Here is a 56,471-nt window from a genome sequence, read left to right on the forward strand (position 1 = left end):
ATTCGGCCGTGGCGCACTCGGCGAACAACAACTCCAGGAAGCGCTCACGCGAGTCGGCATCCAGTGCCGAGGTCGGCTCGTCCGCAATCACCAGCGCGGGCTGACCGATCAGGGCGCGAGCGGCGGCCACGCGTTGTTGTTGACCGATCGACAGGGTGTCGGCGCGGCGTTCCAGCAAGTCGCGATCCGCCAGGCCCAAATGGCCGAGCAGCTCAGTCGCGGCCTTGGCAACGCTGCCATGACGAAAACGTGCGCGGCTGCTGCGTAGTTTCGAGAAGTGGCAGGGCAATTCGACGTTTTCGCGCACCGACAAAAAAGGCAGCAGGTTGAACTGCTGGAAGATGTAGCCGGTGTGATCCACCCGAAAACGATCCCGTGCGCTGGCGCTCATGGCGCCGAGATCCTGGTTGAGCAGCATGACGGTGCCACGGCTGGCTTTCTGTACGCCGCCAAGCAAACCCAGCAAGGTGGTTTTGCCGCTGCCGCTGGGGCCACTGAGAAACAGCCGCTCACCGCGTTGTAGAGTCAGGCTCGGAATGTCCAACAGCTCATTCTGACCGGGCCAGGCAAAGCCCAGGTCGGTCAAACTAATCAACGTCGAGGTCATGTTCATGTCGGTCGAGTTGCCCCGACCGATCTTCGCTTGGTGTGCTTAAAAGTTGGCAGTCGCGTTAGCCGGGTCCAATTGTGCACCTTTCTGGCCTGCCGGGCCGATCATCTGCAGTTGAATCTTGTGCATGCCCGGGAAACGCTTGAACAGCCCGCCAAGATCCAGCTGACCAAGGGCCTCGGGTTGTTTGCAGTCGAAGCTGTACTGCGCGTGAATATCGCTGTGTTCATGTTCATGTTCATGTTCATGCTTATGGTCGCTGTCGTCGGCGCTGTGTGCATGCTCCGCATGGCCGCCAAACATAGGCCCGTCAATGTCTTGCTCGATGACGCCGCAGTTACCGTTTTGCAAACCAAACAAGGTTACCGGATCGGCCAGGGCGCGTGCCACTTCGGCAACAACGGCTTTATCTTCGGCAGAGTTTGCCGCGTGCTCGAAGCCCAATAGGTTCATCGCTGGGCTGTTGAGTTCAAGTTCCAGAGTGTGTTCGTCGAGCGCCGCGTTTAGCTGCGCCGAGCCATGCTCATGCGCGGGGAGGCTGTCGTGGTCAGTGTGATCATGCTCTTGAGCGGTAGCCAACAATGGCAGCAGAACGAAGGGAGCGGCAAGGAGTAAACGGCGCATATCGAGTCCATGTGTCGTGTGATAATTGTTACGTTATAACGAAATATAACGACAATTGCTATCAGCAGTTGTCGCTCACCCTCTCTGCGTGGGAGCATTCGAGCATTACGGTGGAGGTAGCGATGGTGCGCATACGCGGCAAGATCGGCGAATGGCCGGTGGATTTGACGGTCGAAATGGAGCCGCATGAGTGGGCTCAACTGGCGGGGCGGGCAGAGAGCGAAGCGCAGGATGTTGCGCCCACAACTCCGGTTGCGGCATCAGCGCCGGCTACCGATGACTTGTGGAGTACAAGCCTGACGCTGCTGCGCAATGCCGGGCAAATCGATGGCCCGCAATTGCTGGGGCAATTGTCGGCACTGGCCGGCAGCGAGCAAGCCGGTAAGCGCCTGCTGGTGCGCATGCGCCACAGTCCGCTGGTGCGGGTTGAGAATGGCGAGGATGCGCCGGTTTATCATTGGCTGGGAGAGGCGTGAGGCCGCATTGCGCCGCCTCACGCGTACAATATCCCAGGCTATTGCTGCTTGATGGCGTCCCACGACTCGCCGGCAACCCACAGGCAAACGCCCAGCAGCACGGCATCCTTGATCAGGAACGAGCCCAGCAGCGAAGGGAAAAGCCCCTCGGTATGTAAAACACCGGGCGTGCTGAACAGGAAAGTCAGGGTTGTCAGGAATAAACCGATAGCCAGCAGGGCGCCCAGCAGCGAAGCTTTTTTACTGAGCGGATACAGGGCCAGCAACGCGGCAATGATCAGTTCGCCGGTACCAATCATGGATGACACGCCTTGCACGCTGCCCACCGCGTAAAGCCACGACAGCAAAGGTGAGTTTTGAATCAGGCCGCTGATAGCCTGAGCTTCGTCGGGGTGGTACTTGAACGCACCAATCCAGGCGATGATGAAAACCGTGCCGTACAGCGCAAGGTAAAAACCGATTTTTGAAAGTTTGTTCGACATACGTCCCTGCAACCTTTAGAGAGCTATAAAAACGCCGCAGATCCGAGAGGGATTCTGCGGCGGTGTTGTCTCTACAGAGCCGGTGGGGCGATAAAAATTACATCAGTAAATCGCTTGATACAGTTTGCGCCGGTACAACGTCACCAACGGGTGATCATTGCCGAGCAGCTCGAACACCTGCAGCAAGGTCTTGTGGGCGATGCCGTCCGCGTAGCCACGGTTGCGCACAAACAGGCGCAACACCGCATCAAGTGCCGGCTCGTATTGTTGACGGGCGAGTTGTTGGACGGCCAGTTGATACACCGCCTCGTCATCTTCGCTGTTTTGCGCAATACGGGTTTTCAGGGCAGCGATATCCGGCATTTCAGCCGCCTGACGGAGGAACGTCAGTTGCGCCCGCGCACCCGCCAGCGCTTGCTTGTGTTCATCGCCCTGCACGGCATTCAGGACGGTTTCGGCTTCCGCCAGCTCGCCACGCTCAGCCATGCAGCGGGCATACAGAATCAGGCCCAGTGCGTTGCTGTTGTCCTCGGCGAGCAGTTGCTTTAACTGCGCTTCGGCTTCGCTGATATGGCCGTCGGCAAACAGCGCTTGCGCGCTTTTCAGCAGGTCGACTTGCGGCGCAGCGGGCTCGTTGACGTGAGGTTGGAGCATGGCGCGAATTTCAGACTCCGGCTTGGCGCCGCTAAAGCCATCTATCGGTTGGCCGTCCTTGAACAGCACCACGGTTGGCAGGCTGCGGATACCAAAGCGGGCGACGATATCCTGCTCGGCATCGCAGTCGACCTTGGCCAGCAGCAGTTCGCCCTGATAACCCTCGGTAATTTGCGCCAGCGTAGGCATCAGTGCTTTGCAGGGCGCGCACCAATCCGCCCAGAAGTCGACCAGAACCGGCTTGTGGAACGAGTTCTCGATGACCAGTTGATCAAACTGGGCAGCGCCGGAGATATCAAAAATATAAGGGGTGTCGCTCATGGTCGGCTCTCGCGGGTCAAAATAGAGGCGTTTACAGGTTTATAAATGCGGGCGGATGGCGCTTAAATCAAGGGTGAACTCAGCGCTCTGCATGATACAGGCTGACGTGGCGAAACTCGGCAGGTTCTGCCAGATCGGGCCAGGTACAGGCTTCCATCACGCCGAGGCGGGTGTACAGCGGATGTTCGAAGTTGCGCACCCGCGAGTCGGCAACCAGCGCCTGTTTGCCGCGGCTGAGGAATTCGTCGAGCAGTGGCAGGTTGGCCCGGTCGTAGAGCACATCGGCGACGATGATCAGGTCGAAACGATCCGCTTCGCTGAAAAAGTCATCCGAGTAACCCAGCGTCACATTGTTGAGTTCGGCATTGGCTTTGCAGGCTGCGATCGCCAGCGGATCAAGGTCGCAGGCCACCGCTTCGAGTGCGCCAGCCTTGGCGGCGGCAATCGCCGCTACGCCCGAGCCCGCGCCGAAATCAAGCACGCGCTTGCCCGCCACCCAGTGCGGATTCTCGGCCAGCCAGCGGGCCAGCACCAGGCCGCTTGCCCAGCAGAAACACCAGTAGGTTGGCTCATTGAGGATGCGCATGGTTTCCTCAGGGCTGAACGCTCGCTGCATATTCTCGGGGTTGATCAGCCATAACTTCAGCTCAGTGCCCGGCAGTTGCGCGGCGACTAACTGTGCATCACCCAGCAGCTCGCTCAATGCCGCCTGCAAGTGGCCGGGTGGGCTCATGGCGCGGGGACCATGCGCAGATCGCCAACCGATTGGCTCTGGGGCGAGTCGATAACGCGCTTGGGCATGTGCAGGATCAGCTTCCCGGATTGATTGGCGCGGCCGCGTAACTCAACGCGAATACCCTTGGCGAAGGCTTGCGGATTGAACAGCACGCGAAACGGCAGCGGCTCTCCTGTGCCGCGCAGTTGGATGTTGCCCAGTGTGGTGAAGGGCAGGCCGTTCGAACCGATGGTCAGCAGGGCAACTTCGGCAACGGCGCCCTCTGGAACGCCGAGCAGATTACCGCTGATTTCATTCTGGCCAGCAGGCGTCGGCTCGGCCAGCACCGCTTCGGGCTGAGCGGGCGGAGCAGTTGGCGCGCTGCTGCACGCGCTGAGGAGTCCGGTGATGGTGAGCAATAAGAACAGTCGAATATTCATGAAATTCCCTATCTGTGAACCCAGCAGGTGTTTGAATCCAATCGCGCCTGTATACCGCAAAGCAGTCGGCTTGTCTTGCCCGGCGGATGCGCTAACATGGCGTTTTACGTTTTAGGCTGATGCTCGCTATGCACTGTCCATTCTGCGGCGCCAACGACACAAAGGTCATTGATTCACGTTTGGTTGCCGAAGGCGAGCAAGTTCGTCGTCGGCGTGAGTGCCTGGCCTGTGGTGAGCGTTTTACCACCTTCGAGACGGCCGAATTGGTCATGCCACGGCTGATCAAGCAGGACGGCAGCCGCCAGCCATTCGATGAAGAAAAGCTGCGCGCCGGCATGCTGCGTGCACTGGAAAAACGTCCCGTCAGTATAGAACGTGTCGAGGCGGCAATTGCCCATATCAAGCATAAGCTGCGGGCCACCGGCGAGCGCGAGATCAAGTCGCTGGTGCTGGGCGAGTTGGTGATGACCGAGCTGCAAAAGCTTGATGAAGTCGCCTATATCCGTTTCGCCTCGGTCTATCGCCGCTTCCAGGATTTGAACGAATTTCGTGAAGAGATTGAACGGTTGTCTCGCGAACCCTCAAAGGATTGAACATGCACACTGACCAGGCCTTTATGGCTCGCGCATTGGAGCTGGCCCGTAAAGGCCTGTACTCGACTCATCCCAACCCGCGTGTTGGCTGCGTGATTGTGCGCGACAACAAGATTGTCGGCGAAGGCTGGCATGCGCGCGCCGGCGAACCCCATGCCGAGGTTTATGCGTTGCGCCAGGCTGGCGAGTTGGCGCGCGGGGCTACAGCTTACGTCACGCTCGAACCGTGCAGTCATCATGGCCGCACGCCGCCGTGTGCCGATGCGCTGATTGAGGCGGGTGTCAGCCGTGTGGTCGCAGCGATGCAAGACCCTAACCCGGCAGTCTCCGGTAGCGGGCTGCTGCGTTTGATGAATGCGGGCATCAGCGTGCAGAGCGGCATGCTCGAAGCCGAAGCCCGGGCGCTGAATGAAGGATTTATCAAGCGCATGGAGCATGGCTTGCCGTTGGTGCGGGTCAAAATGGCGATGAGTCTGGATGGCCGGACGGCAATGGCCAGCGGCGAGAGCAAATGGATTACCGGCCCGCATGCGCGCTCTGCGGTGCAACGCTTGCGGGCCCAGGCCAGCGTGGTTCTGACAGGCGCCGATACGGTGCTGGCCGATGATGCGCGGCTTACCGTTCGCCCTGATGAACTGGGCCTCAATGGCGAGTTGTCTGCACTGGCTGAGCGGCGTCCGCCCTTGCGCGTGCTGGTTGATGGGCGTTTGCGTGTGCCGCTGACTGCAGCGTTTTTTCAAGCCGGGCCTGCGCTGGTGGCAACCTGTGCGGCGGCCTCGGCGCGCGACAATTATTTATCCGAAGGCCACGAGTTGTTGGCCGTTCCGGGCAGCAGCGGGCATGTCGATTTACGCAAGCTGTTGCTGGAGTTGGCGTCTCGCGGCGCCAATGAAGTGTTGGTAGAAGCCGGTCCAAAACTCGCCGGCGCGTTTGCCCGACAGGGTTTGGTCGATGAGTACCAGATATTCATGGCGCCCAAGTTCCTGGGCTCCGGCGCCCGGCCTTTACTCGACCTGCCGCTGGCGCGCATGGCCGAGGCGCAGGCGCTGGAAATTATCGACATGCGAGCTGTTGGTGACGACTGGCGCATCATCGCGCGCCCTCAAATCGCCCTTGCCGCCGAGTAAGTGCAGGCACTGCAACCGTTGAGTGGCCCACACTCGGCGGTGCGTGCGCGGCCCAAATATGGTAAAAAGCCTGCCACGGTCGCAGAAGTGACCGTACGTTCTCAGGGCGGGGTGTAATTCCCCACCGGCGGTAATGGCGCGCAAAGCGTCTAGCCCGCGAGCGCTTGCCGGTGAGATTCCGGAGCCGACGGTTAAAGTCCGGATAAAGAGAGAGCGGGATAATCTGCCAAGGTGCGTTGCGGCGTGCCTGAAAGATCCCTATCGATCAAACGTGCCCTGTTTTTTATAAACAGGAGTCTGTAAATGTCATATGTTTATTGCTCACGCCAGCTGCGCAGTTCCCGCTGTCAGCCTAGTGCTGTGTGTGATCAAAGCGCTGCGCTTAAACGACGGGAGGCCGCATGTTCACCGGCATAATTGAGTCAGTTGGGCGCATTCGCGCGCTCACCCCAAAAGGCGGCGATGTGCGGGTTTATGTCGAAACCGGCAAGCTTGATCTGGGCGACGTCAAACTCGGCGACAGCATCGCGGTAAACGGTGTTTGCCTGACGGCAGTCGAATTGCCGGGTGATGGTTTCTGGGCCGACGTGAGCCGTGAAACCCTGGCGCGCACCGGTTTTGTCGATCTTAAGAGCGGCGGTGCGGTCAATCTCGAAAAAGCCCTGACCCCGACCAGCCGTCTTGGCGGTCATCTGGTCAGCGGCCACGTTGATGGTGTTGGCGAGGTTGTCTCGCGTGAAGACAATGCCCGCGCCGTGCAATTTCGTATTCGCGCGCCGAAAGAGTTGGCCAAATATATTGCCCACAAGGGTTCGATTACGGTCGATGGCACCAGCCTCACGGTGAATGCCGTGGATGGCGCCGAGTTCGAGCTGACCATTGTTCCGCACACGCTGGCGGAAACCATCATGGTCGACTATCGCCCGGGCCGTAAGGTCAATCTTGAAGTCGACTTGCTTGCCCGTTACCTCGAGCGTTTGCTGCTCGGTGACCGTGCAGCAGAGCCAACTGCTTCCGGAATTACTCAGGGTTTCCTGGCCGAGAACGGCTACCTGTAACCTGCCGCCCACTTTTTATAAGGAGGGCCCATGGCTCTCAATAGCATCGAAGAACTTGTTGAAGACATCCGCCAGGGCAAGATGGTCATCCTCATGGATGACGAAGACCGCGAGAACGAAGGCGATCTGATTATCGCCTCCGAGTGCGTGACCGCCGAGCACATCAACTTCATGGCGCGCTTTGCCCGTGGCCTGATCTGCATGCCGATGAGCCGCGAGCGTTGCGAACTGCTCAAGCTGCCATTGATGGCGCCGCGTAACGGTTCCGGTTTTGGCACCAAATTCACCGTTTCCATCGAGGCGGCAGAAGGCGTGACCACCGGTATCTCCGCCGCTGACCGCGCGCGCACCGTGCAAGCCGCAGCCGCGAGAAACGCCAAAGCTGAAGACATTGTCAGCCCTGGCCACATCTTCCCGTTGATGGCGCAGCCCGGTGGTGTTCTGGCGCGTGCCGGCCACACCGAAGCCGCCTGTGATCTGGCGCGTATGGGTGGTTTTGAGCCGAGCGGGGTGATCTGCGAAATCATGAACGATGACGGCACCATGTCGCGTCGTCCTGAGCTTGAAGAGTTCGCTGCGCAGCACGGCATCAAGATCGGCACCATCGCCGACCTGATTCACTACCGCATGATCCACGAGCGCACCGTCGAGCGTATCAGCGAACAGCAGATTGACAGTGAGTTGGGCCAGTTCAATCTGGTGACCTACCGTGATTCGGTCGAAGGCGATGTGCACATGGCGCTCACGCTCGGCAAAATCTGCGCCGACGAACCGACGCTGGTGCGCGTGCACAACATGGACCCGTTGCGTGATCTGTTCATGGTCAAGCAGGAAGGTCGCTGGAGTTTGCGTGCGGCCATGGCTGAAGTGGCCAAGGCAGGCAGCGGCGTGGTGCTGTTGCTGGGCAATCCGCTGACCGGTCCGGACCTGTTGGCCCATCTTGAGCGCCAACTGGGCAACGAGCACAAAGCTCCGACAGCCGGTACTTACAGCACTGTAGGTGCCGGTTCGCAGATTCTGCGTGACCTCGGCGTGCGCAAAATGCGCCTGATGAGCTCACCGATGAAGTTCAATGCGATATCCGGGTTCGACCTGGAAGTTGTAGAATACCTGCCCTCTGAATAAATGCCGGCTGAAAACCATCTAGTATTAATCAGATATTTGACTATCCAAAGGCCGCCAATGGCGGCCTGGCTCTTTAATTGACGAGACTCGCTATGACACTGAAGACCATCGAAGGGACTTTCATCGCACCCAAGGGTAAATTTGCTCTGGTTGTTGGCCGCTTTAACAGCTTTGTGGTTGAAAGCCTGGTAAGTGGCGCCATTGATGCTCTGGTTCGCCACGGTGTGAGCGAAAGCGACATCACCATCATTCGCGCACCAGGCGCCTTCGAAATTCCACTGGTTGCCCAGAAAGTTGCTCAGCGTGGCGATTTCGACGCAATCATCGCCCTCGGCGCGGTGATTCGTGGCGGTACTCCGCACTTTGAATACGTTGCAGGCGAGTGCACCAAAGGCCTGGCTCAGGTTTCCATGGAGTTCGGCGTACCGGTTGCCTTCGGCGTGCTGACTGTAGACTCTATCGAACAAGCGATCGAGCGTTCCGGCACCAAGGCCGGTAACAAAGGTGCAGAAGCTGCGCTTTCTGCTCTTGAGATGGTAAGCCTGCTGGCGCAGTTGGAGGCCAAGTGAGCCAGAACGATAACAGCCAGAAGCCAAAGCCGAAGGGCCCTAGCCCAAAAACTTTGGCGCGTCGTGAAGCGCGTACCTTGGCCATGCAGGCTCTGTACTCCTGGCATATTGCCGGGCAGCCGCTGCATGAGATCGAAGCACAGTTTCGCGTAGACAACGATTTCGCGACCGTCGACGGTTCGTACTTCCATGAGATTCTGCATGGCGTACCCCGTGAGAAAGCTGAAATCGATGCGCTGTTCGAGCCGCTGCTGGATCGCCCGCTGGATGAGATCGATCCGGTTGAGCTGTCGATTCTGCGTCTGTCGACGTATGAGTTGCGCAACCGTGTGGATATTCCATACCGCGTCGTGATCAACGAAGGCATCGAGTTGGCCAAGGTGTTTGGCGCCACCGACGGACACAAGTTCGTCAACGGTGTGCTCGACAAGTTGGCCCCACGTGTTCGCGCAGATGAAGTGCGCGCGCACAAGCGTTGAATTCCTGGCCGGCATTTCGGTGCTGGCCCGGTTCACTGAAGTCAGGCGTGAAATGCAGATGATTACACAGCCCTCAAGCCTGATTACAGTGTTGCCCGCCCTCGTTCGCCGCGCAGTTTGCTGCTTGTGTGAGGGACGTCGTGGGTGAGTTTGAACTGATTCATCACTACTTTGCTGCCGCCGCTTGTGCGCGTGGCGGTGAAGGTGTGGCACTGGGTATCGGCGATGATTGCGCTTTATTGCAGCTCCTCGCGGGCGAGCAATTGGCGGTGTCCACCGATACGCTGGTGGTCGGTGTGCACTTTCCGCACGCTGCCGATCCTTATCTTCTGGGCCAGCGCGCATTGGCTGTCTCGGCCAGCGATCTTGCTGCAATGGGCGCGACGCCTATTGGTTTCACCCTTGCACTGACCCTCCCTGACGCCCAACCCGAATGGCTGCAAGCCTTTGCCCGTGGCCTCGACAAAATGGCTGCGCAGTGTGCGCTCAGCTTGATTGGCGGTGACACCACGCGCGGCCCGTTAAGCCTGACGCTTACCGTGTTTGGGCGTGTCCCGAGTGGTCAGGCATTGCTGCGCAGTGGCGCGCAGGCGGGGGATTTACTCTGCGTGGGTGGCAATCTCGGCAATGCCGCTGGCGCTCTGGCGCTGGTGCTTGAGCAACAACAGGCCGAACCTGCGGTAAGCCAGCCATTGCTGGAGCATTATTGGTCGCCGCAGCCACAACTGGCGTTAGGCCAGGCGCTGCGCGGCAAGGCGAGTGCCGCACTGGATATCTCCGATGGCTTGCTGGCCGATTGCGGACACATCGCCAAAGCGTCCGGTGTGTCGCTGCTTATCGAGCAACAACGGCTGCCGTTGTCCACTGCCTTGTTGCAACTGTCGGGTGAGGTTGGCGCGTTGCGCTGCGCCCTGAGCGGTGGCGATGACTATGTTCTGGCGTTCACTATGGCCGAGCAGCATCTTCCGGCGTTGCGTGAGGCTGGCCATTCGGTGCATGTGATCGGCCGTGTTGCCAGTGGCCAAGGCGTACAATTACTCGATAAACATGGCGCACAAGTGGCGCTGCCCGCTCAGGGTTATCAACATTTTGGGAGTACTGGTGACTGAACCGCTAGCAGTGCCGCCTTCGGTATGGCGTAATCCATGGCATTTTCTTGCCTTCGGTTTTGGCTCGGGCACGCTGCCTAAAGCGCCTGGAACTTGGGGTTCGCTGGTCGCGCTGCCTTTCATTCCGCTGTGGCAAATGCTGCCCGACTGGGGCTACTGGCTGATGCTGGGTGTGACCATGCTGTTCGGCTTCTGGCTGTGCGGCAAAGTGGCAACCGACCTGCGGGTGCATGACCACGAAGGCATCGTCTGGGATGAAATGGTCGGCATGTGGATCACCCTCTGGCTGGTGCCGGAAGGCTGGGGCTGGCTGCTGGTGGGCTTTTTGATGTTCCGCTTCTTCGACATTCTCAAACCCTGGCCGATTCGCTGGATCGACCGCCATGTGCATGGCGGCGTCGGCATCATGCTCGACGACGTTCTGGCTGGTGTATTTGCCTGGCTGGCAATGCAGTTGGTGGTGTGGGGTTGGACAAACGGATTGGCTGCGGCACTGGGGTTCTAGAATGATGTTTGTCAGGTTGCTGGTGTGCGTGCTGGCATTATCGGTCGCTTGCGTGGCGCAGGCCCAAGAGCCGATCAAGGGTGATGTGCGGCTGGTGAGCGAGGAGTGGCTCGACTACACCAATGCCGATGGCAGCGGGCTGGCCTGGGACATCATGCGTGAAGTGTTCAAGCCGCTCGCAGGCGAAGTCAAATTCAGCATTGTGCCTTATACCCGCTCGGTCGGGCTGGTTCAGCGCGGTGAAGCCGACGCCTGGATGGGCGCTTACCGCAATGAGGTCGTACAAGGTGTGATCTACCCGAAAAACCACTACGACCAAGACCAGATTTGCGCCTTGACGCTGGCGGGCAGAGTCGCGCCAACCCTGGAGATTTTGGGCAATTTCCGCCTGGTCTGGATGCGGGACTACAAATACGACCGATATCTGCCAAATGTGCAGCACTACCGGGAAATTCTGAAGCGTGGCGGTATTCTGGGGATGCTCGACTATAACCACGCCGATGCATTTCTTGATGCTCAGCCTGAAATTGAGCAAGTGTTGTCAGACACCGATCATCCAGAAAAGTACACGATGACTTGTCTGCAAAAACTGCCCAACTATCCGGGCTTCACCGACAGCCCGCGGGGCAGGGCGTTGGCTGAGTTTTACGACCAGCGTATTGATGAATTGCGAAAAAATGGCACCTTGCAATCCATATTCAAACGCTGGGACTGGCCTTATCCATTTGATTAATCCCACAGCGAGGCGGGTATGCAGCGTGTGAAACTGATTGGCGCAGCATTCCTTCTGATCAGCTCTTGCTGGGCCAATTCGGCCACGCAGGTGCAAGTGGTCGGATTGTTTCCTGGTGCGGCAGTCATCAACGTCAATGGCCAGCGCAAAATGGTCAAGGTCGGCCAGACTGGTCCCGGCGGCGTTGTGGTTCTCAAGGCCGACAGCAAAGGCGCAGTGTTGCGCGTGGACGGCGTCGAGCGTGACTACGGCCTCAGCCGCGAATACAGCAATGGTTTTGTCGCGCCTGAGAAGCAGCAGTTAAGCGTGGCCAAAGGCCTCGGTGGGCATTACTGGATCTCCGGTTCGGTTAACGGCCAGTCGATGCCTTTTCTGGTTGATACCGGCGCCACTTCGATCGCCCTCAATGATGCGCAGGCCCGGCGTCTGGGAATCGACTATCGCGTTGAAGGGCGGCCACTGCAGATCAGCACCGCAAGTGGCAACGTGCGCGGTTGGAAGGTGACGCTCAACAGCGTTAAAGTCGGCACCATCGAAGTGCTGGGTGTCGAGGCGGTGGTGCTGGAAGGTTCTTCGCCTGCCGAAGCGCTGCTGGGCATGAGCTTTCTCAGTCGCGTGGGGTGGCGGGTCGAGCAGGATGTGCTGGTGCTTGAGGCCAAACATTAAGGCCTGTGCACCCCAATACGCCGGTCAGATACGGCTGGCTTGATGGTTATGATCAAAAATTCAGACTGACCCGCCAGCATGGCCTGCTGTTACAATGGCAGACTGAGTTAACCCTTTTCTTCCTCCTTTATATGATCAGGAGTATCCGGTGCCCGTCGTCTTCGTCGCCGCCTCCAAGTTACCCACGCCGTTTGGCGAGTTCACCATGCATGGCTTCCTTGAAAAAGCCACCGGCAAGGAACACGTCGCGCTGACCTTTGGTGATGTTGCCGATGGTGAGCCAGTGCTGGGTCGCCTGCATTCCGAATGCCTGACTGGGGACGCACTGTTCAGCCTGCGCTGCGATTGTGGTTTTCAGTTAGAAGCTGCGCTAAGCGCCATTGCCAAAGAAGGCCGTGGCGTTTTGCTGTACTTGCGTCAGGAAGGCCGTGGTATTGGCCTGCTCAATAAAATTCGTGCTTATGAGCTGCAAGATGGCGGTGCCGACACCGTCGAAGCCAATGAGCGTTTGGGTTTTGGCGCCGATCAGCGTGACTACGAAATCTGCCGGCCAATGCTCAAGCATCTGGGCATCGAGTCGCTCAAGCTGATGACCAACAACCCGCGCAAGGTCAAAGCCATGACCGACATGGGCGTGGTAGTGGCGCAGCGCGTACCGCTGCAAATCACCCATAACCCGCACAACAAAAAATACCTGGCGACCAAAGCCGGCAAGCTTGGGCACATGCTCGGCAGCCTGCATCAGGCTGAGATTGAGGAAAAACTGTGACCCGCGAGCAAATCAAGCGCGGTCTCGGTTTCATCTGGTGGTGGCAGCTCGGCTTGACGCTGGCACCGCTGATTATCATCGACTGGCTGCTGGCCGGCTCACGTGAGGCAAGCGCTCTGGCAATGCCATTGTTCATTGCCGGGCTGCTGTCGATGTTTGTCAGCTTGCCGTTGTTTCGGCGCTTCAAGCATCAACTGATTGCCACCCAGAAAGCCCTCGATACCGACGCCGAACCGCAAGCCTGGCTGGCTCTGGCCAAGTCCCGGCGCTTGGCGTTTCTCGCTGCCGGGTTGCCGGCCTGGATTGCTGCGGTTGCGGTATTCGCCGGGCTTGAAGCCATCCCGCAGATTCTTCTGGCGCTCGCCAGCGTGGTGCTGCTGTACCTCTATCGCATTCCGCGTCAGCTCGGCTAATGCAGCGCTGCGTCTGGCTATTGCTGACGCTGTTGTTGAGCGCGCCGGCCTTTGCCGCCGAGCGCATCGTGAGCCTGGCGCCTTCGCTCAGTGAAATTGTTATCGAGCTCGGCGCAGCCAAACAGCTGGTCGGTGTGCTCGATGGCGGTGAGCGCCCGGCGGCGCTGGCAGGGCTGCCATCGGTTGGCCGTTACGGCCAGCTTGAGCTGGAAACCCTGCTCCAGCTCAAGCCTGATTTGATTCTGCTATGGCCCGACAGCATCAGTGCCGGGCAGCGCAAACAACTGGAAAACTTCGGCATCGAGCTGCTGGTGGCTGAGCCGCATAAGCTGGCCACGCTGGCCGACCAGTTTGCCGAGATAGGCACGCGTATCGGTCGCCCCGAGCACGGGCAGCAACTGCGCCAGCGGTTTAACGATGGCATGCAGGCTTTACAGCAGCAATATCGGCGCGAGCAACCGTTGCGGGTGTTTTATCAGGTCTGGGACAAACCGCTGTATACGCTCGGCGGCCAGCAGATTATCAGCGATGCCTTACGTGTTTGCGGCGCGGTGAATGTGTTTGCAGATCTGCCGCAACCGGCGCCGCAGGTCAGCATCGAGTCGGTTATTGCGCGCAATCCTGAGGTGATTCTGGCTGGCAGCGGCGCAGAACTGGAGGGATGGAAAGACTGGCCGAGCCTGACTGCGGTGGCGCAGCAACAACTTTGGCAGGTGCCGGATAAAGGCCTGGAACGTCCGAGTTTTCAGATGCTCGGCGCGACCGGAAAACTCTGCAAGGTGCTGGCGCAAGCCCGCTGAAACACAACCTGCGTGAGGGCGTAATGCGCCCTACGCAGGTTTACAACCCTTAGATTTCCGGCGTCCAGGTCACAGCAAACAAGGCCGTGCGCCCTTCGGTGTTGTAGCCGTAACGACCGTTGGGCGTGCTGTAAGTGGCGTCGCTGTAGTCCTTGTCGAACAGGTTGTTGAGCTTGAGATCGAAACTCACCTCCCGACTGGCTTGCCAGCTGCCGCGCAAATCCACCAGCCCGTAGCCGCCCAACTCGATGGTGTTGGCTGCATCATCGAAACGCCCGCTCACGGCGCGCAGGTTTGTTCCGACGCTGAAATCACCAAACTGGCGATCAAGGTCCAGGCTCAGGGTGCGTTTAGCGCGTCGCGGCAAGGTGTGCCCGGTTTCACGGTCACGCGGGTCAATCAATGACAATGCCAGATTGCTCTGCCAGCCAAACCACTCTTGCTTGAGTGACGTCTCGAATCCGTTGATGCGCGCGCGTTGGGTGTTCTGCGGAATAAAGTTCTGATCCAGCACAATCGCGTCTTTCAGGTCGGTACGGTACAGCGACATTTGCAGTTCGCTGCTGGTGCCGAAACGGCTGCGCCATTGCACTTCGTAGCTCTTCGAGGTTTCCGGCTTGAGATCCGGGTTGGCGCTGGCGAAACAGAAACCGCCGGAGCAGAAGTCCGGGTAATACAGGTCGTTGAAGGTGGGCGCGCGGAAGCCTTCGCTGTAGCTCAGAATTACCTCGTTGCGCTCATTCATCGGCACTGTCAGCGCGGCGTTCCAGGTGTTCTCGCTGCCGAACTGTTGGTTGTCGTCGTGGCGCAGGCCAAGCTCGGTTGAGAACTTTTCGGCGGTGTAGCGATGCTGGATAAAGGCGGCGCGGTTCCAGCGTGAGTCTTCAACAAAATCGACACTGTCGTCGGTATGCAGGCGGTCTTCGTACCAGTCCAGGCCTACTAGAACTTGCTGATTGCTGGTCAGTTGCAGGGTGTTGACCCAGTTTGCCGAGTCTCGGTAGGTGAAGAACTGGCTGTCACCGAAGTTGGTCAGGTCGTTGCTGGTGTCGCGCTTGTCTTCGCTGTGGCCGACTTCGAGGCGGTTACTCCAGACGTCATTAACCGTGGCATCGAGGTAGCCCGAAATGCTGCTGACCTGAAAATCCACGGTCGGCAACGAGGTGCCGAAGACATCATCGAACTCGGACTGGCCGCGCTGATCAAGCACGCTGAAACCGGCTTTGATCTGATCGTTGAACTTGTGCGACACGTTCAGGCTCAGTGAGCGATTGCGGTAAGCGTCTTCATCACCGTTGGCCCCGTAAGCATCGCGGGTTGCATCAATGCCCTGGGTTTCGTCCAGTGCCGCGCCAAGGTTGAATTGAGTCTGGCCATCGCCACCGGATAGCCCGAGGCTGCGCTCGTAAGTACTGTCGCTGCCGATGCCAAAGCGCATGGTTGGCTTAAGGCCCTGCCCGTCGCCTTTGCGGGTGAAGATCTGAATGACGCCGCCGATTGCATCGCTGCCATACAGCGCCGAGCGGGCGCCACGTACCACTTCAATACGCTCGATCTGGTCCGGGCTTAAAAACTCCAGGCTGCTGGTGCCGCTGGAGGCTGATGCGATGCGCTGGCCATCCACCAGAATCAGGGTTTGCGCGGTCGAGGTGCCGCGCAGGAACAGTCCGGTCTGGCTGCCGGCTCCGCCCGTGTGGCTGAAGTTGACCCCGGGCACGCGCTCCAGCAACTCGGCGACGCTGCGCACTTGCAGGCGCTCGATGTCTTTGCGCTCGAATACGCTGGTTGCCGCCGTGGCTTTGGCCACAGGTTCAGCCTGGCGGCCCGAAGTGACAACCAGCGGCGAGGCTTGATAGACATCAGTTGAGTCGGCGGCGTTGGCCAGGCAAGGCGCCAGTGCGATAGCCAGAGTAAGACGGGAAAGTTTCATGTAAATCCTCAAAAGTAGAATGCTTTTGAGGAGGGCAGGGGCAAGTGCACACGCAAGCACGCACTTGACGGTGATGCCCTCCGCAACACCAGTCAGAAATTGTCCCGAGGCAGGTCTCCGGGCTGCCGACATGAGTTTTTCACCTTCCCGGGCAATGCCCAGTGGTCTCTCGAAAAACGCTGTGCAACGCGGCGCTATGAAGCGTTCGCATCGCACTGTCGGTTACCGTTGCGGGGGCAGCACAGGCATTGTCAAAGACGCACCTGATTCCCTTTTCACGCTGAGCCTTGCGGCTTGCAGCGACCTCGGCCAATCAATAAAAACCACTGCCTGGTTTATTCAGCAGTGGTGAAATTCAAGCAGTAATCTTCAGTCTTGCGGATTGAGCAGGTTCAGACGCTGAGTGATCGACGCCTCGATTCCTGCGCTGTCCAGCCCGCACTCGGCGAGCATTTGTGCAGGCTTGGCGTGCTCGACGTAATAGTCGGGCAAGCCCAGATGCAGTATGGGTGTGCGCAGATTGGCGTCGGCCAGGAACTCGCTGACCGCGCTGCCGGCGCCGCCCATAATGGTATTTTCTTCGATGCTTACCAGTAGCTCATGCTGGCTGGCCATTTCGCGCACCAAGGCTTCGTCCAGTGGCTTCACGAAGCGCATGTCGACGACTGTTGCATCGAGTTTTTCAGCCGCTTGCAGGGCGTCGGCCAGTTGCACGCCGAACACCAGCATCGCCACTTTCTGGCCTTTGCGGCGGACGATGCCCTTGCCGATTTCGAGCGGCTCAAGGCCGGCTTCAATCGTTGCATTCGGGCCGGTGCCACGTGGGTAGCGCACCGTTGCCGGACCGTTGAAACGGTAGCCGGTGGTGAGCATGCGGCGCATCTCGTTCTCATCGCTCGGGGTCATGATCAACATGCCGGGAATGCAACGCAGGAACGAGATATCAAAGCTGCCAGCGTGAGTCGGGCCGTCTTCACCAACCAGTCCGGCGCGGTCGATGGCGAACAGCACGTCGAGGTGCTGCACCGCGACATCGTGAATCAGTTGGTCGTAGGCGCGCTGCAGGAAGGTCGAGTAAATCGCCACAACCGGCTTGGCACCTTCGCAGGCAAGGCCGGCAGCCAGCGTTACCGCGTGCTGTTCGGCAATCGCCACGTCCATGTAACGCTCGGGGAAGCGCTCGCTAAACGCGATCAGGTCGGAGCCTTCTTTCATTGCCGGGGTAATTCCCACCAGCAACGGATCGGCCTCGGCCATGTCACACAACCACTGGCCAAATACACTGGAGTATTTGGGGCCGGATGGCTTCTTTGGCACCACGGGCGCGTTGATCGGGTCGAGCTTGGTAATCGCGTGGTAGCCAATCGGGTCGGCTTCGGCAGGCGAGAAACCTTTGCCTTTTTTAGTGATGACGTGGAGAAACTGCGGGCCTTCCAGATCGCGCATGTTGCGCAGGGTTGCCAGCAGTGTCGGCAAATCGTGGCCATCAATCGGGCCGATATAGTTCCAGCCCAACTCTTCAAACAACGTACCGGGAACCAGCATGCCTTTGGCGTGCTCTTCGGTTTTGCGGGCAATTTCCCAAGCGCCGGGCAGACGTGACAGCACTTTCTTGCTGCCTTCACGCATGCTCGCGTAAGTGCGGCTGGAAAGCAGCTTGGCCAGATAGTTGGACAGGCCGCCGACATTGCGCGAGATTGACATGTCGTTATCGTTGAGGATAACCAGCATGTCGGTCTTCAGATCGGACGCGTGGTTGAGTGCTTCGAACGCCATGCCCGCGGTCAATGCGCCGTCGCCGATGACCGCAACACTCTTGCGCTTGCTGCCTTGCAGTTTGGCACCGAGTGCCATGCCCATTGCCGCGCTGATCGAGGTGCTGGAATGGCCGACGCCGAAGGTGTCGTAAGGGCTCTCACTGCGACGTGGAAAGGCGGCAACTCCGTCTTTCTGGCGCAAGGTCGACATCTGCTCACGACGCCCGGTGAGAATCTTGTGCGGATAAGCCTGATGGCCCACGTCCCAGACCAGCCGGTCATCGGGGGTGTCGAAAACGTAATGCAGAGCGACAGTCAGTTCGATCACGCCGAGGCCGGCACCAAAGTGCCCGCCAGTCTGGCCGACGGTGTACAGCAGGTACTGGCGCAGTTCGTCCGCCAGCGTTTCCAGCTCAGCTTCACCTAAGCGGCGCAGTTGATCTGGCGTGCTCGCACGGTCTAGTAACGGCGTCAGCGGACGCTCGCGGGGAATCTCATGAAAAGTCGTCGGCATCAGGCGAATCAGTTCAAATGCATAAAGATGCACCAGTTTACCCGAAACACGGGCAAAGCTTTAAGCAGTAACGTTGCCCGCGTCGGTTAAAGCTGTAAATCAGCGACCAAATGCCGCGCACAGCGGCTACCACGTGTCGATAAATCCGCGTTTTTTGCCTGCCCGTATCGGCGCTGGTGCTGTTGAGTTGAGGCCGCGGATCAACCAATGCCGGGTTTCTTGCGGGTCGATCACGGCATCAATTTCAAGAAAACTGGCCATGTTGATGCCTTTGCCATTCTCGTAGGCCTTGGCCACCAGTTTATCGAACAGTTGCTGGCGCTCTGCCGGATCTTGCAGTGCTGCAAGCTCCTTGCTGAATCCTAGCCTTACCGCGCCTTCCAGACCCATGGCGCCGAATTCGCCGCTGGGCCAGGCGATGGTGAACAGCGGTGAATGGAAGCTGCCGGCTGCCATTGCTTGCGCGCCGAGGCCGTAGCCCTTGCGCAGAACCACCGTGAAGAACGGCACGCTGAGGCTTGCGGCGGCGACAAACATGCGCGAAACATGGCGCACCGTGGCTTGCTTCTCGGCCTGCGGGCCAACCATGAAGCCAGGGGTGTCGCAGAGCGAAACCAGCGGGATGTCGAAGGCGTCGCAGAGCTGCATGAAGCGTGCGGCTTTATCGCCTGCCGCCGCGTCAATCGCACCGCCCAGATGCGCCGGGTTATTGGCCAGCAAACCGAAGGGCTTGCCTTCAATGCGCACAAAAGCGGTGATTATGCCCGGCGCAAACTGGCTGCGCAGTTCGAGTACCGAGCCGGTATCAGCCAGGGTGCTGATAACCCGGTGAATGTCATAGACGCGCAGGCGATTTTCCGGAATCAAGCTGCGCAGCTGGCGTTGATCCGCACATTGCCAGTCTGCCACCGGGCCCTGGAAGTAACTCAGGTATTGTTTGGCGGCGGCCACTGCCGCGGCCTCATCGGCGACCAGTACATCAATCACCCCGTTAGGCGCTTGCACTGAGCTGGGGCCGACTTGTTCGGGGGTAAAACTGCCCAGACCGCCACCTTCGATCATCGCCGGGCCGGCCATGCCGATACTGGCATCGCGGGTGGCGATAATCACATCGCAGCAGCCGAGCAGGGCAGCGTTACCGGCAAAGCAGCGCCCGGCCACCACGCCCACCAGCGGCACCAAACCGGAGAGTTTGGCCATACCGACAAAGGTGTGACAGTCGAGGCCGGCAACGCCCACAAAATCGGTGTCGCCCGGCCGCCCACCGCCGCCTTCGGCAAATAACACCAGCGGCACGCGCCATTGCTCGGCCAGTTGCAGCATGCGGTCGGTCTTCTTGTGATTCATCACCCCCTGCGTACCGGCAAATACCGTGTAGTCGTAAGCAATGGCCATGCAGCGCGCCGCCTGCTCGTCGAACAGCTGCGCATTGACCGTGCCCAAGCCGGCTATCAGGCCATCGGCCGGGCTTTGTTCGATCAATTCATCAAGCGAGCGACGACGGCGCTGAGCGGCAATTGCCAGCGCACCGTACTCAATGAAACTGTTGGCGTCGAGCAGATCATCGAGGTTCTCGCGGGCGGTGCGTTGTCCGGTCTTGCGCCGTTTGGCGACCGCGTTGGGGCGTCTAGCGTCGCTGGTGATTGCGTGACGTTCGAGTACTTCGGCGAGGTCGGCGCGAATATGCTCGAGGTCGACGCTTTCTTCGTTGTGGTTTGCTGCGCCGGCAATCTCGGCCGGCTCGATAAACAGCAACGGCTGGCCACTGTCGATAAAGTCGCCCTGATCGGCTAGCTGCTTGACCACGACTCCGCTGTGTTCGGCCTTGATCACGAACTGCATTTTCATCGCCTCAAGCACGCCAATCTCCTGGCCTTGAGCGATGGCATCGCCTTCGTGCACATCGAAGCTGACCAGCACGCCCGCGCTGCTGGCGTTAATGGAGACGCAGCCAGCGGGTATCTCGGCTGTTGCTTTCACGTGGCTCTCGCTGGAGTCGGCCAGGTTGAAACTCATGTTGCGGTGTGCATGGCAGGCCTCGAGCAGACGCGCCATGTGCCGCTCGACGAATCGGGTGTCGAGCTGATTGGCTGCGACTTCCGGTAAGCGGATCAGGCTTTGCAGCAGCGCGATGTTGTGGCTCACACCTTCCAGGCGGAATTCGCAAAGCGCGCGATAGGCGCGATTCAAGGTAGTGGCGTAGTCGCCCGCATGAACAATCAGTTTTGCCAGTAACGAGTCATAACTGGCATTGACCCGATAACCGCTGTAGCCATAACCGTCCACCCGCAAACCCGGACCGCTTGCGGGTTCGTAAGCTGTGATAGTGCCGCTGGCCGGTTGGGTGCTGCCATCGGCCTGTTGGCGCTCAAGGTTGATCCGCAGTTGCACGGCGCAACCGTTGATTGGCGGTGGCGTGCTCAGGCCCAGTTGCGCAAGGCTGGCGCCGGCTGCCAATTGCAGTTGGGTTTGCAGCAAGTCGATGCCGGTTATTTGCTCAGTGACGGTGTGTTCGACCTGAATGCGCGGGTTGGCTTCCATGAAGTAGAAGCGCTGAGGATTATCCGCATCCAGCAAGAATTCGAAGGTGCCAACACCCTGATAATCCACTGCGCGGGCGAGGGTGAGAGCAGCCTCGATAATGGCGGTACGCGCGCGCTCTGGCAGGTTTGGGCTGGGCGCAATTTCGATGAGTTTTTGCTGGCGGCGTTGCAGGCTGCAGTCGCGCTCCCACAAGTGGCTGACGTTGCCCTGCTGGTCACCGATGATCTGCACTTCGATATGCCGGGCATTGCCAATCAACTGTTCGGCATACAGCTCGCCGTTGCCGAATGCATTGCGCGCCTCGCCCTGACATTGCTCGAAACTGGCGGGCAACTGTGCGGCGTCGAGCACCACGCGCATGCCACGACCACCGCCGCCGGCGACGGCTTTGAGCATGATTGCCGCGCCAGCCCCGAGGCTGTGCATGAACTCACGCGCTTGCTCAAGGCTAATCCCTGCGGCGCTGCCTCGTACCAATGGCACCGCGCAACGTTCGGCGAGTTGGCGGGCCTGAGCCTTGTCGCCAAAACACTCGAGAATCTCAGCGCCGGGGCCGATCATCAGCACGCCTGCCTCGCTGCAGGCGCGGGCAAACTGCGCGTTCTCGGCTAAAAAACCGTAGCCGGGATGAACCGCATCGCAGCCTTCTGCGCGGGCGATTTGCAAAAGCTGGGGGATGTCGAGATACGCGCTTACGCCACGGCCTTTAAGTGCCACGGCGTGATCGGCGCGGCGGACATGCAATGAGTCGGCGTCATCCTCGGCATACACCGCGACTGTGCGGATGCCCAGCTCGGCGGCAGCTCTGGCGATACGAATGGCGATTTCGCCACGGTTGGCAATCAGCAGTGAGGTGAAAGGCATGGAAGCTCCGCAGTTTTTATTCTGCAGATATCTTAGGCGCTCACCCTTTGAGGTAAACCAAGGTTTACCTCGACGTACTTATTGCTATCAGTTTGAGTGATGATCAGCTGCGGCGGGCGACGATGAATTCGGCCAGCTCACGCAGCGGTTGCGCCGTTGCGCCAAAATCCTGCAGCGCTGCCAGCGCCTGATCGCGCAACTCTAACGCGTAGGCTTTAGCCGCTTGCATGCCCAGCAGCGCCGGATATGTTGGCTTGTCGTGAGCCTGATCCTTGCCCTGGGTTTTACCCAGGGTGGCGGTATCGCTCTCGACATCGAGAATGTCGTCCTGCACCTGAAACGCCAGGCCGATGGCTTGGGCGTATTGCTGCAATGCGCTTAAATTCTGGCTGCTGGCAACGCCGCTGGCGAGTGCGCCAAGGGCCACGCTGGCCTCGATCAGGGCGCCGGTCTTGTGCCGGTGCATATTCTCAAGCGCTGCCTGATCGAGCTTGCGCCCGACCGAGCCGAGATCAATCGCCTGCCCGCCAACCATGCCCGCCGGCCCGGCCGCTTTGGCCAGACGGTTGAGCATCTGCAGGCGCAACTCAGCGCTGTGCGGGTTAAGTTCCGGGTCGCTGATAACATCGAAGGCCAGGCTTTGCAGGCCATCGCCGGCGAGAATTGCGCAGGCTTCGTCAAAGGCGATGTGGGTGGTGGGCTGGCCGCGACGCAGGTCGTCATCGTCCATTGCCGGCAAGTCGTCATGCACCAGTGAATAGGCGTGAATCAATTCGACCGCACACGCTGCGCCATTGGCTTTAGCCGGGTCGCCACCGAGCGCTTCACACGCGGCGTAAACCAGCAGCGGGCGCACGCGTTTGCCGCCATTGGTTACGCTGTAGCGCATGGCCTGATACAAACGCTGCAGATCGGCCTGCGGGGCCTGGAATAATTGCTCAAGTGCTTGGTCGACACGCTGTTGGCACGTGGCCTGATAGGCCGCAATCATGCTTGTTGGTCCGCGTCGAAAGGGGCTTCCTCCAACTCGCCGTCGCGCTCAAGCAGGATTTTTACTTTCTGCTCGGCTGAAGCCAGCGCGGCCTGGCAATCGCGAGTCAGGCGAATGCCCTGCTCGAATGCGGTAAGCGAATCTTCGAGGCTCAGCTCGCCATTTTCTAGGCGTTCTACCAGCGTTTGCAGGTCGGTTAGCGACTGCTCGAAGTCGAGTGATGCTTTTTTGCGGGCCATTTAGGGCATTCTCGGCGGGAAATCAACGGGCGAATATCGCTCGCGACACTAGCAGAGCCGAGGCTTTCGGGCAAATCGGCGCGCCAGCCGCGACCTCAGTGCATGAAGTAAGTCGCCCAGAAATAATAAAGCGTCATGCCCGCGCCGACCGCCAACACCAGCAGGCGTAAAAATTTGGGTGGCAGGCGTTGGCCCAATGCGCCGCCAGCATAGCCACCGAGCGTGGCGCCGGTGAGGAGTATCAGCAGTTCAGTCCAGCTCACGCGGCCCGCCAGAATGAACGTGGCAGTGGCAACGCTGTAAATGACCGCCGAGATCAGGTTTTTCAGGGCATTGCTGCGCGCCAGCGGATGGCCCTCAATCGAGAATGCCGCCAGCTGCAAAATGCCCATGCCCGCACCGAAGTAACCGCCGTAAACCGACACCAGTCCATGCGCGGCCAGAGACAGCGGCGAATGCGGCGGTTGTGCTGCTTCTTTTCGCCTGGCCGCGAGTGCGCGACTCAGGCTTGGGCTGGCGGCAAACAGCGCCGTAGCGACGAGCAACAGCCACGGAATGAGCCCACGGAAAATCTCATCACCACCGAGTAACAGCAACAGGCCGCCGAGCAAGCCGCCGGCGAATCCTGCCAGCAGTAATGGCAACAGATACTTACCCAGTGGCCGCAATGTGCTTCGAGCTGCCCACGCAGCGGCAACGCTTGCCGGCCACAGCGCCACTGCATTCGTTGCGTTGGCCGTCACAGGTGGTAAACCCGTGGCGAGCAGGGCCGGGAAAGAGAAAAATGTGCCGCCGCCCGCCAGCGCATTCATACCGCCAGCAGCAAAACCAGCTGCAATCAACAAGGCGATCTCGGTGAACTCCATTTTTTCGGCTCTGGGCAGTTAAAAGTGCGCAGCTTAAGCCCTGTAAAGGGCGTCGCCAATGGCTATTTGAGGCAGCTCAGGGGCGTTAATTGTGATGCAGTTGTTTCGTTTAAAAACCACAACAGGAAAAAAAGTAACAGTTTTTTTCAGTGTCTCAGAGCTGCTGGAGGCCGCGATATTCCTGACTTTGCCGTGCTGGATCAGGTTTTTTGCAGGCGCTGTTGGGGCGATATTGCGGGCAGCGGGGCGGTTGCTATTTCACAGTATTGCTGCCCGATCAGTGTGAGTAGCTGTCCATCTTCAGCGGTTTTTATGCGTGGCAGTGAAAACGGATTAATGGCACATGGACAGTTGTTCTAACAGCATCGCCAGCAGGCAATTCGAGTTGTATGAGCAGCATTGCCTGAACCGCTTAAACACGCCATTTTCAGTGCCTGTATTCAGGTGTTCACCTTAAAAACTAATCCCTCGATTCGCGCGTGGCCATGGCATGTATTTATGGCTAATGATGGATCATTCATTTGCGTGTTAATGCGCTATGAAGGTCGTGCTAGAAGGGTATTCATACTTTCGAGCTAAAGCTGCAAATTCCTCCTTTTGTGGGCCGAAACGACTAGTTCTGCGTGCTAATGTCGTTGCCAGCTACACCCACATCCAAGGAGAGCCGTATGACAAAAACAACATGGCCCGGGGTATTAAGTCCGCACGCCCTCGCAGTCGCTATCGCAATGAGTGTTGCCGCTCCAGCCCACGCACTCAACTTCAATATCGGTGAGCTTGAGGGGCAGTTTGACTCCTCGCTGTCGGTAGGGGCCAGTTGGTCGACAGAAGATCCGGACAATGAGCTGATCGGTATGGCCAATGGCGGTACTGCATTTACTCAGACAAACGATGACGGTCGTCTGAACTTCAAAAAGAACAAAACCTTCTCGAAAATTTTCAAGGGTATTCACGACCTGGAGCTGAGATACGGCGACACCGGGGTGTTTGTTCGCGGCAAGTACTGGTACGACTTCGAACTGAAGGATGAAGGGCGCGAGTTCAAGGACATCGACGATCACAACCGTAAAGTCAGCGCGCAGTCGTCCGGCGCAGAGATCCTCGATGCCTTTGTTTATCACAACTACTCAATTGGCGATGTGCCGGGCAGTGTGCGTCTGGGTAAGCAGGTTGTCAGCTGGGGTGAAAGTACCTTCATCGGTAACAGCATCAACTCGATCAACCCGATCGACGTCTCCGCATTTCGTCGTCCGGGGGCCGAAATCAAGGAAGGTCTGATCCCGGTCAACATGTTCTACCTGTCACAGAGCATCACGGAAAATCTCTCGGCTGAAGCGTTTTATCAGTTGGAGTGGGATCAGACGATTCTCGATAACTGCGGAACCTTCTTCGCGACTACCGACGTAGCAGCCGATGGCTGTAACACCAACTACAACATTCTTGACCCGGCCTCCATTGCTGCGCTGCAGCGTGCTTCCGGCGCAGGTTTATTGCCTGGCGTAACGGTTGAAAATGAAGGCTTACTGCTGCCGCGCGGTGGGGACCGTGACGCACGCGATGATGGCCAGTGGGGCATGGCATTGCGCTGGTTGGGGGATGACACCGAGTACGGTGCCTACTTCATGAACTACCACAGCCGCACGCCAATCGTCAGCATGCAGAATACTGACCGCGCCGGTATTGGCGCCGCCTTGCAATCGCTGCAGGGGCCTGCGGGCGCTCTGGGTGCGCAGGCACTGCTGATTGGTCGGGGCACCTACTTCCTTGAGTATCCGGAAGACATTCGTCTTTACGGTTTGAGCTTCGCCACAACCCTGCCGACAGGGACCTCATGGTCGGGTGAGGTGAGCTACCGGCCGAACATGCCGCTGCAAACCAACACCACTGACCTGACGCCAAATCTTGCGACTACGGTCGTTGGCGGGCTTACCACCGGTGGCGTAGCTGGCGCTTTGGCAACTGCCGGGCTGGAAACCCACGGTTATCAGCGTAAAGAAGTGACTCAGGCGCAAACCACCTTCGTGCACTTCTTCGACCAGATTCTCGGCGCCAGTCGCTTAACTCTGGTGGGTGAAGTTGGCTATACCCGCGTAGGCGGCATGACCAATGAGGTGGGCAACCGCTTCGGCCGTGATGCGACCTTCGGCGTGCCGGAAAATGCGCTGGCTGATGAGCGTTATGGTTCGCACGGCTTCTTCACCAGTTCGTCATGGGGCTATCGCGCCCGCGGTGTGCTTGACTACAACGACGTATTCGCCGGGATCAACCTGAAGCCGAACATGGCCTTCTCGCATGACGTTCAGGGCTATGGCCCGACCTTCAACGAAGGGTCCAAGGCTGTCAGTTTCGGATTGGATGCTGAGTACCAGAACACCTACACGGCGAGCCTGAACGTAACCGAATTCTTCGGCGGCTCTTACAACGTTGCAACTGACCGTGACTTCGTCGCGCTCAGCTTTGGCGTGAACTTCTAATAATGTCAGTACGGAGAATCAGTCATATGAAAACAACAAGTAAACTGATTACTGCGCTCACCTTCTCGTTGCTAGCCAGCAGCGTCATGGCCGCAGTACCTGCGTCGGAAGTCGCAAAGCTGGGCACCAGCCTGACCCCGTTGGGTGGCGAAATGGCCGGTAACTCCGATGGCACCATTCCTGCCTGGACTGGCGGCCTGCCGGTGGATGCGGCGCCGGTGACCAGTAACGGCTTTTTGGGTGATCCGTTCCCGAACGAAAAGCCCAAGTTCATTATCACTGCGCAAAACATGGACCAGTATAAGGACAAGCTTTCTCCGGGCATGATTGCGATGCTCAAGCGTTATCCTGATACGTTCAAGATGCCGGTTTTCGAGACCCATCGTACTGCCACGGTGCCCAAGGACATTCAGGAAAAAGCCAAGATCAGTGCTGCCAAAACTACGCTGGTCGAGGGTGGCAACGGCCTGAAGAACTTTACCGAAAGCCGTTATTATCCGTTCCCGATTCCGCAAAGCGGGGTTGAAGCTGTCTGGAACCACACCACCCGTTATCGCGGGGGCAACCTCAAGCGTCTGTACATCCAGGCTGCGCCACAAACTAACGGCTCGTTCACAGCGGTAAATTTCGAGGATGAAGTGGCTTTCCCGGACTTCATGCCGGACCTAGCGCCAGAACGCGCATCCAACGCCTTGCTGTTCTTCAAGCAGCGCATCACTGCACCGTCGCGTCTGGCCGGTAACGTGTTGCTGGTGCATGACTCGCTTGATCAGGTTAAGGACCCGCGTTCTGCGTGGATCTATAACGCCGGTCAGCGCCGCGTTCGCCGTGCGCCACAGGTAGCGTATGACGGCCCGGGTACTGCGGCTGACGGCTTGCGCACTTCGGATAACTTCGACATGTACAACGGTGCGCCAGATCGTTACGACTGGAAACTGGTGGGCAAGCGCGAAATGTACATCCCGTACAACAACTACCGCATTGCCAGCCCGTCGCTGAAGTACAAGGATCTGCTCTTGGCTGGCCACTCCAACCAGGATCTGGCGCGCTATGAGTTGCACCGTGTATGGGAAGTGCAGGCGACGTTGAAGTCCGGTGAGCGGAATATTTACGCCAAGCGCACCTTCTTCATGGATGAGGACTCCTGGACCATCGTACTCTCTGACTTGTACGACGGTCGCGGCCAGCTGTGGCGCGTCGGTCAGGCGATGATGATGCAGTATTATCAGCGCGAGGTTCCGGCTTTTGCATTTGAGGGCTTGTACGATCTCATCGCTGGCCGCTACATTGTCACTGGCATGAGCAACGAAGAGAAAGAGTTCGTGCAGTTTGGTGTTAAAGCCAGCGCTGCTGACTTCACCCCAGCCGCATTGCGTAACGCCGGGGTACGTTGATCGTAGTGAGTTACCAGTAGCACAACGAAAGGCGGCCTCAGAGCCGCCTTTCCACGAATATCAGCCTGTACCTGAGGGGATGGGTGCAGGCCTTATACTAATAAGAGAGAGGCCAGACCATGCACGACAATGTTCGTGCGTTACCCGGATCGCGTGTGCGAGCGCTGGATGTCAGCTTGCCGCGACTACCCGCCAATCATGTTGCGCGTCCTCGTCTGGTTGAAAGCCTTGTAGGCGAAGACAGCCGCGTCACTCTTATCTGCGCGCCGGCCGGTTATGGCAAGAGCGTGCTGCTCAATGAATGCGTACGCCAAGCCAGTATGGCCACGCGTATTGTCTGGCTTGATTTGCTCGGCCACACCCTTACACCTGATGATTTGCTTGCCCGTCTGGCGGCCTCATTGCAACTGCCGGTCGGCGAGGGCGATGCGCCGACAGAGCTGAGCTTGCTGATTGGCCGGTTGGTGCAGCAGCCGGTGTGGATCATTCTCGATGATTACCCGCGTCAGCCTTGTGCTGAGCTGGACGCCTGCCTCGATCATTTGCTTGAGCGCTCACCGCACACACTGCGCTGGTGGATCGCCGGGCGCAGACGGCCTGAATGGCATCTGCCGCGGCTGCTGTTGCAGGGCGCAATCCAAGAGCGTAATGCGCAGGCACTGGCGCTGAGTATTGATGAATTGTCGGGTTACTTGCAGCAGCTCAAAGCCCCATTGCCGGGCCCGTTGGCTTCCCAGTTGCATCAGTCCACAGAGGGTTGGCTCGCGGGCATTTGCCTGCACCTGATCGAGGGCAATATGGCCGAGTTGGGCCAGCGCCTTGAGGCGGGCTCAGCACTGTTACTCGAATACATCCAGCGCGAAGTGCTCGATGAGTTGTCCGACGAATTGCGCGAAGTGGTGCTGATCCTTGCGCATATACCGCGATTCTCGGCCGCACTTTGCCAGCACATGCTTGAAGTCCACGACGGTGCTCAGGTTATCGAGCAATTGCGTCAGCACCAGCTGTTCTTGTCCCAACTGGATGCGCAAGGTGAGTGGTATTGCCTGTCGCCGGCCTTTGCCAAACAGCTCAAGCTACTCCCGCAATGTCTGCCGCCGTTGCATCAGCACATTCTGGCGTGCCAGTGGTTTGCCCAGCGCGGTGAAGTGCGTGATGCCGTGGAGCATGCCTTGTGTGCGGATCAGCCGGAAACGGCTGCCAGCTATTTGCAGCGCTACGGTGAAGATCAGCTGTTGATTGGTCAGAGTGTTTCTCAGCTGTTGCACTGGCGTGAAGAACTGCCGGCGAGCTTGTTTGCCAGCACTCCGCACCTGATTATTCTGCAAGCCTGGGCGCTGATCATTTGTACCCGCCTCGATGAAGTCGAAGACTGCATTGATGAGCTGGCGCGCTACATGCCGCAGCCATCGGCCAAGCGGCAACAACTGCTGCTGGCCAATTATCAGGTCATCATGGGCGTGTTACACCGTCAGCGCGGCCTTGCCAGTGCACGCCAGCATTGCCTTGAAGCGCTGAGCAAACTGGATGAGCGTGGCTGGTCGCAGCAGGTTCTGTGTCATCAGGCGCTCACCCAGCAGGCGGGCGCAGAGCAAAATCTGGCGCTGGCTGAAGAGCATTGCAATCAGGGGCTGAAACTGGCGCGTGAGCACCGCAACATCCTGTTTGATGCGCTGCTTACCATTGATCAGGTGCACTTGCTGATAATGCGTGGCCAGCGCCAGGTTGCCAAAGAACGCACTGAATATGCCGTGAGCCTCTTGAAGGACGGCGGTATGCGCGGCCCGGTCTATGCGAGGTTGTTGCTCTTGCGCGGCTTGCTGCATGCCGGGCGGGGCGAGCGGATGCAGGCGTGCGAGGCCTTTGAAGCAGGCATACAAGAGGCTGAAACCTGTGAAGATGCCTACTCGTTGCATGGCCATATCGGCCTGGCCGAGTTGTGTTTGCAGGAAGGTCACTTTGAGGCCGCACAGCAGCATCTGCGTAACGCCGAGCAGAAGATGCAGGCGTATCGGGTGCCGCGCATGCGTTATCACGAAGCGTTGAGCCTGGCCAAGGGCCAACTCTGGCTGCATCTGGGTGACGCCGAGAAAGCCCTGAGTGTGTTTACCGAAGTGCGTGAGCATCTGCAGGAGCACAAGTTTTTGGCGCCTTCCGGGTTCTGCAACTTATTGCCGACGTCGCGATTACTGGAGGCGCGAGGCAGGATCGCCACCGGCCAGACGGCGCAAGCATTAGCCGACTTGCAGCAGATGATGCACGAGTTCACCGAATCCGGGCACTTGAGCCTGGCCACTCAGGCGCAAATGCACTGTGCTCAGGCGCTGGAACAGCTCGGTGAGCCGCAGCGCGCGGATCAGGAGTTGTCCGCAGCACTGCTTGAGGCGCAGCGTCAGGAACACTTCAGGCCCGTGCTTGAACTCATGCAATCGCAGCCTCAATGGCTGGAAGATGTGCTGCTACTCAATAGTCAGTTACAACCCTTGCGCCAGCACCTGATCAGCGCCAGTGAGGCAGTGGATACAACCCTGCCATCGAGTGTGCCGGTTCTGAGTAAGCGCGAAATAGCCGTGCTCGACCTGATCGCCAAGGGCTGCTCCAACCAGCAGATAGCCGAGGCCTTGTTCATCTCGCTGCACACAGTTAAATCGCATGCCCGGCGTATCAATACCAAGCTCGGTGTGCAGCGCCGCACGCAAGCGGTGGCGCTGGCCAAAGCTGAAGGATTGATAGGTTAGATAATCCTCAGTGCCCGGTATGAATCTGCTTACCGGGCGAAAGAGGGGTCAAAGATGTGCTGCTGGGGCGCTTGAGGAGTTGATCGGCGCTCGATTAGGTATTCAGCTAGCCATTGCGGATAGCCCCGCAGGGCTATCCGCGGTCCTGTTTAGCACCAAGCTCAAATTAACTTTCACTTGTCAGGGCGCCTTCGATCAATCCATTGGCCAGGTCACCGTACGGGGCGAACATGGCGCGGATGTTGTCATTCTCGCCGCGCTCGAAAATAGCCCGTTGATTCGAGAATTCGTTGAAACCCTCAACGCCATGAAGGCGACCGCTGCCACTTTTGCCGATGCCGCCGAAGGGCAGAGAAGGCATCGCGGCATGCAGTGCGGCAGAATTTACACAGGCACCGCCGGACACGGTCCGCGCCAGCACCCGCTGGGCAATCGCCGGGGTGTCGGTGAACACATAAACGCCCAGCGGGCGCTCACCGGCGTTGATTGTGGCAATGGCCTGATCAATGTCGCGGTAGGTTGTAACCGGCAAGATCGGCCCGAAAATTTCGTTTTGCATCAGCGCCATGTCGTCCGTGACGTTGAGCACCAAGGTCAGCGGCATCTTGCGCGTCGCTTTGTCCGTGGCATCGCCAATGGGAATCAGGGTTGCACCTTTGGCCTGCGCATCGTCCAGATATCCTTGCAGGCGAGCCAGGTGGCGGGCATTGATAATGCCTGTAGTGTCGGCCTCGCTGGCTCCGTGGGCAAATGTTGCATCCATGTGTTGTTGCACCAGCCGAACGAAATTGTCCTGCTCATTTTCCGGCACCAGTGCGTAATCCACTGTCACGCACATCTGTCCGCTTTTGATGGTTTTACAGCCCACAATTTGTTCAATATTTCGGCTGTTCAAGCCGTCGGCGGCCACCAAGGCAGGGCATTTGCCGCCAAGCTCCAGGGTGACTGGCACGAGGTTTTGTGCAGCGCTGATTGCCACTGAACGGCCGACTTCCGTGCTGCCGGTGTACATCAAATGGTCCCAGTTGAGAGTCGGGAAAAACTTGGCCAATTGCAGGCCGCCGGAGATGGCCGCGACCTGATCAATATCAAACGTTGACTTGATCATCTCAAGCGTCAATTCGCTGCAGGCCGGCGTCAGGTCCGACGGTTTGATAATGGCCCGGTTGCCTGCTGCGAGCATTTCAACCACAGGACCAATGCCGATATCGAAGGGGAAGTTCCACGGTGCCATGTTGCCGACCACGCCCTTGGGTTGCGCCAACACATACGCCTTAGCCGTGCCGTAAAGTGCCGGCTCAATGGGCCGTTGTTGCGGTTTCATCCATTCGCCAAGGTTGCTCGCCACATATTGCACGCGACCGGCAACGCCCAGGCATTCAACCAAATCGGCAAATTGGCTCGGGTGCGAGCCAAAGTCTGCAACCAGCGCCTGCTGAATTTTCAGACGGTTGCTGATCATCATATGCGCCAGTGCACCGAGCAATTCCAGCCGCTGATCAAGATCAGGCTGCGGCTGTTCGACAAAGGCTTTCTTCTGTAGCGCAAACACGCGCTGCAACTCAGTGATCGCAACCTCATCCGAGGGCAATGATTGTTCACGTTCGATAAAAGTCATCTGCATTCTCCGCTGTTTAGCGGGCGCGGCGCTGCGCCCATGCGTTATGGCAAAAGGGCTCAGGCGCTCTGCTTGAGTGACGTGGAAGCTGCGTGGGCGCGGGAAAACTTCAGGGCTTTGTCGTCGAGCGTGGTGAACTTCATGCTGAGCAGGTCTTGCAGGTAGTTCTGGTTCTGTTGCCACGGCTGCTGCTTGCCCTGTTTTGGAAACTGCTCCACGGCGCGCAGAATGTAGCCGGACGTCATGTCCAGTAACGGCCGCTGATCCATTTCGCCCGGGGCAATTTGGGGCCGGCATTGGTCGTAATTTTTGCGGCTCATGTAATTGATCAGGCGGCATACAAATTCAGACGACAAGTCCGCACGCAGCGTCCACGAGGCGTTGGTGTAACCCACACACACGGCGGCGTTGGGAATACCGGAGAGCATCAAACCTTTGTAAGAGTAAGTCTGGCCAATGGTTACCGGTGCACCGTCCACCGTCAGTTGCACACCGCCGCAGGCGACCAGCTTCAAACCGGTGGCGCTGACGACAATATCGGCATCCAGACTCTGCCCCGACTCAAGCGTGATACCGGTTGCGGTAAAGCTGCTGATACGGTCGGTGACGATAGAGGCACTTTGTTCACGCAGCGCCGTGAACAAGTCGCCATTAGGCACCAGACACAAGCGCTGATCCCACGGGTTGTAGCTGGGCTTGAAGTGGGTGTCGATGGGAAAGTCTTGCGGCAGGTGTGCGGCGATGCCTTTGCGTAACAGGCGCTTGGCAAATTCAGGCTTGAAGCGAAACAAGCGGTAGATCGCGGTGCTGAGCATTACGTTCTTGAAACGGACGGTTTTATGCACCCAACTGCTGGGTAAAACCTTGCGCATCGCTTTGGCTATCACGTCGTCATCCGGCAGGGACATCACGTAGCTGGGCGAGCGCTGCAACATGGTCACATGCGCGGCCTTTTTCGCCAGTGCAGGCACCAACGTTACGGCGGTAGCACCACTGCCAATCACCACAATGCGCTTGCCGCTGTAGTCGAGGCCCTCGGGCCATTGCTGCGGATGGATCAGTTGCCCGGTGTAGTTTTCCAGCCCGGGGAAATCCGGTTGGTAACCGCCCTCGTAGCTGTAATAACCGCTGCAGACATAGAAGAAGTTACAGCTGTATTGGACAGGTGTGCGCTGCTCGCCGACCTCGATATCCAGTGTCCAGCGGGCCTCATCCGATGACCACGCGGCTGCGATTACGCGGTGGCCGTAGCGAATATTGCTGTCGATGCCAAATTCACGGCTGGTGTCGCGCAGGTATTGGAGGATTTCGCTGCCATCGACGATGCTTTTGTTAGAGGTCCACGGACGAAATGAATAGCCCAGCGTGAACATGTCCGAGTCAGAGCGGATGCCCGGGTAGCGAAACAAATCCCAGGTGCCACCGAGGTCTTCACGTGCTTCGAGAATCGCGTAGGTTTTGCTCGGGCAGTTTTTTTGCAGGTGATAACCCGCGCCAATTCCCGATAGCCCCGCGCCCAAAACTAGAACATCAAAGTGTTTGACTGTCATACGCTCTCTTCCATTCTTGTTATGCGTAAGCGCCTTGCCGGCACTTACATTTCTGGATTGCTACGATGAATTTAAGCATCGTTGCGCTGCATTGTTCTGACTGTTTAAGCTAAGGTGCATACCTTATGTCTGGTAGTCGATTCAAGGCCGATCCATGAAGCGTCAAAGCACCCGTGAGCAAATACTGGCGACCTGCCGAAAACTGTTTAATGGCAAGAGCGTTGCAGCTGTTACCACCGCAGGTATTGCTGAAGCGGTGGGTATCAATGAAGGCAACCTGTATTACTACTTCAAGAAAAAAACCGACATTCTTAACGCCTTGTTCGAACAGTTTGCCGCCGAACAACTCAAGCTGGCTTCTCAGGACCAACACCTGCGCCACTGGTTTGAACTGATGTGGGAGTGGCGCTTTTTTTACCGCGACAGCATGATCATTTTCAGCATGGAGCCGGCGATGCGCCTGCAATTGCAGGACATGTCCGATCAAGTTCAAGCCCGCAGCCGCCGCAAGTTGCAGGAGATGATCAGCCTCGGCCAGTTACGGGCCACCGAGGCGGAGCTTGATGTGTTGCTGGAAAATAGCTGGATCATTTCGACCTACTGGATTGAGTACCTGCACTCCCGCCACGGCATTACCCGCGTGACTAAAAAGCACCTGAGCTGGGGTTATAAACAGATGGCTGCATTGTTTGAGCCTTACCTGATTCGTGCAGATGCAGCCCCGCAAGATACCTTTCTGTCCGCTGAGTAAAGCACCTTACGCAGCGCTCAGTTCTGGGTGGCATTAACGCCTTCTACCTGATCCATCCGGGCGCGCATGATGCGTTGCATCAAGCCCGGTGACAGGCGTTGCAGAATCCAGCCGAGGCCGACTTCTTTCATTGGCGTCAGGCAGAACAGTTTGCCTTTGACCACATCGCGCAATACGTCTTGCGCCACTTGTGTGGGCGACGCGCCTTTCTCTGCGTAATGATTCACCGCCTGCGCCTGGCGTTGTTGTGCGCTGCTGCCACGCATTTTGGTGTTCTTGATAATGGCAGTGTTGATCGTGCCCGGGCACAGAATGGTGATGCCCACGTTGCTGCCATGCAGCTCACCTGCGAGTGATTGCGAGAGACCAACGATTGCATGCTTGGTGGCGCAGTAGGGCGCGGTGCGCGGCATGGGAATAATGCCGGCGCCGGATGCGGTATTGATGATGTGCGCGGGCGAGGTTTGGCTGAGCATGCGCGGCAAAAAGGCATGCAAACCGTGCACGACGCCCATCACGTTAACCTCCATTACCCACTTCCAGTCGGCCAGCTCAGTGTCGATAACCGCACCGGCATGGCCAACACCGGCGTTATTGAACAGCAGATCGACCCGGCCTTCGCGCTGGAATACTTCATTGGCAAATGCGCCCACTGCATCCGCATCGGTTACATCCAGTGCGTACGCCACGGCGTCTGTCAGTGATGCGGCGGTTTGCTCGGCGGCGCTGAGGTTGATGTCGATGCAATACACCCGGCTGCCGTTGGCGCTGAGCTGCTCTGCGATGGCCCGGCCAATACCTGAACCTGCGCCGGTGACCACCGCGATCTTATTGTTGTAATAGTGCGTCAGCTTCGACATTGGCTATCTCCTGAGCGGTTATAAGCGCGCAAATACGCAGCTATCCGGGTTTTTATTATTTAAGGTGTTTACCTTATTTATAATGAGATTAGCCTATACGGATTTCCTCTGCCAATAGTCCCGCTCACGCGCATATAGCGCTATGCGTTCGATGAATGATCAAGAGGAAATGAGCGGCGGCAGGATCGACACAGCCGCCGCTGGCCATTGCAGCCAGCGGCGGTTTATCTGAGGCGGGCTAGGCGTGCATCGCCATTTTTTGCAGCTGGTGCTTGAGCACTTTGCCGCTCGCCGCCGCCGGCAGTGAGCTGAGAATGCGCACCTCGCCGGGCCGTTTGTACGGCGCCAGTTGTGCGGCGAGAAACGCCTGTAATGCCGCCAGATCGAAGGTTTCGGGTGCCAGCACCTGAATGAATGCCACCACTTCTTCGTTGCCGTCCACTGCGCGGCCGACCACCGCCGACATGACCACGCCGGGGTAGGCATTGAGCGCCGCTTCGACTTCTGGCGGGTAAACATTGAAGCCCGAGCGGATGATCAGCTCCTTGCTGCGCCCGACAATAAACAGCGCACCGTCGGCGTCCGCACGGGCTAAATCGCCGGTATTGAACCAGCCCTCAGCATCGATAACGGCGGCCGTTTGCTGTTCTGCGCGGTAATAGCCTTTCATCACGTTCGGCCCGCGTACCCATAATTCGCCCACTTCGCCTGGCGCAACGGGTGCGCAGCGCTGGCTATTCAGCAGGCGCACCTCAACGCCGTCTATCGGCGGGCCGACAGACGTATCCCGGCGCGGTTGATCAACGCGGGTATGGCTGATGGTCGGCGAGCTTTCGGTCAACCCGTAGCCGTTGTGCAGCGCGCAGCCGAAACGTTGCTCGACCGTGTCTTTCAGCGTCTGGTCGAGGGGCGATCCTCCTGCATACATAAAGCGCAGTGTGGGGGCACGCAGTTCGATGTGCTGCGTGTCTGCCAACTCTAACGCCTTGGCAAACATGGCAGGCACGCCGAGCATCATGCTGATATTGTCGTTCGCCAGCGCGCGGATCATCTTGGCGGGGTCAAAGCGCGCTTCCAGATGCTGCGAACAGCCGGCGTACAAACTGGCCAAACACACCGACGACAAGCCGAATACGTGCGAGAACGGCAACACCGCAAACACGCTGTCGGCCTCGGTAAGCTTGCGCATGGTGCGCGCGGTATCGGCGACGAACATCAGATTACGGTGGGTCAGCATCACACCTTTCGGGGCGCCGGTGGTGCCGGTGGTGTAAATCATCGCAGCCACCTGCATTGCGGGATCGGCGTGAACCGGCTCCGGCGCACATGCGTCATTCAGCGGCCCAAGGTGATAGCTGCCGAGCAGGGCCGATTGGCGAATCTGTGCGCCTGCACGCTCGGCATGGGCTGCTGCGTCCGTTGAGACAGCGCTGCTGAACAACACGCGCCGCGCCGCGCAGTGCTGGCGAATCGTTTCTATTTCCCCGGCAGACAGGCGCGCATTGATGATGACCGCCCACGCGTCGAGCTGGCTCGCCGCGAGAATGGCGGCGACCAGCAAGCGGCTGTTTTCCGCTACCAGCATGACGCGGTCGCCAGCGCGCACACCTTCATCGCGCAAGGTCTGGGCGAGTTCCTGGACGGCGTCGCGCAGCATCGCGAAAGTCATCAGCTCGCCTTGCTCATACAAGGCGGGCGCGGCGTCCGGATGGGTTGCGATTATGTGGTGCAGTCGTTGGGGTAATGCCGCTAGCCTGGCGCTGAGCGACATCATTTCAGTGTTGCTCCGCGCGGCGGATTAAATTTCGCGCAATCACCAATTGCTGGATTTGCGTGGTGCCCTCGTAGATGCGGAACAGGCGTACGTCGCGGTAGAAACGCTCAATGCCGTATTCACTGACGTAACCGGCACCGCCGAATATCTGCACGGCACGGTCGGCTACACGGCCGCACATCTCTGAGGCGAACATCTTGCAGCACGAGGCTTCCATCGAAACATCTTGCTTGAGGTCACGCTTGCGCGCCGCGTCGAGCACCATGCAGCGCGCCGCGTAAATATCGGCCTGGCTGTCGGCGAGCATTGCCTGAATCAATTGGAACTCAGCCAGTGGTTGGCCAAACTGTTTGCGCTCCAGTGCGTAATCCAGCGCGTCTTTCAGCATGCGCTCCGCAGCGGCAACGCAAACGGCAGCAATGTGCAGGCGGCCTTTATCGAGCACTTTCATCGCGGTTTTGAAGCCAACGCCTTCGACGCCGCCAATCAGATTTTCGGCTGGCACGCGGCAGTCTTCGAAGATCACATCGCAGGTGTGCGCGCCTTTCTGGCCCATCTTCTGATCAATCTTGCCCAGCGATAAGCCTGGCGTTCCGGCCTCGACGATAAACGCTGAAATTCCGCCCGCGCCTTTGATGTCTGGATTGGTGCGCGCCATCACGGTGAAAATACCTGCTTGCGGCGCATTGGTAATGAAGCGTTTGGTGCCATTGAGCACGTAATGGTCGCCGTCGCGCACGGCGGTGGTGCGCAGCGAGGCCGCGTCAGAGCCAGACCCCGGCTCGGTCAAGGCAAACGAGCCGACCAATTCGCCCGTGGCCATGCGCGGCAAATAGCGCTGTTTTTGTGCGGGGGTGCCGTCAATGATCAAGCCCTGCGAGCCGATGCCATTGTTGGTGCCGATCAACGAGCGGAATGCCGGCGAGGTGCGTCCCAGCTCAAACGCCACCATCACTTCCTCTTCCATGGTCAGGCTCATGCCGCCGTATTCTTGCGGCAGACACATGCCAAACAGGCCCATCTCGCGCATGTCCGCGATGATGTCGTCAGGGATGTGATCGTTTTCAGCGACCTCAGCCTCATTCGGCATCAGGCGTTCGCGGACAAAGCGAGACAGATTATCGAGCAGCAGATTGAGCGTTTCCTGATCGTTGATCATTGTCGACCTCTTATTGGAATTGTCGGCCTATAGTGGCCTCGACGTTACGAACCAGATGAACCAGGCGTGGCCCTAAATCGTCCTCCAGCATGTGCTGGCGCAGCACAAATGCCGGGCCGCCCACGCTGAACGCAACGACCCCGGAGCCGTCTGGCTTTATCAGGGGGACTCCGGCGGCGTTGATGTCTTTTTGCCAATCTCCGCAGGCAAGGCAGAAGCCAAAATCCTGATAGTGACGGAAGGCTTTCTCTAACTGATCGCGAGTCTCAGACCATTGCTCGCCTGCGCGCTGGCGCAATTGATCGAGCAACAAGTCTCGCTCTGCATCCGGCAGGGCGGCGAGGTAGGCGCGGCCCATCGCGGTGCTGGCCATGGGAATGCGCGAGCCTATGTCCAGTCTCAGCGTCAGCGGCCCCTGGCCTTGGCAATTTTCGGTGTAAACCATGCTGAGGCGGTCACGGGCGCCAAGCGATACTGAGCTCTGCGATTGCTCTGCCAGTTCCTGCATCAGTGGGCGCGCCTGACGGCGAATATCCAGCCCGTTGAGATGGGCATAACCAAGTGCCAGTACGCCGGTGTCGAGTGCGTATTTGCCCAAGCTGGCGACGTGTTGCAAATAGCCCAGACGCGACAGGGTGTAGGTCAGCCGCGACACGGTGGCCTTGGGTAAACCGCTGCGTTTGGCCAGTTCCTGATTGCCCAGCAGCTGCTCGCCGGGGCGGAAACAGCGCAACAATTCCAGGCCTCGTGCTAATGCTGTGACGAACTGACGGTCCTGCTCAAGGCTTTGGTTATCGAGTTCGTTGTCGATCTGCTGGCGGTTATCCATTGTCGTTCCTTGGGCGTCAGGTGAGCTTTCTGGCGCTGGCGTTGATGCTGGCACAGGCTGAGAAAGTGAGTCAATAAATTAAAACTCAGTTTCGCATAGCGGAATTTAAGAGTTCAATCGAAAGTTGGCAGGTGCATATCGCGTGACTGAATACGCGGTATTCATAGCGTTTATTGGCGATCAATCCGCCTGCGAAGCCGCAACGAGTTGCGTAGGCTAAATCCATGAAGCAAAACTTCATTCCGCTGTGCGAAACAATAATAATCAAGCCAAGAGGTCGATTATGAGTGAGGTACTTCTCGAGCGCCCATCACCAGGCGTGGCCCTGATCCGACTCAATCGGCCCGAGGCGCGTAACGCCCTGAGCCAATCCGTGCGCGAACAACTGGCGGCGCACTTCACTGTGCTCAGCAACGCTGCCGATGTGCGTTGCATCGTGCTGACCGGGGGCGAGGAGGTATTCGCTGCGGGTGCCGACATCCGCGATATGGCCGAGCGCGGCGCGGTGGAAATGCTGCTGCGCAATACTCATCGGCTCTGGGCTGCCATCGCCCAATGCCCTAAACCTGTGGTGGCGGCGGTGAATGGCTACGCCTTGGGCGGCGGCTGTGAACTGGCGATGCATGCCGACATTATTGTCGCGGGCGAGGGCGCCAGTTTCGGCCAGCCAGAGGTGCGGGTTGGGATTATGCCGGGAGCGGGTGGAACCCAGCGGCTGACGCGCGCAGTCGGCAAATTTCAGGCGATGCACATGCTGCTGACCGGTTTGCCGGTGAAGGCGGCCGACGCCCTGCGCATGGGGCTGGCCAGTGAAGTGGTGGCGGATGACCAAGTGCAGGCGCGGGCGCTGGCCTTGGCTGAATTGATCGCCAGCATGCCGCCGCTGGCGGTGATGCAAATCAAAGAGGTGCTGCTGGCAGGGCAGGATGCCTCGCTGGAGGCGGCGATGATGCTGGAGCGCAAATCCTTCCACCTGTTGTTCGACTCGGCCGACCAGAAAGAGGGCATGCAGGCCTTTCTGGAGAAGCGCAAACCTGTGTATGTGGGAGCATGAGCATGGCCAATCGAGATATTCGGCAAATGGCCGTGGTGGGTGCTGGCGTGATGGGCGCCGGCATTGCGCAAATTGCATCACTCGCGGGCGTCGAGGTGTTGCTGTTTGATGTGCGTGAAGGCGTTGCGCAATCCGCTAAGCAAAGCATTATCGCCACGCTGGAACGGCTCGTCGGCAAAGGCAAACTCGACGCCGCCAGCGCACTTTTGGCGGCTCAGCGATTACGCAGCGTTAGCCACATCTCTGAACTGAGTGATTGCCAGTTGGTGGTCGAAGCCATTGTTGAAAACCTCGAGGCCAAGCGTGCGCTGTTTGCAGAGCTTGAAGAGGTCGTTGCGGAGGATTGTTTGCTGGCGACGAATACTTCATCGCTGTCCGTTACCGCCATCGCGGCCAAATGCCGGGTACCGGCGCGTATAGGCGGTTTCCACTTCTTCAACCCGGTGCCGCTGATGAAAGTGGTCGAGGTTATCGACGGCCTGCAAAGCGCGGCGTGGGTTGGTGAAAGACTGCTGGCGCTGGGCCAACGCTTTGGCCACGTGGCCGTGCGCGCCAAAGACACCCCGGGTTTTATCGTCAATCACGGTGGTCGCGGCTACGGCACAGAGGGCATGCGCATTCTCAGTGAGTCTGTACTCGAACCCGCAGACCTCGACCGAATCCTCTGTGAGCACGCCGGATTTCGCATGGGCCCGTGTGCGCTATTTGATCTTACCGGTCTGGATGTTTCGCATCCGGTCACCGAGTCGCTCTATGCGCAGTATTACCAGGAGCCGCGTTATCGGCCAACGGTGATCACCAAGCAGCTTTACGATGCCGGTTTGCTCGGGCGCAAAACCGCGCAGGGTTTCTATGGCTATGTCGACGGTGTCGCGCAAATCCCTGACGAGGCACCGGCCCCGCAGGTCGAATGCATGCCGCCAGTGTGGGTCAGTCATGCCCGGGCGGATGCACGTGATGCCGTGGTGCAACTGCTTACTGTGCTGGGCGCAACCCTTGAACATGGCGCCCAACCCAGCGCCGATGCGCTGATAGTTGTGCTGCCGCTGGGCGACGATGCCACCTCCAGCGCGCTAAACGAAGGGCTTGATCCGCAGCGCAGCGTGGCGCTCGACACTCTGTTGCCGCTGGCGCGTCGGCGTGTGTTGATGACCACGGTTGTGACTTTGCCACACTGGCGCGACTGCGCTCATGCGCTGTTCAGCCGCGATGGTATGGCGGTGAGCGTGATCCGCGACAGTGCCGGTTTCGTCTCGCAACGGGTGTTGGCGCAGGTGATCAATGTGGCCTGTGACATGGCCCAGCAACGCGTGGCCACGCCGACTGATATCGATCAGGCCATTCGCCTTGGGCTGGGTTATCCACAAGGGCCGCTTAGCTGGGGCAACGCCATTGGCGCGCAGACAATTTTGCAGATCCTCGAGCAGCTGCACAGCTTCTACCTCGATCCGCGCTACCGCCCCAGCCCGTGGCTTAAACGCCGGGCAAAGCTTGAGTTGTCTCTGCTTAGCTGCGAGGCGTAAGTGCTTTGCTGCCGGTGCTGCAGTGGTTAGCTGGCGAGCGTTGCCGATGGGTTATCGGTGAGCAGTGCGCCGAAACCATTCGGCCGGTGCACGCAGTTACTCAGTTGCAACACGTGCCAGAACAAGGCCTGATTGCTTGAAATAACCGGTATGCCAAGGCGCCGCTCCAGTCGCTCGAGAATCTCCAGGGTGTGCAAGTTGGTGCACGATAAAAACAAGGCATCGGCTGGGTTATTGCGCAGCAGTTGCTCTGCCGCACGCTCAATAGCGGGTGCTGGTATGCGCGGGATTTGCGCGTCTTCAAGCACGCCAAAGGTACCAAAGGCGCTGATGGTTAAACCGGCCTGGCGCAGCCCCTGAAAAATCGGGTAGTTCACCTCGCTGATGTAAGGCGTGAGCACGGCAACTTTGCGCGCGCCAAGCGCGCGTAACGCCGCTTTGACAGCACTCCACGGATTGGTCACGGGGACGCCCGGGCGAACGCTGTTGATCAGCGCGCCGACTTCCTGCTCACCAATCAACATGCTCCCCGATGTGCAGCCAAAGGCGATCACATCCAGTGGCAAACCGGGCACCAGAAGGCTGGTTGAGTGGCTCAAGCCCTGGCTCATGGCGCGCAAGCCGCCGGGCGTGACGGTTGGGCTGCAGGGCGTGCGAGTGCTGTACAACTCCACGCGCTCGCCAAGCAGTTGGCGCCACTCATTTTCCAGAGTGAAGTCGCTGGCAAGCTGGACCAGGCCGACTCTTACGCGGCCATCGTCCTGATTACTCTGGTGTTCAAAGTGTTGCTGCAATGCCTGAAACTCGGCAAAGGTTTCGATCATTTCAGGCGCCCTCAAGCAAGCGTGCTGCGTAGTTGGCAATGGCTGTGTCTTGCACACCGGTGCCGGTGAGGTCGCACACGGTAATCTGCTGATCATTGCTGCGGGCGATCTGCTGATTGCAGATCAAGTTACCGAGTTCGAATACTTCGCGCTGCAAGTCGGGCGAGTGGTGCAGTTCACCCAATGCGCGTGACTGACTGAGGCGATCGACTACCAGCACATCGGCGTTGGCCAGAATGCTCGCCTGCAACTCGTTTTTATGCGGGTTATCCGAGCCCATTGCCGTCACATGGACGCCTTCGGGTAAATCAGCCCAATGCAAAACCGGCTCGCGCGCCGGAGTGGTGGTGACCACAATATCGGCTTGTTTACAGGCGCTGGCAGCGCTGTCGTGAACGCTCACTGAAAGGCCGTAAGACGTTTGCATATGCGCCGCGTAGGTTTCAGCCTTGTGACGATCGCGGCTGTACACATGTACCTCGCGGATATCGCGAACCAGTCGTAAGGCTGCAACCTGCAACTCGGCTTGCAGTCCCGCACCGATTACCGCAACCGATTGCGCATTGCTGCGCGACAAGTGCTTGGCCGCAATTGCGCCTGCCAATGCGGTGCGGATATCGGTCAGGTAGCCTTCATCGAACAACACGGCATCAACCAGGCCGGTCTTGGCTGAGAACAGCAGCATCAATCCGTTAAGGCTGGGCAGGCCAAGCGCTGGGTTGTCGAAGAAACCGGGGCTGATCTTGATCGCGAAGCGCGGCCAGCCACGGATATGCGCCGTCTTCACGTCGACCTCGCCATTGCTCTCGGCGATGTTCATGCTGAGAATCGGCGGCATCTCGACTTCACCACGGCCGAGTGCTGCAAACCCGGCTTCAACCGCTTCGAGCGCAGCAGCATCCAGCTTGACCTGATCGGCAATTTGCTGGCGATTATAAATGTGCATGGTCATTCTCTCCGGCCAGCCGACAGGCTTGAGCAAAGGTCTTTTGGGATACGTTCTGGCCGCTGATAACCAGCGCCACGCGCCGCCCACGCAGGTCGATTTGATGTTGTTCAACGGCGGCAATACCCACGGCCGCAGCGCCCTCGACGATGAGCTTTTCCTGATTGAACAGGTGCAGCATGGCGCGGGCGATTTGCGCCTCATCAACCCGGTAGCCACGGTCCATGTAGCGTTGGGTCATGGCGAAGCTCCAGGCGTTATCAAGGCCAATGCCGCCGCCCAGACTGTCAGCCAGCGAGGCGACCTCGCCAACCTGAACCGGATGGCCGGCGCTGAGGCTTTCGAGCATCGCGGCTCCTTCATTCATGCTCACGCCGATGACCTGAGCCTGTGGGTTGATGGTCTTTACCGCCAAGCCAATACCGGCAATCAATCCGCCACCGGAGAGTCCGGCAAACACGGTGTCGATCTCGGGCTGTTGCTCCATGATCTCAAGGCCGCAGGTGCCTTGCCCGGCGATCACCAGCGGGTCATCGAAGGGCGAGATATAGGCCAGACCGTTCTCGTGTTGCAGGCGCCGCGCTTGAGTGTCGGCATCATCCTGAGTGGCGCCGTGAATCACCACGTCGGCACCGGCAAGGCGCAACGCTTCGACTTTGTTGTCTGGCACCAGATGAGAAATGCACACCTTCACGGGAATGCCGAGATGCTGCCCGGCGTAGGCCAGTGCCCGGCCAAAGTTGCCGGTCGACATGGTTACCACGCCGCGTTCGCGCTGCTCAGCTTCAAGCCCCGACAGTGCATTGACTGCGCCGCGCAATTTAAACGCGCCGGTGGGCTGCAGGTTGTCGAGCTTCAGCCAGACCTCGCAGTTCCAGCGACGCGACAGGCTTTCACTGCGCAACAAAGGCGTGCGCTCGGCCAGTGTGGCGATCCGTTGGCGCGCCAGATAAATGTCTTTGAGGGTCAGTTCGGCTTGCATGTTTATCCTCATCTCGCAAAGACCGGCGACTCGCATGAGAGGCCGGTCTTTGTGCGTTGGCGGTTATTACTTGGCTTGCCAGTCACCGCTGGTGATCAGCTTGTCGGTCACCTTGTTTACCGCACGCTCGGCGCGGGCAACGATGTCATCAACCTCGTCGCGAGTGACCACCAGTGGCGGCGCAAAACCCAGAATGTCACCGTGCGGCATGGCGCGGGCGATCAGTCCTTCTTCGAGGCAGGCAGCGGAGATTTGCGCGCCGACCTTGAGGTTCGGGTCGAAGTGCTGACGCTTGCTGCGGTCGCTGGAAAACTCCAGTGCTGCGAGCAGGCCGATGCCGCGGGCTTCGCCCACCAGCGGGTGATCGCCGAAGGTTTGCTGCATCCGTTGCTTCAAGTACGCGCCGGTGTCGCGGGCATTGCCGGTGAGGTTTTCGCGGTCGATGATGTTCAGGTTGGCGATGGCCGAGGCAATGCCCATCGGGTGACCGGAGTAGGTGTAGCCGTGACCGATGGCGCCATAGGTGTCGGTGCCTTGCTCCAACACCTGCCACACACGCTCGCCGACAATCACCCCGGACAACGGCTGATACGCCGAGGTCAGGCCCTTGGCGACGGTGATCAGGTCCGGCTTCATTTCGTAGTACTGCGAACCAAAGTCCACACCCAACCGGCCGAAACCGCAGACCACTTCATCGGCAATCAGCAGGATGTCGTACTTATCCAGCACCTTGCGGATTTCAATCCAGTAGCCTTTTGGCGGCGGCACGATACCGCCAGTGCCCAGCACTGGTTCACCGATCATTGCGGCAACGGTATCCGGACCTTCGGCGAGAATCATTTCTTCGAGTTTTTGCGCGCAGTAAACCGAGAACTCTTGCTCACTCATCGCGTCATCTTCGCGACGATAGTAGACCGGCGCAACGGTGTGTTTGATGCGCTCCAGCGGCAGGTCGAAGTGGGCGTGGAACACCGGCAGGCCGGTCATCGAACCGGATGCAATGCTCGAACCGTGATAGCCACGGTCACGCGAGATGACCTTCTTCTTCTCTTTGCGGCCAAGGATATTGTTGTAGTACCAAACCAGCTTGAGTTGGGTTTCGTTGGCATCCGAGCCGGACATGCCGTAATAGACTTTGCTCATGCCCTGGCCTGCGAGCTTGACGATGCGCTCAGACAACTGCGCCATGCCTTCGGTCGTGTGGCCAACATAGGTGTGGTAGTACGCGAGCTGCTTGGCTTGCTCGTAAATGGCTTCGGCCATTTCGGTGCGGCCATAGCCAATGTTTACGCAATACAGGCCGGCAAAGCCGTCGATGAATTCGTTGCCCAGCGAGTCCTGAATGCGGATGCCTTGCGCGCCGGTAATGATCCGCGCCGGGCTTTCGCCGTGGGCGTGCTGCTTGAGATGAGTCGAGGCGTGGAACACATTCTGGCGGTCGATCTCGATAATTTTCTGGGTGTCGAGGGTCATGATAATGTCCTTTGTCGATAGGTATTTAATTGGCGCGCAGCGAGCCGGGCGCGATTAACATCCGCTGACACTGGGCAAATTGCCCAGGCAGTAGTATTTGATTTGGCTGTATTCATCGAGGCCGTGGCTGGAGCCTTCGCGGCCGAGACCGGATTGCTTGACGCCACCAAACGGCACGGGTGGGCCAGTCATCTTCACGGAGTTGACGCTGACCATGCCGAACTCCAGCCCGCGCATCAGTTGCCAGATTTGGCGAATGTCGTAGCCGTAAACGTACGCGGCAAGGCCGTACTCGGTGTCATTGGCCTGGCCGATTAATTGCTCGATGTTGTCCCAGGCCAATACGCCGGCCACCGGTGAGAAATTCTCTTCGCGGTAAACGCGCATCCCGGCGGTTACGTCGGCCAGCAGCGTCGGTACGAAGTAGTTGCTGCCCGGCGCCTGGCTCTGATCGCCGGCCAGCAGGCGCGCGCCTTTGGCAACGGCGTCATCAACGATTTCCTGAGCTTTGGTTACGGCCTTGCGATTGATCAGCGGGCCTTGATTGACGCCACGAATCAAACCGTTGCCCAGAGTGAGTTCGCCCATGCGCCGGGCAAATGCCTGTAGGAAGTCCTCATACAGCGAGCGGTGTACGAATATCCGATTAGCCGCGAGGCAATCCTGGCCAGTGGTCTGGAATTTGGCGTCGATCGCCGCTTGCGCAGCCTGCTCGACATCCATATCGGGCAATACAATAAACGGCGCATTGCCGCCCAGCTCCATTGAGCATTTCTTCACGGTGGCGGCAGATTGCTCCAGCAGCAGACGGCCCACGCGGGTGGAGCCGGTGAATGACAATGCCTTGACCTTGTCACTGGCGCAAAGCACCTGCGAAACCATTTCCGGCTCACCGGTGATGATGTTGAAAACACCCGCCGGTAAGCCCGCACGTTCTGCCAGTTCAGCTAACGCCAGTGCGGAGAACGGTGTTTCACCGGCAGGCTTGACCAGCACCGTGCAACCAGCCGCCAGCGCTGCGGCGGCTTTACGGGTGATCATCGCGCAGGGAAAGTTCCACGGTGTAATCAACGCTGCCACGCCAATCGGCTCGCGCACGGTGCCCAGTTGCGCGTTGTTGATGTGGCTCGGGATGGTTTCGCCGTATGCGCGGCGCGCCTCTTCGGCAAACCAGCGGATAAATGAGGCGGCGTAGTCGATTTCGCCCAGCGCTTCAAACAATGGCTTGCCTTGCTCCAGCGTCATCAGCCGGGCCAGGTCTTGTTTGTTTTCCAGCAGCAGGTCGTGCCACTTGCCGAGTATCTCGCCACGCGCATCCAGCGACAGCGCACGCCACGCAGGGAAGGCGGCGTGTGCAGCATCAATGGCCTGAACAATTTGTGTTTCATCGAGTTGGGTGCAGCGGCCGATGACTTCATCAGTAGCCGGATTGAGTACGGCCTCATCGCGACCGGACGTGCCTGCGGTCCATTTGCCATTGATATAGGCGAGCTGACGAATCAGCCGTGGATCTTCGAAGTTGTGCATGCAAAGCATCCTCTCTACTGGCCTGCCACACAGCGTGTCGGTGCAGGGCGTGGTGCGTGGTTACGGCTTCCACTTTAGGGGGGATTGGCGATGGATTTTTTCTTTTGAGCGGGGTTGGGCCTGTGGTTTTTTTGCTTTGAAGGGCCCGCACATGGTGTTTTTTTGGTGGGGCATTTAGCGCCTTGCGGAACACTGTTTCAGGCCGGTTTTTCTTCCAGTTCGAGCGGCGGATCGCAGTGTTTGATGGTCTTGGTCACGATGTAGGTGAAGTAGCGTTCAATCCCCAGATCGGCCATTAACCAGCGGTCTATCAGGCGTTGGTACTGGTCGATATCAGCGGCCATTACCTTGACGATGTAATCAATGCCGCCGCCGGTGGCATAGCACTCGGTCACTTGCGGGCACTCGTGCATGGCGTGTTCGAAGCGCTGGAAGGCTTCGCGGTTGTGCTGCTTCAAGCTGATCTCGACCATGACGGCCGCACGCTTGGTGATGATCTCGGGGTTGAGTAAGGCGCCGTAGCCGCGAATGATGCCGGCCTCTTCCAGGCGTTTGACCCTTTCCCAGCAAGGGCTGATGGACAGGTTGATGGCCTCGGCCAGGCTTGATTTGGTGATGCGGCCGTTGTGCTGAAGTATCTGCAGAATCTTCAGGTCATAACTGTCTAGACGCATGGATCTGCTCCGGCGCAGAAAACCTGCGCACCTGATGTGACAAAGCCGGCGAGTTAACCCGCCGGCTGTGTGTCATGCCTTACTGTTTTTCCAGTTCGGCGATTTCTTTTTCGAGTGCTTTGAGGGTGGTGCCGGCTTCATCGCCCGCCAGCTCTACAAGCTTGTCACGCAGTGGCAGGCTGGCCTTGCGGAAGGCGGCCTGTTCTTCTTCGTTCAGATGAACAATCTTGATGCCGGGCTTGGCCTGCTTGATTTTCTCAAGGCGGGTTTTGTTGTATTCAGCCTGTGTATCGAAGATGTATGGGCCGAGTTCAGCAACAGTCTCGTCGATGATTTTCTTCTCATCTGCCGGCAGCCCCTGATACCAGGATTCGCTCGATAGCACAGCGACGGTGAATTGCTGATGGCCGGACCAGGTCAGCACATCGTTGACCTCGTAGAACTTCATTTCTTCGATCGCGAAGATCGGGTTTTCCTGACCGTCAATCATCTTCAACTGCAGAGCGCCATACACTTCGGAGTAGGGCAGAGGCGTGGGCACGGCGCCGAACGACTTGTAGGTTTCAACCAGCATTGGCGATGCCATTACGCGCATTTTGACATTGTCGAAATCTGCGGGCTTATGCACTTCCTTGTTGGTGGTCCAGACCATTTCGCCTTCCGGATACATGCTCAAAAGACGCAGATTGCGGGTCTTCAGCTTGTCTGCCATCGGCCCGTAAATAGTCGGGCTTTCAGTGAGCACCTTGAGGTTGACCTTGTTGTCTTGCGACAGCAGATAAGGCACCGAGAACACCTGCATCGACGGTGCGGTCGAGCCCAGAATACCGGTGGAACCATGGGTGAACTGGATGACGCCATTGGCGACCAGTTCGGTCAGGTCTTCGGACTCGCCCAAAGCGCCATACGGATAAACCGTGACCTTGATCTTGCCGTCGCTTTTCTCTTCTACCAGTTGTTTGAACTTCTGGGCGTAGGCGTCTTGCACGCTGCCGCTGATTTCTTCGAGCGCGAACTTCCACTCCTCTGCTGCTGCCAGGCTGGCTTGTCCCGCCAGGAGTACTCCCATCGCCGCCGCCAGTGCTGCCTTTTTCAGTGTGCTGAACTTTTTCATGGTGCAGTCTCCATTTATTTTTTAAGTGCAGGGGTAAGTCAGTTTTCCACTATGTCGGCAATCACCGCCAGGGTGTCGCCTATGTCTACTAAGGCCGGGAAGCGTCTTGCAACGAGCAAGCCATCACGCTCGGCGCGGTACTCGACCGCCGGGGTGCCGGTGCGCTCAAAGGTGTGCACGCGTGCCACCAGATCACCTTTTTGCACCCGGTCGCCGACACTCAATGCGAGTTCGAGAATGCCGTGATGCACGCTTTGTACGTAGCACGTGGCATCGGGCATATCGAGTTGCAGTGCGGGTTCATCCGCAGGCTCAAGTTCGCCTTTGATTATGCCGGCGAACTTGAGAAAGTTGCGCACACCACGGTCTGCCAACAGCATGGTTTGCGGGGTGCTGGTGCCGCCACCGCCAAGCTCGGTCGTGACAAAGACCTTGCCTTGGGCTTCCACTGCGGTGTCGTACAACGAGGCGGCATCAAGCTCGAAAAGGATCATGCTCGCGGCCGTACCGAAAACCTTAGCACCTTCAATGCACTTGGCTTCTTGTTGCGGGTCTTGCAGGCGGTGCGCTGCGGCAAAGGGCAATATGTCGAGGGTTTTGCCGCCCGAGTGGATGTCCAGCGCGTAGTCGCACAGCGGGATCAGGTGACGCTGAAAGTAATCGGCAATACGCTCGGTCATGCTGCCGTAAGGATGACCGGGGAATGAACGGTTCATGTTGCCTTTGTCGATTGGCGAGGTGCGACTGCCGTTCTGCACCGCCGGATAATTCATAGCCGGCACAATAATGACCCGGCCCTGAACATCTTCGGCGCGCAATTCACTGGCGAGTTTGAGCAGCGAGGTGATGCCCTCATATTCGTCGCCATGGTTACCGCCAGTCAGCAGCGCGGTTGGGCCTTCACCGTTTTTGATAACGCTGATCGGGATCATGATGCAGCCCCACGCCGACAGGTCGTGGGAGTAGGGCAGCTTCATGAAACCGTGCTGAACACCGTCGCGTTCGAAATCGACGGTCACGCTCATGGTCGTTGCCGGAGCTTCAACCAAACCTGAATGGCTGACGGCCTGCAGTTCTGCTTCGGGGGTTATATTCATCGCTGCCGTACTCATCTCAGGCCTTCACAAACAGTTGACGCGAATAATCACAAAGCGTGTCAGCGCCGGTTTCGGTTATCACAATGCTTTCAGTCGTTTCCAGGCCCCAGTCGTCGAGCCAGAGACCCGGCATAAAGTGGAACGTCATGCCGGGCTGCAACACCGTGGTGTCGCTTTCACGCAAGCTCATGGTGCGCTCGCCCCAATCCGGCGGATAACTCAGCCCGATTGGATAGCCGCAGCGGTTATCGCCACGGTCGTAGCCATAGCGGCGCAGTGTGCTGTTGAGTTCGCGGGCGATATCGCCGCAGGTATTGCCCGGTTTGGCGACTGCAAGCCCGGCTTCAAGCCCGGCATTAATGGCCTCTTCTGCTTTGAGAAACGCGGCTGAAGGCTCGCCGAGATAAACCGTGCGCGATAGCGGGCAGTGGTAGCGCTTGTGGCAGCCGGCGATTTCGAAGAAGGTGCCTTCGCCCTTTTTGAACGGGCGGTCGTCCCATGTCAGATGCGGTGCCGAAGCGTCTTTGCCAGAAGGCAGCATCGGTACGATTGCCGGATAGTCGCCAAATTTGCCGTCATGCCCGACACAGGCCACCCGGTAGATTTCGCCCACCAGAATATTCTTCGGCAAGCCGGGTTCGATCATCTCGAAAATGGCGCGGTGCATGTTCTCGACAATGCGCGCGGCGACTTGCATGTACTCGATTTCCTGGTCGGACTTTATCGCCCTGCACCAGTTCACCAGGCCAGTCGTGTCAACCAGTTGTGCTTGCGGCAAGCCGCGTTGCATCGCTTGGTGAGAGGCTGCGCTGTAGTAATAGTTGTCCATCTCGACGCCGATATTGCCGGTGGTCCAGCCGCGTGATGGCAGGATTTCCGTGCACAGATAGTCGAGCGCGTGATGCGGCGGGTTCATCACGTATTTATCGCTGTAAGAACTGATGTCCTCTTGCGGCATATACACCGTGCGGCGCGCGCCGTTTGCATCAATCCCGCGACCGAACCACAGCGGGTTTCCGTCCTGGCCCACCACGACGCACTGCGGGGTATAGAACGACCAGCCGTCATAGCCGGTGAGCCAGGCCATGTTGGAGGGGTCGTGAACGATAAGAGTGGTGATTCCGCGGGTTGCCATGGCAGCGCGCACCTTGCTCAGGCGCTGGGCGTATTCTGCACGGCTGAAATTCAAAACGACTTCACTCATGACAGCATCTCAATAACGAACGCTTCCGCGTTCAGGTCTCGTTGTGCCCGCTGGTGATGCCCGGCGGACGCCACTGCTGCGATTCGTAAAAAGCCCTGAGCGGCTGAATACGAATCCTCCGGTCCTTGGCAAATCGTCGAGTAGCCGATTTGTGGCTGGTGGAGAAATTGTACTGAAACCTGCTAAAGTGATCGTGATAAATGCAGGTCAATACGTTTCAGGTTTCATATTATGATCATTACAATCATCGTCAAGGAATTTATTGTTCTATGACAATTGACCTTAAGCCGTTCATGCGCACAGGGCAGCCTAAATACCTGGCAATCGGTAATGCGCTCACTGAAGCCATCAATACGGGAGCGCTGCTGCCGGGCAGCAAGCTGCCGACCCATCGCGAGCTGGCGGAAACCCTCGGTGTCAGTGTGCAAACCGTGAGCAATGCCTATGCCCACGCTGAGAAACAGGGCGCTATTTACGGACAGGTCGGCAGCGGTACTTTTGTGCGCAGCCGGCATGTCAGTCACGAGTCGGATTACCTCTCCACGGATGAGCATGAAGACCCCAGTCGCGGTATCGATTTGTCTACCGCGCACCCGGTGTGTACCCAGCGTCACGTCAAGCTCTACCGCGAAAGCCTTGAGCGATTGGCCCGTGAAGGCCGCGATGATTTCATTACCTCGTTTCATCCCACGCAAGGCCTGACCCAGCACCGTGAAGTGGTCTGCAACTGGATGGGACAGCAGCAGAAAATGCCCGCCGACTCGGACAACATGCTGTTCTGCAATGGCGCCGCGCATGCGCTGACCATCGCTATGGCAACCGTACTCAAGCCCGGCGATACCGTGCTGTGTGAGCGTGAAACCTGCATGTTGCTGATGGCCCTGGCGCATACCCTGCATTTCAATCTCAAAGGCTTGGCCACGGATGATCAGGGTTTGTTGCCGGAAGCACTGGAGGCGGCCTGCAAGCAGGGCGGCGCGCGCGTGCTGTTCTGCACGCCGACCATGAACAACCCGAACTCAGACACCATGAGTCTTGAGCGGCGTCAGGCCATTGCCGATGTGGCGCGTAAGTACGATCTGACTGTGGTGGAAGACGATGTTTACGGTGCGCTGCAACCTAACCGGCTGCCGCCGTTATCGGCCTTGATTCCCGAGCGCAGTTTCTACGCCACCAGCCTGAGCAAGATCACGCTGCCGGGCATGCGGGCAGGCTACCTGGTGACTCCGCCGCACCTTGTGCAGCAAGCGATTGGCCGGCTGCGCAGTACCACTTGGATGGCCACGCTGATGCCGTTCGAGATCGCCAGTTGGTGGATGCAGGACGGCACGCTGGACCGCATGATCAGCTTCCAGCAGCAGGAACTGGCGGCTCGCCAGCTAATGGCGCGGGAGCAATTGAGCGGCTGCAGATTCAAGGCCCATCCCAATGGCATGCACCTCTGGGCCGAGCTGCCTGAGCATTGGACGCCGGAAAAATTTGCCCGCCGTGCGCGCCAGGAAGGCGTAATGATTTTCCCCGCGGAGCCCTTTCTGGCCACTGCAGACCGGGGTAATCAAAACGTTCGAGTCAGCTTGGGCGCGGAGCAAAGCCGCTCAAGGGTGCAGGCAGGCTTAGCGACGTTGAGTGGGTTGATGGCGGAAATGCCGCCACCTATGCACTTTGTGTTCTAGAGTGGGGCAAAATCATTACATATGCCTGTTTTTCGTGCATATGTAATGATTCAAATAAATAATTGACATGATTTTTTGCCAGCGATAAGGTCTAGCCTCCACTACAAGAACAGTGTCCGCCCATACGAAGGCGGACCGGAGGTAGCTATGTCTTGGCTGCGAAAGTTGGATTGGGTGCTGGAGAAGCTCGAGGCTTTCATCCTCGCGAGCGGTATTCTGCTCATGGCGCTGAATTCAGTTGGTAATGTTTTCGGACGCTACCTGTTTAATCAGAGCATCTACTTTTCTGAAGAGCTCAACCAATTCCTCATCATCTTTGTCACCTTTGTTGGCTGCAGCTATGCCGCTCGGCATGGTCGGCACATCTGCATGAGCGCACTCACTGAGCAGCTAAAGGGCAGGTCTGCGGCGCTGGCAATGCTGGTAATCAATGGCGTTACTGCGGCCCTGATGCTCTGGCTCGCCTGGGCAGCCGTTGGCTATGTGGAGTCCGCGGCCAAGGTCGGTCGCTCGTCCTCCGCCCTGCAGGTGCCGCTGCACTATATCTATCTGGTGATTCCGCTGGGTCTGGGCATGACCGGGCTGCAGTTTATTCGCCACGCCTTCATCCAGCTGCAAGTGCTACTTGGTTTGCGCGCAGCACCTGAGCGTCTTGATGACGCCACCATTCCCGTACAACCCTGAGCGCGCTCCCATGGACATGACTACCACGCTATTGATCATCATGCTGGTTCTGCTGCTGTCGGGCTTTCCCATGATGACAACTTTGCTCGCGGCCTCGGCCGCCGGCTTCACGATGTTTTTTACCATGGGCCCGGAGTTCATCATCCAGCAGATGATTGCCGGCATTCGTCCCGCTGCTTTGGTCGCCGTGCCGATGTTCATTCTGGCGGCAGACATTATTACGCGTGGCGCCACAGCCAATCGCTTGCTGGATGTGGCCATGGCGTTTGTCGGGCATGTGCGCGGCGGCATGGCTGTCACAACTGCGCTCAGTTGCGCCCTGTTTGGCGCGCTGTCGGGCTCCACCCAAGCCACCGTGGTTGGGGTTGGCAGCATCATGCGGCCAAAGATGTTGCAGCAGGGCTATAAAGACAGCTTTGCCATGGCGCTGATCATCAACGCATCGGACATCGCGCTGCTGATTCCGCCAAGCATCGGCATGATTATTTATGGCGTGGTGTCTGGCACCTCGGTTGCCGAGTTATTTATCGCCGGTATCGGTCCCGGTCTGCTGCTGATGTTTTTGCTGTGCGGCTATTGCTACATCTTTGCGCGCATTACCGGGATTCCATCGGGGGAGAAGTTCAGTTGGACGCAGCGCCTGGTCACTTGTCGCCGCGCCATCTTGCCGCTGCTGCTGCCGGTTCTGACCATTGGCGGGATTTACACAGGTGTATTCAGCCCGACAGAGGCGGCGGCAGTGTCGGTGTTGTACGCGCTGATTCTGGAAGTTGTGATTTTTCGCCGGGTGAAGCTGAGTGAGCTTTCATCCATTGCGTTGTCGACCGGTTTGATTACCGCCGTGGTATTTATCCTGGTGGCGGCGGGCTCTGCATTTTCTTGGGTGATTTCGTTCGCGCAGATCCCTCAGCAGATTCTGAGTGGCATCGGCATCATGAGCGCTTCGCCGACTGAATTGCTGATCATCATTTCCATCGCATTCTTCATCGGCTGCATGTTTGTCGACCCCATCGTGGTCATGCTGATTCTGGTGCCTATTTTTGCGCCGGCTGTGCGTGTGTCTGGCTTGGACCCGGTGCTGGTGGGCACCATCATCACGTTGCAGGCCGCTATCGGATCGGCAACACCGCCGTTTGGCTGCGATATCTTCACCGCCATTGCCGTGTTCCGTCGGCCTTATTTCGAGGTGATACGCGGTAGCTTGCCGTTCTTTGCCATTTTGCTATTGATGTCGGTACTGCTGATCATGTTCCCGCCGATTACCTTGTTCCTGCGTGACTTGGCATTTCGTTGATCGACGCGGGGAATATCAGGCTGAAGCGGGTGCCCGAATCATCACTCGTGACGACGACGCTGCCTCCGTGCAGTTGCATGATTGAGCGGACGATGGCCAGGCCCAAACCGCCCGAGTCGCCCGGCTCGTTACGCGATGGATCGCAGCGATAAAAGCGCTCGAACAAATGGGTTAAATGTTCGGGCGCTATGGCGGGGCCGGTGTTGTGCACAGAAATCTGCACCTGTTCGGCCGTAACCTCGCTGCTCAGGGTTACGTCACTGTCGGCAGGTGCGTAACGCAATGCGTTTGCCAGCAAATTTGCCAGCGCACGGCGCAGAAGATCGGTGTCTGCGAACAGTGCGCCTTGCGCGTGATTGAGCAAGCGCATGCCGCGTTCTTCGGCCATGCCTTCGAAGTATTCGCAAAGTAATTCGGCTTGTTCGAACAGCTCGATTGGCTCACGCGTAATGGCCGCGTTGACCTGCTCGGTACGCGCCAGAAACAGCATGCTGTCGATCATTCTCGACAGCCGCTCGTACTCTTCCTGATTGGACACCAGCAAGTCTTGATAGGCCTCGACTGAACGGCTGTGTCTGAGGGTTTGCTGGGTTTGCCCCATCAAGTTACTCAGCGGTGTGCGCATTTCGTGGGCGAGGTCTTCAGAGAAGCGTGAGAGCTGGGCGAAGCCATCTTCAAGGCGGCCGAGCATGTTGTTGAGTGCGCCGCTTAGCGCTTCAAGTTCGCTGACGTCACGGTAATCCTGGAGGCGCAAATGCAGGTGTTGCACGTCTATCGCCGAGGCACTGGCGGCCAGCTCCCGCACCGGGCGCAGGCCGCGTTGGCTCACCAGCCAGCCAAGCAGAAAGGCCAATAACGAGCCGACGCCGAGCGACAGCCAGAGCTTCATTTTGTAGGCATCGAGCATTTGCTCGCGCTCGTTCAACAGCTTGCCGGCCACCAGCGTCAGCTTGCGCCCGTCACGTTCGGCATCCAGCCAGCCGAGGCGAACATGGGAGTTAAGCGGACTGTCGCGCAGTTGTGCCTGAGCCGCAGGTTGTAGCGCGGGTAGCTTGACGCCAGTCGGGTTTATTTCAATCTGCAAGCGGCCTTGCTCATCAATAATCCAGAGCATGTTGTCGCGATTGCCGAGCATGTTTTCGTATAGCTGCGGGCGCGCCCTCAATGACTCGATGCTTTGGCTGTCGTCAATCAGCGCCTGCATACGCTCCAGCCTGCCGAGCAAAGCCTGATCATCGCGCCAGGCGATTTCACGCTGCAGCGATTGAAACAGATAAAAGCC

The 56,471-nt window shown here is 58.5% G+C and carries 51 protein-coding genes and 2 riboswitches (2 of these 53 only partly in view); of the genes, 23 read left to right on the forward strand and 28 right to left on the reverse strand.

Features of this window, described 5'->3' with window-relative positions; all coding sequences use genetic code 11:
* On the reverse strand, positions 1–607 hold the 5' portion of the coding sequence (locus FEZ62_RS05705) for an ABC transporter ATP-binding protein (RefSeq protein ID WP_172927102.1). 104 nt of this gene lie to the left of the window's left edge; 607 of the gene's 711 nt are visible here — the first part of the coding sequence; it begins with the start codon at positions 605–607; its stop codon lies beyond the left edge, outside the window.
* Positions 608–652: 45 nt separating this feature from the next.
* Positions 653–1,234 carry a DUF2796 domain-containing protein gene (locus tag FEZ62_RS05710; protein WP_172927103.1) on the reverse strand — a complete coding sequence of 194 codons (582 nt, stop codon included), beginning with the start codon at positions 1,232–1,234 and terminating at the stop codon, positions 653–655.
* A gap of 122 nt (positions 1,235–1,356) precedes the next feature.
* On the opposite strand from FEZ62_RS05710, the gene FEZ62_RS05715 reads away from it, so the two are divergent.
* The gene (locus FEZ62_RS05715; protein WP_172927104.1) at positions 1,357–1,710 is read left to right on the forward strand and encodes a hypothetical protein; all 354 of its coding nucleotides are present in this window, start codon (positions 1,357–1,359) and stop codon (positions 1,708–1,710) included.
* 38 nt (positions 1,711–1,748) lie between these two features.
* Here the strand turns inward: FEZ62_RS05715 and FEZ62_RS05720 are convergent, their stop codons facing one another.
* From FEZ62_RS05720 to FEZ62_RS05735, 4 genes are all read right to left on the reverse strand, one after another.
* On the reverse strand, positions 1,749–2,192 hold the full coding sequence (locus FEZ62_RS05720; protein WP_090515038.1) for a DUF417 family protein: 444 nt from the start codon (positions 2,190–2,192) through the stop codon (positions 1,749–1,751).
* 102 nt (positions 2,193–2,294) lie between these two features.
* On the reverse strand, positions 2,295–3,167 hold the full coding sequence (gene trxA / locus FEZ62_RS05725; RefSeq protein ID WP_069901990.1) for a thioredoxin: 873 nt from the start codon (positions 3,165–3,167) through the stop codon (positions 2,295–2,297).
* A 79-nt stretch (positions 3,168–3,246) separates the two neighbouring features.
* Positions 3,247–3,900, reverse strand: coding sequence for a 50S ribosomal protein L11 methyltransferase (locus FEZ62_RS05730; RefSeq protein ID WP_172927105.1), 654 nt, complete (start codon positions 3,898–3,900; stop codon positions 3,247–3,249).
* The gene (locus FEZ62_RS05735) at positions 3,897–4,322 is read right to left on the reverse strand and encodes a YbaY family lipoprotein (RefSeq protein WP_172927106.1); all 426 of its coding nucleotides are present in this window, start codon (positions 4,320–4,322) and stop codon (positions 3,897–3,899) included. The genes FEZ62_RS05730 and FEZ62_RS05735 overlap by 4 nt, the downstream gene beginning before the upstream one ends.
* Positions 4,323–4,450: 128 nt before the next feature.
* Here FEZ62_RS05735 and nrdR point away from each other — a divergent pair, with 128 nt between their 5' ends.
* From nrdR to FEZ62_RS05800, 13 genes are all read left to right on the forward strand, one after another.
* Positions 4,451–4,915, forward strand: a complete 465-nt coding sequence (nrdR, locus tag FEZ62_RS05740) for a transcriptional regulator NrdR (RefSeq protein WP_069901993.1) — start codon at positions 4,451–4,453, stop codon at positions 4,913–4,915.
* Between the two features lie 2 nt (positions 4,916–4,917).
* A complete protein-coding gene (gene ribD, locus FEZ62_RS05745; protein WP_172927107.1) occupies positions 4,918–6,042 on the forward strand; it encodes a bifunctional diaminohydroxyphosphoribosylaminopyrimidine deaminase/5-amino-6-(5-phosphoribosylamino)uracil reductase RibD in 1,125 nt (374 codons plus the stop codon).
* Positions 6,043–6,135: 93 nt separating this feature from the next.
* Positions 6,136–6,261: riboswitch (FMN riboswitch) on the forward strand.
* A gap of 182 nt (positions 6,262–6,443) precedes the next feature.
* Positions 6,444–7,100: a riboflavin synthase gene (locus FEZ62_RS05750; protein ID WP_172927108.1), complete on the forward strand. Its 657-nt coding sequence runs from the start codon at positions 6,444–6,446 to the stop codon at positions 7,098–7,100.
* Between the two features lie 30 nt (positions 7,101–7,130).
* Positions 7,131–8,225 (forward strand): bifunctional 3,4-dihydroxy-2-butanone-4-phosphate synthase/GTP cyclohydrolase II, encoded by a 1,095-nt coding sequence (gene ribBA, locus FEZ62_RS05755; protein WP_069901996.1) that lies wholly within the window; start codon positions 7,131–7,133, stop codon positions 8,223–8,225.
* A gap of 92 nt (positions 8,226–8,317) precedes the next feature.
* The gene (ribE, locus tag FEZ62_RS05760) at positions 8,318–8,794 is read left to right on the forward strand and encodes a 6,7-dimethyl-8-ribityllumazine synthase (RefSeq protein ID WP_069901997.1); all 477 of its coding nucleotides are present in this window, start codon (positions 8,318–8,320) and stop codon (positions 8,792–8,794) included.
* Positions 8,791–9,273: a transcription antitermination factor NusB gene (nusB, locus tag FEZ62_RS05765; protein ID WP_069901998.1), complete on the forward strand. Its 483-nt coding sequence runs from the start codon at positions 8,791–8,793 to the stop codon at positions 9,271–9,273. The genes ribE and nusB overlap by 4 nt, the downstream gene beginning before the upstream one ends.
* 140 nt (positions 9,274–9,413) lie before the next feature.
* A complete protein-coding gene (gene thiL / locus FEZ62_RS05770) occupies positions 9,414–10,382 on the forward strand; it encodes a thiamine-phosphate kinase (RefSeq protein ID WP_172927109.1) in 969 nt (322 codons plus the stop codon).
* Positions 10,375–10,887, forward strand: a complete 513-nt coding sequence (locus tag FEZ62_RS05775; RefSeq protein ID WP_335722664.1) for a phosphatidylglycerophosphatase A — start codon at positions 10,375–10,377, stop codon at positions 10,885–10,887. The genes thiL and FEZ62_RS05775 overlap by 8 nt, the downstream gene beginning before the upstream one ends.
* A 1-nt stretch (position 10,888) precedes the next feature.
* The gene (locus tag FEZ62_RS05780; RefSeq protein ID WP_345940431.1) at positions 10,889–11,620 is read left to right on the forward strand and encodes a transporter substrate-binding domain-containing protein; all 732 of its coding nucleotides are present in this window, start codon (positions 10,889–10,891) and stop codon (positions 11,618–11,620) included.
* Positions 11,621–11,638: 18 nt separating this feature from the next.
* Positions 11,639–12,286 carry a TIGR02281 family clan AA aspartic protease gene (locus tag FEZ62_RS05785; protein ID WP_172927110.1) on the forward strand — a complete coding sequence of 216 codons (648 nt, stop codon included), beginning with the start codon at positions 11,639–11,641 and terminating at the stop codon, positions 12,284–12,286.
* A gap of 148 nt (positions 12,287–12,434) precedes the next feature.
* Positions 12,435–13,055 carry a GTP cyclohydrolase II gene (gene ribA, locus FEZ62_RS05790; RefSeq protein ID WP_090515028.1) on the forward strand — a complete coding sequence of 207 codons (621 nt, stop codon included), beginning with the start codon at positions 12,435–12,437 and terminating at the stop codon, positions 13,053–13,055.
* Entirely contained in the window at positions 13,052–13,468 is a 417-nt protein-coding gene (locus tag FEZ62_RS05795; protein ID WP_172927111.1) for an MFS transporter, read from the forward strand. The genes ribA and FEZ62_RS05795 overlap by 4 nt, the downstream gene beginning before the upstream one ends.
* Positions 13,468–14,268, forward strand: a complete 801-nt coding sequence (locus FEZ62_RS05800) for a cobalamin-binding protein (RefSeq protein WP_172927112.1) — start codon at positions 13,468–13,470, stop codon at positions 14,266–14,268. The genes FEZ62_RS05795 and FEZ62_RS05800 overlap by 1 nt, the downstream gene beginning before the upstream one ends.
* A 49-nt stretch (positions 14,269–14,317) precedes the next feature.
* Here the strand turns inward: FEZ62_RS05800 and FEZ62_RS05805 are convergent, their stop codons facing one another.
* The 6 genes from FEZ62_RS05805 to FEZ62_RS05830 form a co-directional block, all read right to left on the reverse strand.
* A complete protein-coding gene (locus tag FEZ62_RS05805; protein WP_172927113.1) occupies positions 14,318–16,198 on the reverse strand; it encodes a TonB-dependent receptor in 1,881 nt (626 codons plus the stop codon).
* A gap of 90 nt (positions 16,199–16,288) precedes the next feature.
* Positions 16,289–16,521, reverse strand: a riboswitch (cobalamin riboswitch).
* A gap of 46 nt (positions 16,522–16,567) precedes the next feature.
* Positions 16,568–18,469 carry a 1-deoxy-D-xylulose-5-phosphate synthase gene (dxs, locus tag FEZ62_RS05810; protein ID WP_172927114.1) on the reverse strand — a complete coding sequence of 634 codons (1,902 nt, stop codon included), beginning with the start codon at positions 18,467–18,469 and terminating at the stop codon, positions 16,568–16,570.
* Between the two features lie 126 nt (positions 18,470–18,595).
* On the reverse strand, positions 18,596–21,877 hold the full coding sequence (locus tag FEZ62_RS05815) for a carboxyl transferase domain-containing protein (protein WP_172927115.1): 3,282 nt from the start codon (positions 21,875–21,877) through the stop codon (positions 18,596–18,598).
* A 103-nt stretch (positions 21,878–21,980) separates the two neighbouring features.
* On the reverse strand, positions 21,981–22,868 hold the full coding sequence (ispA, locus tag FEZ62_RS05820) for a (2E,6E)-farnesyl diphosphate synthase (protein ID WP_090515018.1): 888 nt from the start codon (positions 22,866–22,868) through the stop codon (positions 21,981–21,983).
* Positions 22,865–23,107, reverse strand: a complete 243-nt coding sequence (locus FEZ62_RS05825) for an exodeoxyribonuclease VII small subunit (protein WP_069902009.1) — start codon at positions 23,105–23,107, stop codon at positions 22,865–22,867. Before FEZ62_RS05825 ends, ispA begins: the two co-directional genes overlap by 4 nt.
* A 95-nt stretch (positions 23,108–23,202) precedes the next feature.
* Positions 23,203–23,973 carry a sulfite exporter TauE/SafE family protein gene (locus FEZ62_RS05830; RefSeq protein WP_172927116.1) on the reverse strand — a complete coding sequence of 257 codons (771 nt, stop codon included), beginning with the start codon at positions 23,971–23,973 and terminating at the stop codon, positions 23,203–23,205.
* A gap of 668 nt (positions 23,974–24,641) precedes the next feature.
* Between FEZ62_RS05830 and FEZ62_RS05835 the strand changes: the two genes are divergently transcribed.
* The 3 genes from FEZ62_RS05835 (at position 24,642) to FEZ62_RS05845 (ending at position 30,579) form a co-directional block, all read left to right on the forward strand.
* Positions 24,642–26,447, forward strand: a complete 1,806-nt coding sequence (locus FEZ62_RS05835; protein WP_172927117.1) for a DUF1302 domain-containing protein — start codon at positions 24,642–24,644, stop codon at positions 26,445–26,447.
* A 26-nt stretch (positions 26,448–26,473) separates the two neighbouring features.
* The gene (locus tag FEZ62_RS05840; protein WP_172927118.1) at positions 26,474–27,841 is read left to right on the forward strand and encodes a DUF1329 domain-containing protein; all 1,368 of its coding nucleotides are present in this window, start codon (positions 26,474–26,476) and stop codon (positions 27,839–27,841) included.
* Positions 27,842–27,960: 119 nt separating this feature from the next.
* The gene (locus FEZ62_RS05845) at positions 27,961–30,579 is read left to right on the forward strand and encodes a LuxR C-terminal-related transcriptional regulator (RefSeq protein ID WP_172927119.1); all 2,619 of its coding nucleotides are present in this window, start codon (positions 27,961–27,963) and stop codon (positions 30,577–30,579) included.
* 166 nt (positions 30,580–30,745) lie between these two features.
* Here the strand turns inward: FEZ62_RS05845 and FEZ62_RS05850 are convergent, their stop codons facing one another.
* A complete protein-coding gene (locus FEZ62_RS05850; protein ID WP_172927120.1) occupies positions 30,746–32,197 on the reverse strand; it encodes an aldehyde dehydrogenase family protein in 1,452 nt (483 codons plus the stop codon).
* 59 nt (positions 32,198–32,256) lie between these two features.
* Positions 32,257–33,747: an NAD(P)/FAD-dependent oxidoreductase gene (locus tag FEZ62_RS05855; protein ID WP_172927121.1), complete on the reverse strand. Its 1,491-nt coding sequence runs from the start codon at positions 33,745–33,747 to the stop codon at positions 32,257–32,259.
* A 154-nt stretch (positions 33,748–33,901) separates the two neighbouring features.
* Between FEZ62_RS05855 and FEZ62_RS05860 the strand changes: the two genes are divergently transcribed.
* Complete coding sequence (locus FEZ62_RS05860; protein ID WP_090515006.1) at positions 33,902–34,498, forward strand: TetR/AcrR family transcriptional regulator; 597 nt, start codon at positions 33,902–33,904, stop codon at positions 34,496–34,498.
* A 17-nt stretch (positions 34,499–34,515) separates the two neighbouring features.
* Here the strand turns inward: FEZ62_RS05860 and FEZ62_RS05865 are convergent, their stop codons facing one another.
* From FEZ62_RS05865 to FEZ62_RS05880, 4 genes are all read right to left on the reverse strand, one after another.
* Positions 34,516–35,358 carry an SDR family NAD(P)-dependent oxidoreductase gene (locus FEZ62_RS05865; protein WP_172927122.1) on the reverse strand — a complete coding sequence of 281 codons (843 nt, stop codon included), beginning with the start codon at positions 35,356–35,358 and terminating at the stop codon, positions 34,516–34,518.
* Positions 35,359–35,596: 238 nt separating this feature from the next.
* Positions 35,597–37,132: a class I adenylate-forming enzyme family protein gene (locus FEZ62_RS05870; protein ID WP_172927123.1), complete on the reverse strand. Its 1,536-nt coding sequence runs from the start codon at positions 37,130–37,132 to the stop codon at positions 35,597–35,599.
* A 1-nt stretch (position 37,133) separates the two neighbouring features.
* A complete protein-coding gene (locus FEZ62_RS05875; protein WP_172927124.1) occupies positions 37,134–38,291 on the reverse strand; it encodes an acyl-CoA dehydrogenase family protein in 1,158 nt (385 codons plus the stop codon).
* Between the two features lie 10 nt (positions 38,292–38,301).
* On the reverse strand, positions 38,302–39,120 hold the full coding sequence (locus FEZ62_RS05880) for an IclR family transcriptional regulator (protein ID WP_172927125.1): 819 nt from the start codon (positions 39,118–39,120) through the stop codon (positions 38,302–38,304).
* A 283-nt stretch (positions 39,121–39,403) separates the two neighbouring features.
* On the opposite strand from FEZ62_RS05880, the gene FEZ62_RS05885 reads away from it, so the two are divergent.
* Both FEZ62_RS05885 and FEZ62_RS05890 read left to right on the forward strand, forming a co-directional pair.
* Positions 39,404–40,174 (forward strand): enoyl-CoA hydratase, encoded by a 771-nt coding sequence (locus tag FEZ62_RS05885; protein WP_172927126.1) that lies wholly within the window; start codon positions 39,404–39,406, stop codon positions 40,172–40,174.
* A gap of 2 nt (positions 40,175–40,176) precedes the next feature.
* The gene (locus tag FEZ62_RS05890) at positions 40,177–41,697 is read left to right on the forward strand and encodes a 3-hydroxyacyl-CoA dehydrogenase (protein ID WP_172927127.1); all 1,521 of its coding nucleotides are present in this window, start codon (positions 40,177–40,179) and stop codon (positions 41,695–41,697) included.
* Positions 41,698–41,723: 26 nt separating this feature from the next.
* On the opposite strand, the gene FEZ62_RS05895 is transcribed toward FEZ62_RS05890, so the two are convergent.
* From FEZ62_RS05895 to doeA, 9 genes are all read right to left on the reverse strand, one after another.
* A complete protein-coding gene (locus FEZ62_RS05895; protein WP_172927128.1) occupies positions 41,724–42,521 on the reverse strand; it encodes an aspartate/glutamate racemase family protein in 798 nt (265 codons plus the stop codon).
* Between the two features lies 1 nt (position 42,522).
* Positions 42,523–43,467: a cyclodeaminase gene (locus tag FEZ62_RS05900; RefSeq protein WP_150548353.1), complete on the reverse strand. Its 945-nt coding sequence runs from the start codon at positions 43,465–43,467 to the stop codon at positions 42,523–42,525.
* Positions 43,454–44,449, reverse strand: coding sequence for a hydroxyectoine utilization dehydratase EutB (gene eutB, locus FEZ62_RS05905; protein WP_172927129.1), 996 nt, complete (start codon positions 44,447–44,449; stop codon positions 43,454–43,456). Before eutB ends, FEZ62_RS05900 begins: the two co-directional genes overlap by 14 nt.
* A gap of 66 nt (positions 44,450–44,515) precedes the next feature.
* Positions 44,516–45,922, reverse strand: coding sequence for an aspartate aminotransferase family protein (locus tag FEZ62_RS05910; RefSeq protein WP_172927130.1), 1,407 nt, complete (start codon positions 45,920–45,922; stop codon positions 44,516–44,518).
* A gap of 54 nt (positions 45,923–45,976) precedes the next feature.
* Positions 45,977–47,449 (reverse strand): NAD-dependent succinate-semialdehyde dehydrogenase, encoded by a 1,473-nt coding sequence (locus FEZ62_RS05915; RefSeq protein WP_242454904.1) that lies wholly within the window; start codon positions 47,447–47,449, stop codon positions 45,977–45,979.
* A gap of 197 nt (positions 47,450–47,646) precedes the next feature.
* On the reverse strand, positions 47,647–48,123 hold the full coding sequence (locus tag FEZ62_RS05920; RefSeq protein ID WP_069902026.1) for an Lrp/AsnC family transcriptional regulator: 477 nt from the start codon (positions 48,121–48,123) through the stop codon (positions 47,647–47,649).
* A 79-nt stretch (positions 48,124–48,202) separates the two neighbouring features.
* Complete coding sequence (locus tag FEZ62_RS05925; RefSeq protein ID WP_172927132.1) at positions 48,203–49,237, reverse strand: DctP family TRAP transporter solute-binding subunit; 1,035 nt, start codon at positions 49,235–49,237, stop codon at positions 48,203–48,205.
* 38 nt (positions 49,238–49,275) lie between these two features.
* A complete protein-coding gene (gene doeB, locus FEZ62_RS05930) occupies positions 49,276–50,334 on the reverse strand; it encodes a N(2)-acetyl-L-2,4-diaminobutanoate deacetylase DoeB (RefSeq protein ID WP_172927133.1) in 1,059 nt (352 codons plus the stop codon).
* 16 nt (positions 50,335–50,350) lie between these two features.
* Complete coding sequence (doeA, locus tag FEZ62_RS05935) at positions 50,351–51,538, reverse strand: ectoine hydrolase DoeA (protein WP_069902029.1); 1,188 nt, start codon at positions 51,536–51,538, stop codon at positions 50,351–50,353.
* A gap of 269 nt (positions 51,539–51,807) precedes the next feature.
* Between doeA and FEZ62_RS05940 the strand changes: the two genes are divergently transcribed.
* The 3 genes from FEZ62_RS05940 to FEZ62_RS05950 all read left to right on the forward strand — a co-directional run bounded on the left by FEZ62_RS05940 (position 51,808) and on the right by FEZ62_RS05950 (position 55,189).
* Positions 51,808–53,211 carry a PLP-dependent aminotransferase family protein gene (locus tag FEZ62_RS05940; RefSeq protein ID WP_172927134.1) on the forward strand — a complete coding sequence of 468 codons (1,404 nt, stop codon included), beginning with the start codon at positions 51,808–51,810 and terminating at the stop codon, positions 53,209–53,211.
* 147 nt (positions 53,212–53,358) lie between these two features.
* Positions 53,359–53,895: a TRAP transporter small permease gene (locus FEZ62_RS05945; RefSeq protein WP_090514976.1), complete on the forward strand. Its 537-nt coding sequence runs from the start codon at positions 53,359–53,361 to the stop codon at positions 53,893–53,895.
* 16 nt (positions 53,896–53,911) lie between these two features.
* The gene (locus FEZ62_RS05950; protein WP_069902149.1) at positions 53,912–55,189 is read left to right on the forward strand and encodes a TRAP transporter large permease; all 1,278 of its coding nucleotides are present in this window, start codon (positions 53,912–53,914) and stop codon (positions 55,187–55,189) included.
* Here the strand turns inward: FEZ62_RS05950 and FEZ62_RS05955 are convergent.
* On the reverse strand, positions 55,155–56,471 hold the 3' portion of the coding sequence (locus tag FEZ62_RS05955; protein ID WP_172927135.1) for a heavy metal sensor histidine kinase. It continues 81 nt past the right edge of the window; 1,317 of the gene's 1,398 nt are visible here — the last part of the coding sequence; the start codon falls outside the window, past its right edge — the gene reads right to left on this strand; its stop codon occupies positions 55,155–55,157. The two genes, FEZ62_RS05950 and FEZ62_RS05955, sit on opposite strands and share 35 nt — an antisense overlap.

Origin of the sequence: Pseudomonas sp. MS19, from assembly GCF_013277615.1 — a bacterium.
In the GTDB taxonomy this organism is placed as follows: domain Bacteria; phylum Pseudomonadota; class Gammaproteobacteria; order Pseudomonadales; family Pseudomonadaceae; genus Aquipseudomonas; species Aquipseudomonas marincola.

What these genes read in the sequence shown, in the direction of transcription:
- FEZ62_RS05710 (WP_172927103.1), bottom strand. Translation starts at nt 1,234, where the DNA reads ATGCGCCGTTTACTCCTTGCCGCTCCCTTCGTTCTGCTGCCATTGTTG.
- FEZ62_RS05715 (WP_172927104.1), top strand. Translation starts at nt 1,357, where the DNA reads ATGGTGCGCATACGCGGCAAGATCGGCGAATGGCCGGTGGATTTGACG.
- FEZ62_RS05720 (WP_090515038.1), bottom strand. Translation starts at nt 2,192, where the DNA reads ATGTCGAACAAACTTTCAAAAATCGGTTTTTACCTTGCGCTGTACGGC.
- trxA (WP_069901990.1), bottom strand. Translation starts at nt 3,167, where the DNA reads ATGAGCGACACCCCTTATATTTTTGATATCTCCGGCGCTGCCCAGTTT.
- FEZ62_RS05730 (WP_172927105.1), bottom strand. Translation starts at nt 3,900, where the DNA reads ATGAGCCCACCCGGCCACTTGCAGGCGGCATTGAGCGAGCTGCTGGGT.
- FEZ62_RS05735 (WP_172927106.1), bottom strand. Translation starts at nt 4,322, where the DNA reads ATGAATATTCGACTGTTCTTATTGCTCACCATCACCGGACTCCTCAGC.
- nrdR (WP_069901993.1), top strand. Translation starts at nt 4,451, where the DNA reads ATGCACTGTCCATTCTGCGGCGCCAACGACACAAAGGTCATTGATTCA.
- ribD (WP_172927107.1), top strand. Translation starts at nt 4,918, where the DNA reads ATGCACACTGACCAGGCCTTTATGGCTCGCGCATTGGAGCTGGCCCGT.
- FEZ62_RS05750 (WP_172927108.1), top strand. Translation starts at nt 6,444, where the DNA reads ATGTTCACCGGCATAATTGAGTCAGTTGGGCGCATTCGCGCGCTCACC.
- ribBA (WP_069901996.1), top strand. Translation starts at nt 7,131, where the DNA reads ATGGCTCTCAATAGCATCGAAGAACTTGTTGAAGACATCCGCCAGGGC.
- ribE (WP_069901997.1), top strand. Translation starts at nt 8,318, where the DNA reads ATGACACTGAAGACCATCGAAGGGACTTTCATCGCACCCAAGGGTAAA.
- FEZ62_RS05780 (WP_345940431.1), top strand. Translation starts at nt 10,889, where the DNA reads ATGATGTTTGTCAGGTTGCTGGTGTGCGTGCTGGCATTATCGGTCGCT.
- FEZ62_RS05785 (WP_172927110.1), top strand. Translation starts at nt 11,639, where the DNA reads ATGCAGCGTGTGAAACTGATTGGCGCAGCATTCCTTCTGATCAGCTCT.
- FEZ62_RS05800 (WP_172927112.1), top strand. Translation starts at nt 13,468, where the DNA reads ATGCAGCGCTGCGTCTGGCTATTGCTGACGCTGTTGTTGAGCGCGCCG.
- FEZ62_RS05805 (WP_172927113.1), bottom strand. Translation starts at nt 16,198, where the DNA reads ATGAAACTTTCCCGTCTTACTCTGGCTATCGCACTGGCGCCTTGCCTG.
- dxs (WP_172927114.1), bottom strand. Translation starts at nt 18,469, where the DNA reads ATGCCGACGACTTTTCATGAGATTCCCCGCGAGCGTCCGCTGACGCCG.
- FEZ62_RS05815 (WP_172927115.1), bottom strand. Translation starts at nt 21,877, where the DNA reads ATGCCTTTCACCTCACTGCTGATTGCCAACCGTGGCGAAATCGCCATT.
- ispA (WP_090515018.1), bottom strand. Translation starts at nt 22,868, where the DNA reads ATGATTGCGGCCTATCAGGCCACGTGCCAACAGCGTGTCGACCAAGCA.
- FEZ62_RS05825 (WP_069902009.1), bottom strand. Translation starts at nt 23,107, where the DNA reads ATGGCCCGCAAAAAAGCATCACTCGACTTCGAGCAGTCGCTAACCGAC.
- FEZ62_RS05830 (WP_172927116.1), bottom strand. Translation starts at nt 23,973, where the DNA reads ATGGAGTTCACCGAGATCGCCTTGTTGATTGCAGCTGGTTTTGCTGCT.
- FEZ62_RS05835 (WP_172927117.1), top strand. Translation starts at nt 24,642, where the DNA reads ATGACAAAAACAACATGGCCCGGGGTATTAAGTCCGCACGCCCTCGCA.
- FEZ62_RS05840 (WP_172927118.1), top strand. Translation starts at nt 26,474, where the DNA reads ATGAAAACAACAAGTAAACTGATTACTGCGCTCACCTTCTCGTTGCTA.
- FEZ62_RS05845 (WP_172927119.1), top strand. Translation starts at nt 27,961, where the DNA reads ATGCACGACAATGTTCGTGCGTTACCCGGATCGCGTGTGCGAGCGCTG.
- FEZ62_RS05850 (WP_172927120.1), bottom strand. Translation starts at nt 32,197, where the DNA reads ATGACTTTTATCGAACGTGAACAATCATTGCCCTCGGATGAGGTTGCG.
- FEZ62_RS05855 (WP_172927121.1), bottom strand. Translation starts at nt 33,747, where the DNA reads ATGACAGTCAAACACTTTGATGTTCTAGTTTTGGGCGCGGGGCTATCG.
- FEZ62_RS05860 (WP_090515006.1), top strand. Translation starts at nt 33,902, where the DNA reads ATGAAGCGTCAAAGCACCCGTGAGCAAATACTGGCGACCTGCCGAAAA.
- FEZ62_RS05865 (WP_172927122.1), bottom strand. Translation starts at nt 35,358, where the DNA reads ATGTCGAAGCTGACGCACTATTACAACAATAAGATCGCGGTGGTCACC.
- FEZ62_RS05870 (WP_172927123.1), bottom strand. Translation starts at nt 37,132, where the DNA reads ATGATGTCGCTCAGCGCCAGGCTAGCGGCATTACCCCAACGACTGCAC.
- FEZ62_RS05875 (WP_172927124.1), bottom strand. Translation starts at nt 38,291, where the DNA reads ATGATCAACGATCAGGAAACGCTCAATCTGCTGCTCGATAATCTGTCT.
- FEZ62_RS05880 (WP_172927125.1), bottom strand. Translation starts at nt 39,120, where the DNA reads ATGGATAACCGCCAGCAGATCGACAACGAACTCGATAACCAAAGCCTT.
- FEZ62_RS05885 (WP_172927126.1), top strand. Translation starts at nt 39,404, where the DNA reads ATGAGTGAGGTACTTCTCGAGCGCCCATCACCAGGCGTGGCCCTGATC.
- FEZ62_RS05890 (WP_172927127.1), top strand. Translation starts at nt 40,177, where the DNA reads ATGGCCAATCGAGATATTCGGCAAATGGCCGTGGTGGGTGCTGGCGTG.
- FEZ62_RS05895 (WP_172927128.1), bottom strand. Translation starts at nt 42,521, where the DNA reads ATGATCGAAACCTTTGCCGAGTTTCAGGCATTGCAGCAACACTTTGAA.
- FEZ62_RS05900 (WP_150548353.1), bottom strand. Translation starts at nt 43,467, where the DNA reads ATGCACATTTATAATCGCCAGCAAATTGCCGATCAGGTCAAGCTGGAT.
- eutB (WP_172927129.1), bottom strand. Translation starts at nt 44,449, where the DNA reads ATGCAAGCCGAACTGACCCTCAAAGACATTTATCTGGCGCGCCAACGG.
- FEZ62_RS05910 (WP_172927130.1), bottom strand. Translation starts at nt 45,922, where the DNA reads ATGACCCTCGACACCCAGAAAATTATCGAGATCGACCGCCAGAATGTG.
- FEZ62_RS05915 (WP_242454904.1), bottom strand. Translation starts at nt 47,449, where the DNA reads ATGCACAACTTCGAAGATCCACGGCTGATTCGTCAGCTCGCCTATATC.
- FEZ62_RS05920 (WP_069902026.1), bottom strand. Translation starts at nt 48,123, where the DNA reads ATGCGTCTAGACAGTTATGACCTGAAGATTCTGCAGATACTTCAGCAC.
- FEZ62_RS05925 (WP_172927132.1), bottom strand. Translation starts at nt 49,237, where the DNA reads ATGAAAAAGTTCAGCACACTGAAAAAGGCAGCACTGGCGGCGGCGATG.
- doeB (WP_172927133.1), bottom strand. Translation starts at nt 50,334, where the DNA reads ATGAATATAACCCCCGAAGCAGAACTGCAGGCCGTCAGCCATTCAGGT.
- doeA (WP_069902029.1), bottom strand. Translation starts at nt 51,538, where the DNA reads ATGAGTGAAGTCGTTTTGAATTTCAGCCGTGCAGAATACGCCCAGCGC.
- FEZ62_RS05940 (WP_172927134.1), top strand. Translation starts at nt 51,808, where the DNA reads ATGACAATTGACCTTAAGCCGTTCATGCGCACAGGGCAGCCTAAATAC.
- FEZ62_RS05945 (WP_090514976.1), top strand. Translation starts at nt 53,359, where the DNA reads ATGTCTTGGCTGCGAAAGTTGGATTGGGTGCTGGAGAAGCTCGAGGCT.
- FEZ62_RS05950 (WP_069902149.1), top strand. Translation starts at nt 53,912, where the DNA reads ATGACTACCACGCTATTGATCATCATGCTGGTTCTGCTGCTGTCGGGC.